Origin of the sequence: Nannocystis bainbridge (genome assembly GCF_028368995.1) — a bacterium.
GTDB classification, from domain to species: Bacteria; Myxococcota_A; Polyangia; order Nannocystales; family Nannocystaceae; genus Nannocystis; species Nannocystis bainbridge.
Window position 1 is genome coordinate 2,878,663 of record NZ_JAQNDL010000003.1, and the last position, 57,671, is coordinate 2,936,333.

Genomic DNA, 57,671 nt, shown 5'->3' on the forward strand with positions numbered 1-57,671 from the left:
TCGAGGAGCTTGCGCGCGTCCCGTCGGTCCCCGGGGTGTGTGTCAGCCGCGATGAAGCGCTCATGGAACGCCAGGAAGTGCCGGAGCAGGGCCGCCTCGGCGCATAGGTGCGAACGATCGTCGCCCGCCTGAAACGCTTCCTGGTACGTGTGATGCGCGTCGAAGACGATCGAGGCCCGGTCTTGCAGCGCGGCCTCGGTGCTCTCCGTGCCGAGCGCGTCGTAGGCCGCACGGCAGCGCGGCGCCGCTTCGACCGCTCGACCCGCATCGCGCAGCTCCACGCAGGCCGCGTGCTCGCTCGCCGCCGACACCGGCGCCGCGGACAGCATCGCCGGCGCGAACCAGGACAAGGCCCAGGCGAACATCGGCGCCATGCTACGCGGCGCTCTGGACGCTGCCAAGCAGCCTCGAGGGCGAAGTGTGCTCACGACTCCGACTCGTCCGCCGGGGTCTCGGGCCAATACTCGTGTACGAGCGCCTCGATCTCCCGCAGCGTGTAATTCTTGTTCCTGGCCTCGACGATGAACTTGGCCCGCTCGACGGCTTCGAAGGGCCAGCGCGAGCGAACGCCGGTCTTCCCGTCCGAGATGATGGTTGGCGCCGGTAGCATGCCGCGCTTGACCCACAGCATCAGCGTCTGTCTCGACACGCCGGTGATCGAGACCAACTCCTCGTTCGTGCTGAAACGCCGCTTGGTGGCGCTCATTCCTCGGTCCCATCCCGCTTCTTTTTCCGCTTGAGCTCGCGTGCGGCCTCGCGGCGCGCAGTGTCTTCGGCCGTGGGCAGTCCCCATCGCTCCTCGACGAGCTTGCGGATCTCGGGGATCGACAGCAACTCAGCCTTCTTCGCCATCACGAACCGCGCTCGCTCGAGCGCGCCGACCGGCCAGCGCGCCTTGATCCCGCGGCTGCCGTCCGAAATGACCTCCGGCGCCGGCAGGAGACCCGCGTCGGCCCAGCCATACATTGCCGAGCGCGACAGGCCGGTGACCTTCATCAGATCGTCCGTGGTGGTGAACGTCGGTAGGTCTTTCGCCCGCGGCATCGGCCTGAAGGTACGCGATCCTTTTCATAGGGAACAGGCACACGAGCTTGTTTGGGTGCTGTTGACCTCAGCCCACTGCTCCACGGACAGAGTCATCCGCTGGGTGCGCGATCTCGGCCGTTGCTGGTTGACTCTTTAAATTATAAGAAGGGTGACATTAAAGGACCTGAGATGGACCCCGCTGCCGCCCACCACCCACTGGAAGAGCCGATCGACCTCGAATGCACCGTCGTCGAGGCCCGCCTGCGCGAACCCGGTTTCTACGAGACCGCGACGCGAGTCTTCTACGTGACTCCGCGCCGCGACGTGTACCTGTTGCAGGCCCCCGGCGCGGCCCTCACGCTCCAGGCGGTCGACGACCTGCCGCATGGCGCGTCCGCCGTCGCCCGAGCGGCCGTGGACGCCCCCCGGCGAGAACTCGCCGCTCTCATCGACCGCCACGGCGCTCGCCCGGATCTGACCGAAAGGACCGCACCATGACGGCTGGGCCGCGGGGCATCCTCTGGTACCTCCGCAAGGTCCCGGCTTTCTCTGTGTTGCCCAAGTCCGCCTTGCAGGCGCTCGGCGACGCCACCGCGTTGCGCGAGCTCTCGCGGCGGACCGTCTTGCACATGCCCGGGGACGACGCCGAGCACGTCTACTGCCTCCACGGCGGCCGGGTCTGCGTTCTGCGCGAGTCGACGACCTGTCGCACGATCAACCTCGGCGACTTCGGGCCCGGTGACATCTTCGGCGAGAGCTGCGTGTGGACGCCCGCCCCGCGGGAGGACACTGCCATCACCACGGCCGCGGCTCTGCTCTCGATGATCCCGCGAGTCGCCCTGCGCCTCGTGCTCGACGAGTACCCCGAGGCTGAGCGGACCCTGGTCGCACAGTCGATGGCCCGCCGCGACGCGACCACACGGCGGCTGTGCGACGCACTCAGCCTCAGCGTCCGAGCGCGGCTCGCCGGCCAAATTCTCCGGCTCGCCGAGGGTGGCCGCAACACCATGCGTGGCCGCGAACTCGTGATCTCGATCCGCCACCATGAGCTCGCGGCCCTCGTCGTCAGCACGCGGGAGACCGTGTCGCTCGAGCTGCAACGGCTCGAGCGCGACCGACTGATCGCGCGGGTCGGTCGCCAGATCGTCGTACCCGACCTCCGCCAGCTTCGGGCCGCCGCCCGCGAAGACCGGCCGCCAGAACAGGACCCGGCTCGCGCGAAGGCACGGTCCACGAAAACGACATCCACCCGAGGGGCACGCGCCCCTTGATCCACGCCGCGCCCGCTGCATGCGGGTGCTCGACGGCGGTCGTCACCGCCGAACCCTTGCGATGACAACCGCGCTCGCACGAGCGCCACAGGTGAGGTGTATCTTGAAACGTCCCACACTCAGCGGGGCCACATGGGCCTTGCTATCCATTATCGCCTGCAACGGCGACTCCGTCTCGGTGAAGCCATTCGATCCCCCGGGCGCGGTGACGGCGTTTTCGGATCCTGAGTCGCCCCCGGACCCGCCTGGGCCCGACGAGGACGACTCCACAGCGCATGTCTGCCGGGTCGACGCGGACTGTGGTGCGGGCCGCTTCTGCGAACTGCGGATCTGCGTGGTCGGCTGCGCCGGCGACGACTGCGGGCCAGATGCATCCTGCGATCCGCATGGACGCTGCGCGTCGGCCAGCGGCGACGAACCGGCACCGCCCCTCGGGGTGCCGGTACTGGTCGAGCGCTTCACGGTCCTGGCGTTTGGCGAGACCGAGGCACGCACGACCCTCCGCAACGAGGGCGCCGACGTCCTTCAATACCGCCTGACGACCGGCAGCTCCGCGCTGACGGTCGACGTGGCGCTCGCCGAGCTCACCCCGGGCGCCGAGGTCGAGCTCATCGCCCATGTGGATCCGGTCCAGCTCGCGCCCGCCGAGCAGAGGCTCCCGGTCCAGGTCATCACCAGCGGCGGGGCGATCCTGTGGTCGATCGAGCTCGAGACGGCGCCCGAGTCCGGCCACTTCCGCGGCGCGGCGAGCTTCAATGCTGAAGGCGTCAGCCTCGCCGGCAGCGAATTGGTCCTCGATCTCGACTTCCGAGACGACGGCACGGTCGCCGGCCGAGTCGACACCGACGCGAGCTTGCTCTGGCCGCAGCCGCTCGCGCTCACGGGCACGTGGACGCCCGCGGGTAAGGTCACGATCGAACTACGCGACCGACTGCCCGCAGATGGCTGGCGCTCCAGCCCGATCGCGCGCGAGCTCGGGCGAACGGTCATTCTCACTGGCACGCGCAGCGCGAGCGGCCTCGAAGGCACGCTCGTCGAGTCGCTCACGGGCCTGCGCGACGCGCCTGTGCAGATCGGCGGCGCGTTCACGCTGCGCCGGCAGGGTCCGCTCACGGGCCTGGTCCACGTCGCCGAGGATCTTCCAAGCGATGCCATCGCGCCGTCCTGGCTCACCCCGCCGGGCCTCGACGCCGACGCCTGCGACGGCCTCGGCAAGTCCTATGGGACGACCGACTCCCTCGCCGAACCAAGTCCCGCGTGCGAGGCATGCGCGGACGGAAATTGTACTCCCGAGGACAGGATCGAATGCGGCGGCGACCTACGGGCCTCCGTTTACAATCTTCCCGCTGTCCTCGCCGAGTTGCACGGCGGCGGCCAGGTCAAGCCCCCGAGCTCCTGGACCTGGGACGACTGCACGGCCGGCGCGCCGCCCTACGACAATGGCCAGACGTGCCTCGACATCGGCGCGTTGCGCTGCGCTCACGCGCTGATCCGCCGCGGCAGCATCGATCTCGGCGGCGCCTGGGGCGAGGCGCTCGGTCACAGCGCCGCCTTGTTCGCCGCCGACGAAGCACAGGCCGCCGCGCTGCTCTCTGTCGAGACGCAGATCGACGCCGCGTTTGCCTACAAGGACGAGCTCGGCGAGCCCGTCTCCGACGTCTTGGCCCGCGAGCTCGAGCTACTCGCCGACGACCGCGAACGTCTCGCCGCCGCGCTGGCGCCCACGCTCGCGCCCGCCTACGCCGACAGCATCGAATGGATCGACGCGAACAACGCCGATCCGCCGACAGCCCAGGCCCACCTCGCGCCGCTCGACCTCGTCACCGGATTCGCCAGGGCCACAAGCCAGTGGGCGCGCCTCGCCCAGCGCGCCCGCAAGAACGTCGCCGACGTGCGCGCCGCGGTGCGCCTCGCCGCGATCGCCACCCACGCCGCGGGGGCCGAGCTGCATGCCCGCCTGCACGACAACCCCGACGCGGCGGCGGGCCTGCGCGTGCTTGACCCGGCCCTCCTGTCGCTCGCGTCCGTCCACGCCGAGCTGACCTCGGATTCGTCCTTCGGCTACCCCACCGCCTACGTGCCGCTGGCGCTCGGTCCCCAGGACATCGCGCAGCATCGGACCAACTTCGAGGCCGTCCACGCCCTCGCGACCGACGACCTCGCCCAGCTCGAGCAGGTCACCACCGACGCATGGCAGGCGGTCCGCGACTACGAGCAGAAGGCCCACGCGCTCGATACGACCGCCTTTCAGATCGAGGCCGAGTACAACGGCAAGCTCCGCGCCCTCTGCGGCAGCCTCCCCGGCGACACCGCGCCCGCGCTCGAGAGCTGCGGCCAACACGGCGGCCAGATCGCCGATCACAAGGCCGCCATCGCGGCGGCGGGGCTGCGGATCCGCCACGCCGCCCAGGCGGTGGAGAACAACCTCCACGCGATCGCGGTCGAGGAGGAGCGCTTCGGCAAGGAAGTCGCCATCGCGCTCGATCTCCAGGCGGAGATCGAGGCCGCGCAGGGCCAGATCTTCAAGGTCCAGGACGCCGCTGGCGAGCAGCGGTCGGCGCTCGCGCAGGCCCAGGCCACCGCGGAGTGCAGCCGCGTCCGCGAGAACGCCCAGGCCCAGCGCGACGTGCTCATCGGCGACTGCACGCAGCAGATCGGATCGAGCCTTTTCTCCGGTCCGAGCGTCTTCGGCAACGCCCTACCGAACCCCGTGGCACTCGCCGGCGCGGTCATGTCGTGCGAGGCCAACTTACGCAGCCTCGGTATCGGCACCGACAACCAGTGCGAGAGCATCCTCGCGCAAGCGGGCCTCGAGAGCGCGCGCGACGAACTCCAGCGCAACGAGGAGCAGGAGATCACGGCGATCAACGCCGAGATCGACGCGACCATCCGCGCCAGCGATCTCGAGGTGCGCAGAGCCGCATCGGTGGCCCTCGTCAAGAACATCCGCGCCGAGGGCTCGCTGCTTCAGATCGAGGTCGAGGAGGCCGAGCTCGCGCGCGACGCGGCGATGACCGCGATGTGGGGCGCCTACCAGGAGGTCGGCGCGCTGATGCAGGAGAAGGCCCTCGCCGTGGGCCTCATGCTCGAGGACAACCCCGACAACGCGCTGACCCGGCCGCACTTCCTTCAGGCCCGCCTCGAGTCCGCACGCCGTGTCCTTCCGGTCCGCGAGCAGACCGCCCGCCGCGTTTATCTCGCCCTGCGCGCCCTCGAGTACGAGGTGAACCAACCCCTGCCGACCCTGCGGGACACCCTCGCCACGGCCCGGTCGCCCGCCGATTTCTCCGCGCTGCTCTCCTGCCTCGACAGCATCTTCGAGGACTACCGGCTCGAGCACGGCTTCGGCCAGCCCTACGTCACCGAGGTCAGCCTGCGCTCGGACATCTTCGCCATCACCCTCGACGTACCTGACGTCGACGGCTCCGCGGTCACGCCCGCCGAGCAATTCGTCGCGCTCCTGCGCGACCCGCTGCACCGCAAGCCGGACGGCGCCGTCGCTCTGCCCTTCGCGCTCTCGGCGTTCGAGCACGCGCTGTTCCCGTCGGCGCTCTGCGACGATCGCGTCGAGGAGATCGAGGTCAAGCTCGTCGGCGACTACCTCGGCGACCGCGAGGCCGAGGTCTGGCTCACTCGCCAGGGCCTTGCCGGAGTACGCCGCTGCGACGGCGCCGACCTGCCGTCCTGGTCGGCATACGTGCCCTACAGCTTCGAGCTCGAGCAAGTCGTAATCCAGGCCGGCGTCGGCGATTGGGGCACGGCTGGCGCGAACGCGGGCTACGCGGCCTGGCCGCTCCATGGCGAACAGTGGACGCTCACGATCCCGCCGCCCGATAAAGCGCCGGCCAACCTCGACGTCAACCTTCGGCACGTCGCCGACGTTGTGCTGCGCCTCCATCACCGCGCCGGTTCAGTCGCGCCGGTCGGCCAGGGCACGTTCACGCCGAGCTGCGGCGGGTGAGGGGCTATGCGCATCCACAGCATCATCCCCGCCAGCGAGCTCCAGCCCGGCCTGGCGACCATCATTGTCCGAATGCCCGGCCACCCCACGGTCCGTAGTCGCGCCGTCATGGTGCAGCACCACGGCCCCGGCGTCGTGCAGGTGGCGTTTGCCTCCGGCGAAATCCTGAGCATGAGCGAACGGACGATGGTCGGACGGATCGTGAACTGCACGGTCCGGCCGACGCGACGCGATGCACCGCAGCGAGGCACGAAGTGATGCCGGACGAGCCGGACGAGCATCCGCTCGCGGGCATCGACCGAAACCTCGCCGGCGTGCTGCGCCTCGTCAACCTGGCCGAGGCGCAGGACCGGGCGCCCTTCGAGCAGGTCTGGTGGTCGCTACGCGGCATGAAGCGCGGCGTGGTCGCGGCGCTGTCCGGCGTCATGAACCACGAGCGCCGAATGCACCCGACCGGCGCCGCTTTGCTCCGCACGCTTCTCGATGAAGAGCGCGCATGCACGTACCAGCACGCGGCACGGATCGGACTCGTGCCGCGCGTCGGGGGCCCGACGACGGCGCGCTCGTTGTCCGGGTCGGCGCTCCGTTTTAACCGTGGCGACGGGGCATCTGCGCCGCCGTCATCCACCGATTCTTTTCCACCTGTTGAGGTCGGAACGGCTCTGACGACGCTGCTGGGTCTCTGAGCGCCGATTCCCTTCACCCCTCTCTCGAAAGATCCCCATGTCTCTCCGAACAGGTCCCATTCTGGTCGCGCTCGTGCTCGCGGCGGGCACCGCCCGCGCCGACACCAGTGCGACCCTGGCCACCGCCATCAACCTCCCGAAGGGCCCGGCCTCGATCGAGGGCTTCGGCCAGGGTTACGACGTCAGCGCCGCGAGCGGGCTGCCGTCCGTGTCATACCCGATCGAGGTCCCGCCGGGTCGCGCGGGCCTTCAGCCTCAGCTCGCGCTGCATTACAGCGCTGGCGAAGGCGCGGGGGTGCTGGGGCTCGGCTGGTCGCTCGGGCTCCCGGCGATCGAGCGCTCGCTCCGGACCGGCATCCCGCGCTACGACGACACCGACGCATGGGTCCTGCGCGGTCTCGGCGGTGGCGAGGAGCTCGTCGAGGTGGCGCCGGGCGCCTACCGTGAGCGGATCGAGCAGGGCCCGCCCGTCGTCGTCCGCTCGCTGCCCGGCGGAGCCATGTCCGCCGTCACCACGGACGGCACCGGCTATCTGTTCGGTCTCACGGACGAGGCGCGTCTCACTGGCGACGCGGGCGACTTCCGCCTCGAGCTCTCGGCGATCACCGACGTCCACGGCAATCGCATCGATTTTTACTACGCGCGCGAGCAGGGCTCCTCCGCACCACTGCTCGCTGCGATCACCTACAACGACGGCCGCGCCGCCGTTCGCTTCGCCTACGAGACGCGCACCGACCTCGTTCGCACCCGGGCGCCGGGCTTCGCGGTCGAGCTGCGCCACCGGCTCCGCGCGATCGTCACGGAGGTCGATGGCGCGCCCGTCCGCACCACGACGCTCACCTACCATCAGACCGTCATGAACCCGGCGAGCGCCCTCGCCCGGATCGACACCTCCGCGAGCGACGGCGCCGCGCTCCCGCCCTGGCACCTCCGTTACGCCGGCGCGCTCGACGAGCCGCGCGAGAACCCGATCGCCGAGGCCCCCGCGCTCGATCCCACCGCGGACGGCCGCGCCTGGGTCGACATCGACGGCGACGCGCTGCCCGACCTGCTGGATACGACCCTGGACGGTTGGCGCTACCGCAAGGGCCGAGGCGCCGCGCTCGCATCCTCCTGGACCCCGATCCCGACGCCTGCCGCCACGCTCACCGCGTCCGCGCGCTTCGCCGACCTCACGGGCGACGGGATCGAGGATCTACTCGCGCAGCCCAGCGAGGGCGAGTTGTGGGCGTTCACCGGGGGCGGCACCCCGTTCGGCAAGGGCACGCCGATCAGCCTCGACGTCGGCTTCGACCTCACCGCGCCGAACGTCGCCCTCATCGATCTCAACCTGGACAGCCGCGTCGACGTGCTGAGACATGACGATGCGGACGGCTGGATCTGGATCCGCCACCATGACGCGGCTGGCTACCTCCCGGCCGAGCCCGTCCCTCCGCCGCCCGCCGGCATGCGTCTTGGCGATCCTGGGGTGCAGCTCGCCGACCTCGACGGCGATCGCCTGCCCGACCTCGTGCGCGTCCTGCCGAGCGAGAGCCGCATCCTCGTCGCCGCGGGCGAGGGTTTCGGTCTGTTCGCCGAGCCGGTCGATCTCGCGGGCGTGCCACCGATGGCGGAGGGCCAGCGCTGGGAGGTCGCCGACCTCAACGGCGACGGCGCGGCGGACCTCGTGCGGATCGGCGCCGCGTCACTGGACCTCTACACCTACCAGCACGACGGCGCAGTCGCTCCGGCCACGAGCGTCGCCTGGCCCGACCTCCAAGCCGATGAGATCGTGATCCTGAGCGACGTGGACGCGAGCGGCACCGTCGACGTGCTGCGCGTCGACACAGACGGTTCACAGCCATGGCGCGCCTGGACGTTCGCGGAGCGCCCCGGTCTGCTCGCCGAGCTGCGCACTGGCCTCGGCTACAGTCGAGACTTCACCTACGCGTCAGCCGCGGTGCTCGCTGATGCCGACGCCGACGCAGGCGCCCCATGGAAGTCGACGCCCCCGACACCGCTGCCGGTGCTGATCCGGTCTCACGAAACCGACGCGCACACGTCCTGGACGCACACCGCGGAGCACCACGTGCGCGACGGCTGGTATGACCCGGCCCGCGGCGAATTCCGCGGCTTCGCCGAGCTGCGCGAGACCGACCTGGGCGACGGCCACAGCGAGACCGCGACCACCACCACGCGCTACGACCTCGGCCAGACCGACGAGGCCCGCAAACTCCAGCTCCTCGACAGCGAAACCGCGAGCCCGCGCGGCATGCTCGTCCGCGAGTCGCACACAATCGGGGTCGAGAGCCCCGCGCCCGGTGTGCTCGCCGCCCGCCGCGTCGCCACCGACACCGACCACCTGGAAGCCGGCCCGGCCGCCGCGGCCGTCCGCGTGCGCACCGAGTGGGATTTCGACGCGTGGGGCAATGTCCTTGAGGAGCGGGCCCTCGGTCGTGTCGACGCAAAATCCGGCGCGGACCTGCCGGGCGACGAGCGCATCACGATGTACACGTACGCCGAGCCCGCGGCCGACGATGCGCCGCGCGACCGCGTCGCCGAGCAGATCGTCAGCGACGCCGACGGCGCGCAGATCACTGCGATCCGGACCTACTACGACGGACCGCCGGAACAAGGCGCGCCGCTTGGCCAGCTCGACGCCCGCGGCGTCGTCGCCCGAGTCGAGACCTGGCTCGCTGGCGAAACCTGGGTCCCGACGCTGCGCCAGACGGTCGACGCGCACGGCAACATCACGCGGATCCGCGACGCCGAAGACGGCACGCTGGAGCGGCATTTCGACGATGACGGTTTGTTCCCGATCGAGGAGCGCCTGCTGCTCGCCAGCGCCGACGATCTGGTGACGACGGCGACCTGGGACGCGCGAACGGGGCATCCCCTCGTCGTCAGCGCGCCCAACGGCGCCACGACCCGCGCCGAGTACGACGGCCTCGGCCGCCTGATCGCGGAGATCGAGCCCGGCGACACGCCCGAGCTGCCGACCACGCGCTACCGCTACTACCTCGACGGCGTGGCCGCGCGTCCCTCCGTCGTCACCGAGCTGTGTCGCATCAGTGGCGATGCCGAGGTCGACCTCACCGTCACACACCTCGACGGTCTCGGCCGCGCGGTCGCCGAGGTGACGCAGGACGACGCCGGCACGGGTGCGATCCTCCGCACCGCGCAACGCTACGGGGCCAACGGCGAAGTCGCCGAGTTGCTGGTTGGCCACGTGCTCCCCGCCGCCGCGTTGCTGCCCGGCGCGAGCATCATGCTCGCGGATGCGTGGCCGCGGAGCCTTACGCATCACGACGCCCTTGGCCGCGTCGTCTGGTCGCGCGACGCGGACGGCTATGAATCCGCGACGACCTACAGCCCGCTCGCGGTGGAGCGCCGCGAGCACGAGGATCTGCATCCCGCGCCGCCGTATTCGGACGCGCCCGAGCGCACCGAGCACGACGGCCTCGGCCGGATCGTGAGCATCACCAGCCGTCTCGCCGGCCGCGGCATCACCCACAGCTACCAGCACGACGCCGCCGATCGGCTCGTCACGCACGTCGATCCCGAGGGCCATCGCACCACCTATCGCCACGACGGCGGCGGCCGCCTGGGACGCATCACGTCGCCGGACGCCGGCGATGTCCTCCAGCATTTCGACGCGACGGGCCGCCTGACCGAGCGGATCGACGCCACGGGCGCGCGCGTGACGTGGTCGTTCGATCCGCTCGGCCGCCTCACACACGAGCGCGCGCTCGATGCCACCGGTGCGCAGGTCAGCGAGGTCCGGCGCAGCTACGATCGCGGCGGCCAGCTCGTCGCGGTCGAAGACGATGCCGGCCGAATCGAATTCACGCACGACGCACGCGGCCGGATCATCCGCGCGACCCGGCGTTTCGACGGCCCGCGCGGCCCTGTCACGCTCTCGACCGCTCAGCTCTACGACGCGCAGGACCGGCCGTTCCGCGACGTGTATCCGGACGGCAGCACGCTCGATCACGCCTACACCGCGCGGGGCCTCGAAGCGCCCGGCCTCTTCGCCACGGCCGCGGAATATGACGCGCTCGCCCGCTGGCGTCGCCTCGAGCTCGCGCCCGGCGTGGCGCTCACGCGCGAGCTCGACATCACCGGCCGCGTGCATGGCCAGCGTGCGGAAGGTGACAGGACGCTCTTCGACCTCGCCCATCGCTACGATGTCGCGGGCCAGCTCGCCGAGACGCGCGACCTGCTCGGCGCGGAGAAATTCTCGCTCGCGCAGACCTACGTCTACGACGACTTGCACCGCCTGGTCGCCAGCGCCGCCCACGGCAAGACCCGCCGCTGGCGCTACAGCGACGACGGCAACCTCCTCGATCAGGGCGGCCGGGCACTCGGCTACGACGCCGCGCGCCCGCACGCGGCGGTCAAGCTCGACGCGCAGCGCCTCGCCTACGACGCCGCCGGCCAGCTCGCCGAGGTCGAGGGCGAAGGCCCGCTCGCCGCCGGCTCGTGGCGTTTCGACCCGCACGGCCGCGTGCAGTCGTTCACCGCTGGCGACGGCCGCCGCGTCGAGAACGTCTACAGCTACACCGGCGAGCGCGCCGTTCGTCGCGATTTCGACGCTCGCGGCGAGCTCGCCCATGAGACGCTCTACGTAACCCCGAACGTCGAGGTCCGCGACGGCCAGCTCGTCCGCTGGGTCCACTTCGCCGGCGAACGGGTCGCGGAGAGCGCCGTGCCGATGCCGAGCGGCGGCTACCCCGAGCTCGACATCGCAGCCGTGGCGGTGGTTCAGGCGGGCCGCAGTCCAACCACGGCACTCGTCCTGGCGCTGCTCGTGGCGTTGGCGCTCGCGTGGCGTCTCCGCCGCTGGCTGCCCTCGACCGGAACGGCTCCGACCTTCGCGCGCGCCGCCACGGCACTCGTCCTGGCCGGCCTCGCCGGCACGCTGAGCTGCCGCCACCACGGTGACGACTCGCGCCCGCTCGTCCCCGACGAGCACACCCGCTACCACGTCGCCGATCGCCTCGGCTCCGCCGCCCTGGTACTCGACCATGAAGGTCACCCGCTCGCCCGGGACGCCGCCGACCCCTACGGCGCAGCTCGGCTCGCGTGGCGCGCCGACGACAGCGCCGCGGGGCCGACCTACCGCTTCACCGGCAAGGAAGACGACTCGCTGAGCGGCGCCATCGCGATCGGCGCCCGGCACTACCTGCCCGAGCTCGGTCGCTGGGCAAGCCCGGACCCCTACCACCTTCTCAATCCCGGCGCCCGGTTGGAGGAGCCCGGCGAGCGCAACCTCTACCGCTACGCCGCGAACAACCCGATCGCCAAGGTGGACCCGACCGGCCACGGCTGGGTCACCTGGATCATCAAGGGCGCGAAGGCGACGTTCAAGGCCGTCTACAAGGGCTACGACAAGGTCGACGAGTTCAGCGGCATCGCCGACGACGTGCTGACGGTCGCCACCGCCGAGGCCGGCATCGGCGCCCGCGTGCTGTCCGCCCTCTCGCTAGCGAGCGAAGTGCTGCCCGTCAGCGCAGGGGACATCAAAAGCACCTACCGCTGGTTCCGCGGTGCCGACAAGGCCACTTCCGCTGCCGACCGCACGGGAGATGTTGCCAAGGCCACCTCTGAGGCAGTTGAACGGGTGCCACTCAGCCGATCGAGCTACCCTGAGTCCGCGCAGCACATCCTCGATGCTCGACAAACTGGGCAACCCAGCGTTCTCACAGTCTCCAGGCCGGGCGCGTCCGGGCGGCGCTCCGGGGCCATGCAAGGGCACTCTCCAGTCAAGGGCAAGGACCGCGACGAGTACCCACCTGCGTTCACCAAGGAAGGCGGGCAGGGTGCCAGCGTCCGCCCGATCAATCCGAGCGACAACCGTGGAGCAGGCGCGTGCATCGGAAATGCTTGCCGAGGATTGCCCGACGGGACCAAAATCCAGATCGAGATCACGGAGTAACTCATGACGAGCCCCAGCATGGAGAACCTGCTCAAACGCGTCGACATCGTGCTCGCCCACGGGCCCGTCTACTTGGGGCCATGGGCGCGCCGACACGCTGGTGCTCGACTCGCTGAGCTGGAGCTCATGTACAGCCTCGTGAACGGATTTCTCGCGTTCGACCGTGCCCTCCGGGTCTTCCCGGCAATTCCGGTCCATGAGGCTGCAAGCCTGAATTCGTGGAACGAGCCCCAGAACTGGCGCGACTACTACGGCGATCTTGCGAAAGATCTGCTGTTCTTCGCAGATGATGTCTTCGGAGGCCAGTTCTGTATCAAGCAGAACAAGGTCTTCGCGTTCGATCCTGAGACGGGCGACCTCGAGTGGCTCGCCGACGACCTTGAGGCGTGGGCTGCAGTCCTGCTGGACGACACCGACAACCGCACGGGCCGGCCGCTCGCAGTCGCTTGGCAGGCGAGGTTCGGTCCCCTCGCTCCCGGTCAGCGTCTGCTCCCGACCCGCTTGTTCACGCTCGGCGGAGAGTTCTCGCTCGACAACCTCACGGTCAAGGACGCCACGGCGGGCATGCGGATCCGAGGCCCGATCGCCCAGAAGATCCACGACTTGCCGGACGGCGCGCAGCTACAGTTCGAGATCACGGACTAATCCCATGCCACACGAGATCTGCGAGAGCTGCGTGAACGCCGTCAGTCGCGCCGGGCTGCCCGGCCCTTGGCTGCGAACACCCGGCGAGCTACGCTGGAGCGCCGTGTCTTCTACGCGACGCCGTGCTGCCCTTTCTCTCGCGGGTCTCCTCGCGTGCAATCAGCCGGACGGCAACATGACCGGCTTCACGGCGCCGCCGGTCACCACGGCGCCCGTCTCGACGACGACCAGCGGCGACACGAACTCGGGCAGCTCCAGCAGCTCGTCGACCGGCACGAGCTCGGGCTCGGGCGGTGACTCGGGGTCGAGTGCGGGGTCCAGCTCGACGACGATGGTCTGGGACATGGGCCCTCCGCCCGACTTCGACACCGGGCCGCCGGTGGGCTGCCAGGGCAAGATCGACTTCCTGTTCGTGATCTCGCGCGACGACTTCATGAAGCCGCACCAGGATAAGCTGATCGCCGCGTTCCCGAGCTTCATCAAGACGATCCAGCTCCAGTTCAGCGACTTCGACGTGCAGATCCTCGTCACGGACTCGGAGCCGGCCTGGGGTTCGCCGGCGTGCGACGACGACTGCCCAGACCCGTGCGTGGAGGCGCCCGACTATCCCTGCGACTACTGGGCAAGCGTCTGCGACGAGACGATGGGCGCGGGCGTCGTCATGAACGTCGGCCAGTACACGGAGAACAAACCGTGCCTGGAAGGCCCGCGCCGCTACATCACCGCGGACACGCCCGACATCCCCGGCACCTTCGAGTGCCTCGCACGCGTGGGGGTGGTTGGCTACAACAAGATGGGCGACGCCCTCGTCGCGGCGATGAGCCCCAAGCTCAACAAGGTCGGCGGGTGCAACGAGGGGTTCTTCCGCGACGACGCGCTCCTGATGGTCACGCTCATCGGCCCGGAGGACAACTCGGATGCGCCGGCGGGCTCGAACGGCACCTGGCAGGAGTGGATGCAGGCGGCCGTGGACCGGAAGAAGGGCGACCTCGACGCCATCGTGATGTTCGGCCTCACGGACGACTGCATCGGGAGCCAAAACCCGAAGCACCGCATCTGCAAGACCGTCCCGGCATTCCCGCACAGTCTCCTGCAACTCCTGACGAGTGAGGACTACGGCCCGATCTTCGAACAGGCTGCCGAGCTGGCGATCGATACCTGCAACGCGTTCGTGCCCGGCTAATAGGGGTGAACCTTCGCCACGCCAGCGGCCAGCGTGTCATCGAGCTCCTGGAAATACCCGCCGGCGAAGATGAATCCGACCTGATCCGCCGCGATTCCGGTGGCCACCTGCAGCTTCGTCGGGCCACCCTGGTAGTGCAGCACAGGCTCGGCAGCGCCGCTGGACCAGCCTTGCACAAGGAATCCGTCCTCGTTCTGGAGACCTTGTGCGGCGACGACCGCGTAGCCTGCCGCGCTCCACGCGATGTCAGTCAAGTGCTTGGCGTTCGCCGTCGGCTGCATCTCGACCTGGGTGGCTCCCAGTGAGAACCAGCGCAACACGCCCTTGGTCGCGTTGCAGGGCGAGACCATGGCGTTGCAGTTGTCGCCCGCGACCACGTACCCGCCCGCGTGGCCCGGTGCGAGTGCCTGGTTCCCGCTATGCCATGCGAGCGCCGCGGGGTTCGCAACATCCGCGAGGACGGTGGCGGTGAAGCTGAACTCGACAGCGAACCCGCGGGTCTGGATGTCGGGGTTTCCTTGCTCGTGCGGCCCCACGGCGTCTCCGACGACGACGATCCGGTCCTCCACGAACGCGCAGTCTTGGGTCCGCTCGCTGAACTTGTGCACCTTGTCGAGGGCATACGGCGCCCGGTAGTCCCATGGCTGCGTCCACGGCTCGGTATCGACTCGCCGCAGGCGGACCCATGCGTCGTCTTCACCTGGCGTCGCGGGTCGAGTCCCGCAGAGCAGCACATCGCCCGCCACATTCACATCGAGCCCTCGACCCATGTGGGTGAGGTTGCCCTCCTCCGGCGTCTGTCCGAGCGGCAGGCCGTCGTCGTCGAGGTGCCAGATCTGCCAGCGCCCGAAGCCGTTTTCGTAGACGTTGACCAGCGCCCAGATTGTCCCGTCCGGAGCGAACTTCACGTCCTCGCCAGCGCAGTCGAATCCGTGTGCGATCCAGCGCGAATCCCCGAGCCACACGACCTCGCCGTCTGTGTCGCGCCGGCGGAGGTGACACCGCTGGCCCTCGGGCGTCGAGTAGGTGAACAGCTCCACGACGCCGCCCTGGTCGTCGACGTCGATCGCGTTGCCATAGCTCGGCACGAGCGAGCTTTTCTTGAGCCACGCCTCCCCCCCGGCGGCCGATGCGGCGACCGTGAACGTCGCTGGCCAGGGCTCACTCACCTCCTCGTCGCGCGTGGCGATCGCCACGACATCGTGCGTGCCGTTCCATGACTCGCCGAACACCGCTATCTCGCCGGTAAACGTACCGGCGTTCATCGGAACGAGCGCGACCGGCTCGCCCAAGTCGACCGACATGGACACTGCGTCCGCCCCCTCGACGTCGACCTCCACCGTGACGATGCCCGCCGACTTCAGCTCGTCCGGCATCAGCCTCATGTCGGTGATCGTCAGTGGCCCGAGCTCGCCTGGACCGGATGAGGTCGTCCCAGTCGTCGTGCTCGGCTCCGAGGTCACCTGCGCTCCGGTCACGGTCTGTATCCCCGTCGTAGGCGCCGTGCCGTCCGAGGTCGATCCGGACTCTGTGTTCTGCCCGGCGCTTGTGGTGTCGAAGCACTCAGGCCCCGCTTCCAGCGTGCAGGGGGGCCACGGTGTCGCTTCAAAGCAGCCGGCGACGAGCACTATCGCAGCGAGCAGCCCGGGACGCACAGGCGCAATCCGCATGGTCGCAAGATGCCTGCCCACGCGGGCGTGGTCAACGAGCATCGTCGCATTTGGTACGCCAGCATACCAACTGGCGACACAAGCCTGGGTCCGATCGCGGTCGCGGCGTTCGACGCGGAAATGCCCCCCGCGGAGCGTGACGCGGCGATGGCGGAACATCTGGCAGCGGCATGTCGGGCGAGGCCGGAGCCCTGTTCTTGGTCATCATGGGCGGCCTTCATGCCACGCGCGCCGCTTCGCCGGACTTCGAGCCGAGGGCCACTCGCCCCGCGGCGTTGATCTACCCGTGACGGGTCGTGTCGCTACGACTCGCGCACGTGGGTGGCGACGCGTGGCTGTGCACGGAGGAGTGCGGGCCGCACGAACTCGACGGACAGCGTCGGGGTCCCCGCTCGATCGAGCTGTTCGATCGGCTCACTGACGGTGAGTTCTACGTCGGGCCGATCCACGCGTCCCCGCCGCCGTCACAGGGCCGGCCCGCTAGTCGTCGTGCGGCGCGTACGCAGTTCCCGCCCCGACGCACGCCCCAAGCCCCGGGGAACAGCCAGAGGCCGAGAGCTCGCATGGGGCGACTTTTGCCTTGACGAACTCGGCGCCCCTGGGGAACCTCTCCCGCCCAGGAACAGCGCGATGGCGAGCTACGGTGAGGTCACGGTCCGCGAAATTCTTGACGACAGGAAGTTGCGCCTCGAGATCGCCGCGATGTTGGACATGACGGAGAGGGCCATCCTCCGAGATCTGTCCGGCGAGGAAGAGCACAGACTCCTTCGGGATTTCTACGATCCCGTGCCAGGAGACCTTGAGACGATGAGCGTCTCTGACGCTCGAGGAGACGTTGAGGTCATCGCCAAGATCGCCCGGCACACGAACCTGACGATCGAATCGGTTGACTGGGATCTCGAGAACACGCACGGTCGGACTCTGCTCCCCAAGGTGTTCGATTTTGTCTGGTTGCCGCGGCCCAGGGCCCAGCAGGTCGTGGAACCTCCACGACAGGTGCAGTTCCATCCAGTTGTGAAGCCGGCCATCCTCCGCTTCTCGTCGGCCACATCGCAACCGGCTATCTTCGGGAGCTACTCGCACAAGGACCGCAAGTTCGTCGACGCTGTTCGGCTCCATCTGAAGCCGTTGGAGAGGGACAACTCGCTCGAGTTCTGGGATGACTCAAAGATCAAGACCGGAGCGAAGTGGCGCGACGAGATCCAAATGGCGATTGAGCGCGCTTCGGCAGCCGTCCTCTTCATCAGCGCAAATTTCCTGGCCTCCGACTTCATTCATACCGACGAGATTCCACCGCTCCTCGCCGAAGCAAAGCGTCGAGGCACGGTGATTCTTCCGCTCATCGTCGGGCACTGCTTGTTCACACAACACCCCGTGCTCTCCACGTTCCAAGCCTTCAACGACCCGAACCGGCCGGTTGGAACCTTGGGAAAGAATGAGCGCGACAAGCTGTACGTGAAGCTGGCAACCCAACTGGCCTCGTTGAAGCGCCGCGACGATTCCTAGCACTCGCCCGCGCACGCAGGCGCAGATCGAAGGCGGCGCGGTGTGCGACCCGCCGGGCGGGGGCCGCGCCCGCAGCTCGATGGCCTCGACGGGCGGCGCGTCCGGGTCGTGTGCCTCGGAAGACATGGCCTTCGGCCATGGGCCCGGCGCTCGCGCCAGCACTGACGCGAGCGGGCTGCTCGGTCGCGCCTACGGGGATCCACGTTCGATGAACGATTCGGAGAAGCACGATGGCGTGTGTGAGGGACTGAGCGCATTGTCCTTGCGCTCGAAGGCGCGCCTGATACACAGTCGGGTGTGTCGTCGCAACGGAGTTCGTCCCCGCCGGTCGAGGTGCTGATCGTGACGGCGCTCCGGATGGAGCGTGATGCGGTCAAGGCGGTGAGCACTGGAGCGCTGGGCGTCTGGAGCGAGGAGCGTGTGCCGGGCACTGGGCTGCGAGTGGAACGGCGGTCGTTCGCTGCGGCAGACGGGGCGAGGCTGACCGTCGCGTTGATCTGCGCGGAGGACATGGGCGGGACGCAGACCGCAGGCGTCGCCGGCCCGGTCGTGATGGCGCTACGGCCGCGGTGTTTGGCGATGTGCGGGGTGCTGGCCGGGAAGCCGGGAGACACCGAGTTCGGCGACGTGGTGTTCGCCGACCAGTTGCTCCTCCACGACTCGGGGAAGCGAACGGCGAAGGGCTTCCAGCACGGGACCCGGCCCCATGTCATGGATATCCGGTGGGTGGAGAAGGCGCGTGACTTCGCCGAGGATCCTGGCGACGCGCTCGCATGGCTGCGCGGGCCGGACTGGACCGTCGATCAGCAGCGGGCGTGGCTGCTCGATCAGTTCGCGCGAGGGCGTGGCTCGCAAAGCCTCGGGCCGTTGCTCGCGGAGTGTTGCCCGGAGTACGAGAGCATCGTCGCGGGGCTGCTCGCGGAGGAGCTGGTCCATCCGGGGGACCAGCCGCTCACCGAGCAAGGCAAGAAGCACGTCGACGCCGAGCGGTTCAAGTCGCAGCGCTGGCCGGGACTCGATCCACCGCGGCGCTCGCTGCGGGTCCATGTCGGGCCGATCGCCTCCGGCAACGCTGTGCAAGGGGACGAGGTGCTCTGGGATGAGCTCGAGACGTTCGCGCGCAAGGTGCTGGGCGTCGAGATGGAGGCCCACGCGGTCGCCAACACGGCGGAACTCCTGCAGCTCGAGCTCGCGGTGGTCATGAAGGGCGTGATGGATCATGCCGACAAGCACAAGGACGACCGCTTCAAATCGTTCGCCGCGCGGGCCTCGGCAGAGTGCCTGCTCGCGTTCCTGCGGCGAAATAGCGCCACACGGGTACGAACGGGGTATGACGACATCCTGTCGCCGGGGACTGCGACGTTGCCGGACGACCCGAGCCCGTCCCGCCTGCTACACCCGTCGTACGAGGTGGTGAAGTTCTTCCGGGCGGGGCGGAAGGACATCCTGGCCGAGCTAGACGAGTGGTGCACGACCGGGAAGGCGGTGCAGGGGCGACTCGTCCACGGTCCGGGGGGATTCGGCAAGACCCGATTGGCGATCGAGTGGACACGTGACCTGCGCGAGCGCGGGTGGGCGGCCGGATTTCTTCACGCGCACGTTGTCGAGGACTGGTTCGACCGCGTGGTCGGACTCGGGATGCCGGTCGCCGTGGTGATCGACTACGCCGAGAGCCGCGCCGAACTACGGCAACTGCTCGCGCCAGTGCTTCAGTACGCGTCGGCCAGGGTGAAGTTGCCGGTGCGGATCCTGCTGCTCGCGCGTGGGGTAGACGACTGGTGGCAGGCGCTGCTCGAGGGCGACGAGTCGCGGCGTGCGTTTCTCACAGCGGTACCGCCAGTACCGCTGCGACCGCTCGCCGACGGGTCGGAGGTGCGGGTGGAGGTGTTTCGTGCCGCCGCGGCCGAGTTCGCGGCGCGGCGCGGCCGGACGGCGCCGACGGTGTCCAGGGCGCTGACAGACCCGATCTTCGATCGTGCCCTGTACATTCACATGGCGGCGCTCGCGGCGGTAGACGAGCTGGACCTACAACCGCCCCGGAAGGCAGAGGAGGAGCCGCTGTTGGCGGCGATCCTCGAGCACGAGGAGCGCTTCTGGGACGAACGGCAGAAGCGACACGACCGGCAGCACCGCCTCCACGTCGAGCGGGCGCGCCGGCTCGTGGCGGCCGCCACCCTGCGCGGCGGCTTACCGACGCGTGAGGTGGCGAACGCCATCGGAACCCGGCTGAGGGCCGCGGACGAGGATCTGCTCATGCTGCTGCACGACGTGTATGGCGCGCCGGGTAGCGGAGGCGGACCCGGGACCTACGTGGGTCCTCTCGAGCCCGACCTACTCGGCGAGGGCATGGTGCGGCGGACGTATCGGCGCATGGACGAGCCGCGGGAGAACTACATTGACGGGGTGTTCGAGGACGCCGACGCGGACCGTCTCCGCCATGGTTTTGAGGCTCTGGGGCGAGCTGCGGTGGGCGAGAAGCCGGTGGTCCGTCCGTGGATCGATCGACTGTTGGCGCGGGAGACGGCAACGCGGGCACTGCTCGCGTTCGCAGCGGCGAAGGCCGTCGGCCGGCGCACGGCCTTGTCTGTACTCGGCGATGCGTTGGCCGATGCGCTCGAGCGAGCCGGGGACGCACGTGTGGCCGCGGCTCTCGAACACGACGGAATTCCAACGCAGACGGTCACGCTTCGCCGCGTCGCGGTGTGGGTAAGCAGAGCGCTGCTGGCAGCGGCCCCGGATGGGGAGGAGGAGAACTTTCTCTCGCAGCGGGCTCATGTCCTGAACAACCTCGGCAACAGGCAGAGCGAGGTCGGACAGCGGGAGGCGGCGCTCGCGTCGACGGCGGAGGCGGTGCGCATCTACGAGGAGCTGGCGAAGCGGAACCCGGACGCGTTCCAGCCGGACCTCGCCATGAGCCTGAACAACCTCGGCAACAGGCAGGGCGAGGTCGGGCAGCGGGAGGCGGCGCTCGTGTCGGTGGCGGAGGCGGTGCGCATCTTCGAGGAGCTGGCAAAGCGGAATCCAGACGCGTTCCAGCCGGACCTCGCCGCAAGCCTGAACAACCTCGGCGCTATGCAGAGTGAGGTCGGGCAGCGGGAGGCGGCGCTCGTGTCGACGGTGGAATCGGTGCGCCTCCGTAGGGAGCTGGCGAAGCGGAACCCGGACGCGTTCCAGCCGGACCTCGCCGCAAGCCTGAACAACCTCGGCAACAGGCAGAGCGAGGTCGGGCAGCGGGAAGCGGCGCTCGCGGAGGCGGCGGAGGCGGTGCGCATCTACGAGGAGCTGGCGAAGCGGAACCCGGACGCGTTCCAGCCGGACCTCGCCGCAAGCCTGAACAACCTCGGCCCCATACAGAGCGGGGTCGGGCGGCGGGAGGAGGCGCTCGCGTCGGCGGCGGAGGCGGTGCGCATCTATGAGGAGCTAGCGAAGCGGAACCCGGACGCGTTCCAGCCGGACCTCGCCCTGAGCCTGAACAACTTCAGCGCCATGCAGAGCGAGGTCGGGCAGCGGGAAGCGGCGCTCGCGTCGGTGGCGGAGTCGGTGCGCATCTACGAGGAGCTGGCGAAGCGGAACCCGGACGCGTTCCAGCCGGACCTCGCCGCGAGCCTGAACAACCTCGGCAACAGGCAGAGCGAGGTCGGGCAGCGGAAAGCGGCGCTCGCGTCGGTGGCGGAGGCGGTGCGCCTCCGTAGGGAGTTGGCGAAGCGGAACCCGGACGCGTTCCAGCCGGACCTCGCCGCGAGCCTGAACAACCTTGGCATCATGCAGAGCGAGGTCGGGCAGCCGGAGGCGGCGCTCACGTCGGCTGCGGAGGGGGTGCGCGTCTACGAGGAGCTGGCGAAGCGGAACCCGGACGCATTCCACCCGGACCTCGCCGCGAGCCTGAGCAACCTCGGCAACAGACAGAGCCAGGTCGGGCAGCCAGAGGCGGCGCTCGCGTCGGTGGCGGAGGCGGTGCGCATCTACGAGGAGCTGGCGAAGCGGAACCCGGACGCGTTCCAACCGCACCTCGCCGCGAGCCTGAACAACCTCGGCAACAGGCAGAGCGAGGCCGGGCGGCGGGAGGCAGCGCTCGCGTCGGTGGCGGAGGCGGTGCGCATCCGTAGGGAACTGGCGAAACGGAACCCGGACGCGTTCCAGCCGGGCCTCGCCATCAGCCTGAACAACCTCGGCATTATGCAGAGCGAGGTCGGCCAGCCGGAAGTGGCGCTCGCGTCGGCTGCGGAGGGGGTGCGCATCTACGAGGAGCTGGCGAAGGGGAACCCGGGTGTGTTCCACCCGGAACTCGCCGCGAGCCTGAACAACCTCGGCTCAAGGCAGAGCGAGGTCGGCCAGCGGGAGGCGGCGCTCGAGTCGGTGGCGGAGGCGGTGCGCATCTACGAGGAGCTGGCAAAGCAGAACCCGGACGCGTTCCAGCCGCACCTCGCCATGAGCCTGAACAACCTCGGCGCCATGCAGAGCGAGGTCGGCCAGCGGGAGGCAGCGCTCGCATCGATGGCGGAGGCGGTGCGCATCCGTAGGGAGCTGGCGAAGCGGAACCCGGACGCGTTCCAGCCGCACCTCGCCATGAGCCTGAACAACCTCGGCGCCATGCAGAGCGAGGTCGGCCAGCGGGAGGCGGCGCTCGCGTCAGCAGCGGAGACGTTTGACCTGTACTGGCCGCACTTCGCTGCACACCCCGAAAACTTCGCGCGAAACATGATGATCTCGCTGCGGAATCTCCTCCGACGACAGCGCGACGCGGGACTAGCTCCGGACGCGGCGCTGCTCGAGCGTGTCGGCGTCCTCCGCGGGTTGGGCCTCGACATGCCGCTCGATTTGGATAGCGGATGAGCCCATACATGGCCGCGGGGACAGATGACGACAAGGCCGAGTTGGTCGGCGCGGCAGCGCCTGTCCTTTCTTTCGACGGTGGACGTTCTGCTCGTCTCGACGGTTCGCAGGCCGGCGGTCCCAAAGCTTGTTTAAGCGGGGAGTGCATGCGATCGGCGACTTCATCGCCGCGCCGGGCGCTCGCCCGCTGCCGACCTACCCGAAGCGCACGCGGCCTCGGCCTGATCGCCAGGACTCACCCTCGGCTGCGTATGCTGAGTCGCCGCGATGACTCGAACTAGCATGACCGAGTAGACATGCCCCAATGGACAGTATGGAGCGCCAGCGCGCGATACTCCTGATGCCCCATGGGGACTCGGTCCCGATGTCCAGGCAGCCGGCAATGGTCCGTAGTCGGCCCCGAGGCTGGCGGCATTCCGGGGGGTCTGCGTTGACGCGTCGAGTTATGCGCGGTCGTGAGATCTCCAGCTCCGGGTCGAAATTGGTTCAACTTTGGTACGAATTCCTGTCGAGCGGGATCAAAGTGACGAATTCGCGGGAATTGAGCCCACCTGCATAGCCTATGGCCGACATCGACAACGACGGCCAGGCCGACATCGTCGTCGTCTCCAACGCCTACGGCAAGAACGACCCGAGCATCAGTTGCGTCGAGGACGGCGTCAGCGGTCAGTCCGGCGTGCGCGTGTTCGGCACCGCCGGCGGCAAGTGGGTGCGCACGCGCCGGGTCTGGAATCAGCACACTTATCATATCACCAATGTCAACGAGGACGGCACGATCCCCGCAGGCGAGGAGCCCAACTGGACCGTCCCGGACTTCAACAACTTCCGCCAGAACAAGCAGCCCGACAGCGAGCGCGGCGCCCCCGACGCGATCGTCGCCATCGCCCCGCTGTGCGAGGAGAGCGACTACTCCTTGACCGCCACCGTCCGCAACATCGGCGAGGCCCCGCTCCCGCCTGGCGTCGTCGTCGGCTTCTACACCGGCGTCCCCGACACCGGCATGAAGATCGGCGAGCTCGTCACCACCAAGGCCCTCTACCCGCTCGAGTCCGAGACCCTCAAGCTCCCGTTCAACGACGCCCCCGCCGACGTCAAGAACGGCATCGTCGACATCTACGCCATCGTCGACGATACCATGGTCCCGCACCCCGAATGGCAGGAGTGCCGCATCGACAACAACACCGGCACCAGCACCGGCAAGTGCCTCATCGCCGGCTGAGGCCCGGCGTCACGGCCGGGCCAGCGCTGCCGCTCGCCCGGCCTCGACGGCTTCGACAAACACCGCCCCGCGTCACGCTGGCCTCGCCGCCCCCGGTGTGCTCAGCGTCAACAACATTTCCGGGTGGTCGGCGCCGGCGATGGCGCCGGGCCCGGCATCCGCCGGAGCCTCTGATCACAGCACCGCGGCGACGGCCCGGCGGTCCGCTCGCGCCGTGGGGGCCAGAAATCCCTCGAGCTCCTGGTCCAGGCAGACCGTTCGAACGGCGCGCAATATGTCCTGTTGCTCCGGGGTGTCCGCCGCGAAGCCGTCCGCAAACAGCCGCTCCCAGCGCTGGACGGCGCCGCAGCGGATGAACCTGAGCATATATTCATCGAAGGTCAGGCATATGCGATGGAGCGACCGCTCGGAGTAGTTCCAGTGATACAGCGGATAGCGGTCCACGGCCGCCAGATCGATGAAGATCGGGTATTCGCCGTGGACGAGCACCCGGTACTGGCCCTCGGGGCGCCCGTTCAGCCGAATATCTCCGAGGTATTCCGCGACGAGAGACTCTTTACGCCAGAACAGGTCCATATAGCCGGAGATGCGTGAGTCCGCGAACAGACCGTCTCTGCGCCACGAGAAGACCGTCCCGTCGAGCTGGCGATAGAAGTTCAGCACACCCGCCGGCACGGGATGTCCGAGGATCAAGTGCGCGGCGATCGTCTCGCTCGACATCGGCGCGCCACCGTCCATCATCGGCCTCCCCTTCCCGGTCCTCCCGGGTCGCATCCACTCGCGGGCGGCCACGGCCTGCGCGAGCTCGGCGTGCCAGTCGACCCCCGGCGAGGTCGCCACCAGGAGCCCGGCGACCTCGCGCTCCAGCGCCGCGAAAGATCCGGGCAGGCCGAGCTCGCGGCGAGCGGCGTCGGCGACGAGTAGCGGCCATAACGGCGCCCCGGCGCAGCGGATCGCCAGCGCGAGGTACTCCTCCAGCCGAAACGGCAGCGTCCAGCGCTTCGTATCCAGCGCGAGCACCAGCTCATAGCTGCCCTCCGTGAGTCGCGCGCACGTGTGCACATGGTGCCCACGATGCGAGGTGCACGCGAGCGGGAGCAGGCCTTCGCGCAGCAGCGGGTCCTGCGTCGGGTGAGCGGCGTGCCGGGCCAGCGCGTCCGCCAGCGCCTTGACCGCCAGGAGCTGGATCTGACCGCCGGGCCAGCGCAGTCGCATGCGATTGACGGCGACGAGGCCGTCGCGGAGGTCGTCGGGCAGCGCGGGCAGCTGGTCGCACAGCGCCTGCAGGTCGGCACGCGCGACCTTCCTCGGCGGGAGGTACTCACAGCCGGTCACCGCCGCGAGCGCGACGCCCGGCGGCGGACCGAGGCCCGAGGGACCACGAAGCGCGGTGAGTAGATCGTTGAGCGACACCGGCGCGAGACTGGCACGTCGCGCCTGCGCCGGGAACAGGATCATCCTCCCCGGGTCGACGAGCATATGCGTGAGTCCAGGCACCCTGCGGACCGGTGAGACCGGCGCGCCGGTCAGAGGCCGAATTGTGCGAGCACGAGGGTCTTCTTGCCGGACGTGCCGACGAGCACACCGTCGAGTTTGACCTTGCCGTTGACTGTGATTGCGACGATCGCCGCGCCGTCTGGCCCGGCGATGGCTGTGGCCACCGAGGACACGTCGTTGGGTATGGTCGGCGAGCAGCGCGGAGCTCCACACGTGCGAGCCGTCCGCCGCGAGCTGCGCGAGCGTGGCGGCTCCATAGATGATTGCCGTCGGCGTCGAGCTGGGCGAGCAACACATCGCCCAGCCGTTGGAGTACAGCACGCCACCGCCGAGGTCGATGCCCGGGCCGTACAGCGTGCCTGCGAGCCACATCCGGCCATCGCCGACGGGGGCGACGAAGAGCGGCAATTCGCTCGCAGTGCCATGATTGAGGCCGACATGGCGGTGGGCCCACCTGGGCTCGATGGTTTGCGATCGAGGTGGCAGGAGTGCCGGATCGACAACAACACCGGCACCAGCACCGGCAGTGCCTCGTCGCCGGCTGAGGCCCGGCCTGGCCAGCGCCACCGCTCGCCCCGCCTCGTCGGCTTCACAGGAGGTCGACGCGGACCCGGCGGCCGCGCCGCTCGCGGGAGCGCGACCGCGTCCTGCTCGTCCGGGCGACCCGGGCGCGGCGCTGCGGAGGAGCGTGTTAGCATGGCCGCATGAGCGTCCATCGCGTCGACAACCAGGACGAACGGCAGGACATCTGGCGTCGCGTCTACGCCCAGGTGTTCGCCTCGGCTTTCATGCAGAGGCTGTCCGACCCGAGCTTCCTGGGCGACAAGCCGCTGGATGAACTCGCCCAGGACGCCGCAGACCTGGCCATCGCCAATATCCCGACGACGCGCCCGGTCACCCCGGGGCCGATGGTCTAGCTGACCGCGGCCTCCGCCATCAATCCCGCGTCCAGCTCGGCGGCACGAGCGAAGGCCGGATGCGCGGCGACACGGTCGATGTAAGCGCGGATCTCCGGCAGCGCGGGCACGATCCCGAAACCCGTGGTCCAGCGCAGCGCGCTGCCCCACAGCACGTCGGCGGCGCTGAAACGGTCGCCGAGCAGGTAATCGCCGCGCCCGAGCTGCTCGACCAGCGTCTTCAGCATCGCATCGTAGCTGCCGTAACCAGCGGTCGAGGCCTCGATGTCCGGGCGCTTCATCGCGTGGTCGACCACCGCGGGTTCGAAGCTCGAGCCATAGAACGCGATCCAGCGCAGATAGGGGCCACGACGTGGATCGTCGAGGGCCGGCGCCAGCCCGGCCGCCGGGAACAGGTCGGCCAGGTAGATGTAAATCGCGACCTGCTCGGTCACCACCGCGTCGCGGTACCGGATGGTCGGCAGTTTGCCCAGCGGATTGAGCGCGAGGAACTCCGGCGTGCGGTTCGCCCCGGCCTTGAGGTCGATGAATCGCACTTCGTACGGTGCTCCGAGCGCTTCGAGCAGCACGCGCACGCCGGCCGAACGCGATTGTGGATTGTGAAAGAGGGTGATGATCGACTCGGTCATGGTGGATCTTTCGGGGGGTGGGGGTTGAAGCGCGAGGAGAGAGTAGCGCCCATTGCGGACAGATTCTGTCCTCGATAGCCTCGGGCATGCTCTCCACCTCGGCCCGCCTGCTGCGCCTCGCCAGTCTGCTGCAATCGCGCCGCCACTGGTCGGGAGCGGCGCTGGCGGAGACTCTGGAGGTGGACACGCGGACCGTGCGGCGCGACGTCGATCGCCTGCGTGAACTCGGTTACCCGGTCGAGGCCTCGGCCGGCATCGGTGGCGGCTACGCCCTCGGCCGCGGCGCCGATCTGCCGCCGCTGGTGCTCGACGACGACGAGGCGGTGGCGCTGGCGATGTCGCTGCGCGTCGCCACCGCGTCCATCGGCGGCATCGAGGACACCGCGCTGCGCCTGCTCGCGAAGCTCGACCAACTGTTGCCGGCGCGACTGCAGCGGCGCGCGTCGGCGTTGCATGCTGTGACGATCGCGCTGCGCATGGGCGAGCCGCTGGCGAATGCCGACATGCTGACCGGCATCGCGACCGCATGTCGCGATTGCCTGACCCTGGAGTTCGCCTATCGCAATCATCGCGGCGACGCGAGTCGTCGGCGGGTCGAACCCCTGCGCATCGCGAGCTACGGCCGGCGCTGGTACCTGATCGCCTGGGATCTTTCACGCAGCGACTGGCGCACGTTCCGGGTCGACCGCATCGTGGCCCGGCCGATCACCGGCCCCGTCTTCGCGGCGCGCACACAACCGGCCGATGTCGCTGCGCACATCGAGCGCGGGATCACCTACGCGCCGTTCGCCTGCCGGGTGACGCTGCGACTGAAAGGGAGCGCGACCACGCTCGCGTCCCGCATTCCCACCTGGTGCGGGATCCTCGAACCGGACGGCGCCCGCCACAGCCTGCTGCGAGTCGGGGCCGACAGCATCGAAGCGCTGCTCGCTCAGCTCGCGATGGTGGGGCAGGACGCGGAGCTGATCGAAGGGCAGGAGCTCGTGCCGCAGATGGAGTCGGTGCTGAGCCGGCTCGGTGCGACCCTCGCATCGGGCGTCGCACGCACGCAGGCGACGACGAAGGCCCGGCGGTCGGAGCCGCCGAGCCGTGCGCAGCGACGCTGACGATGTCCGCGTGCAGCGGCGTTGCGCACCGCCGCCGCTTCGCTACCGCCGGGGGCGACCAGACCGGCAACCACTTGCACGCCGGTGATGTATCCCGAAGCTCCAGCGCGTCGACTCGAAGTTAATCTCACGACCGGTACGCGGCCAGTCCGACCTCGTGGCCGGATCGGCGTCGAGCCGTCGGTGAAGGCCCGCGGCCCGTGTGAGCAAGATGCCATGTACGACACCGGCTACCCTGGCGCGACGGCGGGGATGCTCGCGCGGATTTGGTCCGTGACGTCGAGGCACGGCGACGCGGCGAGCACCTCTCGCCGCGTTCGTCGGCGCCGCCGCGTGGGCGCGTGGACTCGCGGTCATTCGTGCTTCGTCGCGAGACTCACCGCGTTCGTTCGCTGCGAGACCCTCGCCATCAGCGAGGCTCGCAGCTCGTCGGGCGGCGCGGCCGCCTGCACCGGCGGTAGCGTCGCTCGTGACCGGCGGCTATCCTGGGCAACCCATGATGACTAGCAATCTCGAGACTGTTCTTGTGCGTGTGATGGCGAGCCTGGGCCTGATGCTCACGGCCTGTACGAGCAACGGCGGCGATACTGCCGGCGTGACTGACAGCGGGACCGGCGAGTCCAGCGAGTCCAGCGAGACCGGGACCCAGTCGACCACCGATACGACGGTCACGCCCACGAGCACGAGCGGTGAGTCTGTCTCCGGCACCGGCACCTCGACCTCGACCAGCGAGCCGACCACCGAGACGGACAGCGAGACGCAGGGCGTCGACCCGACCGAGACTTCGACCACCACGACCGACGGCACGGCGACCGACGGCACCACCACGACCGACGGCACCACCACCACCGAAGGCACCACCACCTCGAGCACCACCGACACGACCACGGACACCTCGAGCACCACCGACGCGCCGCCCGACTGCGTGCCGACCGAGCTCGTCGAGGTCTCCTGCGACAACATCGACAACGACTGCGACGACAACATCGACAACGTCGACGTCGGCAACGACGGCATCTGCGACTGCCTCAACATCGGCATCCTCGGCGACTCCGGCTTCGCGCCGAGCTCCAACTTCGAGGCCTGGCTCGAGGACCAGGGCTCCGCGGTCACGCGCACCAAGCTGCTCAACAACCCCGGCGTGGTCACCCCGGCGTTCCTCGCCAACTACGACCTCGTGCTGGTCGATCGCATCGAGCGGCCGCTCAGCGCCGACGAGGCCGCCGCGCTCGAGGCGTTCGTCAAGGACGACGGCCGCGGCATGATCACCCTCATCGGCTACAACTTCGACAACCTCAACCCGGCCCCCGAGCGCGACCGGGCCAACACCGCGCTGGCGCCGTTCGGCCTGGCCTACCAGGGCGGCTACTTCGGCAACCAGGTCATCCCGACCTTCGACCAGAGCCACCCGATCTCGATGGGCGTCTCCGATGTCAACTTCGCCGGCGGCATCCAGCCGGTCGACATGGAGAACCAGGGCACGTCGGAGGTGTTCGCCACCGTGATGGCGTCCAACGCCGGCATCGCCCACCAGACCGACATGGAGGGCGGCCGCGTGGTCGTGTGGGGCGACGAGTGGATCACCTTCGACAGCGACTGGCAGGGCTACGCCGACGTCCAGAAGTTCTGGGTCAACATGTTCTCCTGGGCCAAGCCGAAGGACTTCTGCGGCGCCCCGCAGTGAGCCCCCGCGCCGCGCCACTGGCAGCGCCCGGCTTCATGTGAGATCCGGGCCGCTGCAATCATCACAGCCGCGATCCTTGCAATGTTTATTGCCCGCAGCGAATGCGGGCACCGCCGTGCTCAGGCCTTTTGGGCCTCGAGCTCCGCGATGAATTTCGCGACCGCTTCCTCGCACGCCAGCCGCGGCGCCGTCTCGGTCCTGTCCGGTGGCAGCTCGACCGGCTGCCCCAGCTCCCGTAGCGACGCGACGCTCACCTGCATGTCGTCGAACCACGCGTAGCCCCGCCCATCGGCCCATGCTTCGCGCAGGCCCGTGTGCGCCAGCGAGGCCGCGAGCTCGCGCTCGCCGAGCGACCGGTGCGCCGTGCCGAGGATCGCCGCGATCCGGCTGCCATGCCGCGCTGCCGCCTCGTTCGCCGCGGCGATCGCCTCGCGCGCCGCCGCCGGTCGCCCCGTCTCCGCCATGCACACTGCCAGCCACGCATAAGCGCGCGCCGCGTCGCTGCCGGCGCGCCGCGCCAGTTGCACGGCCGTCGCCAGGTGGGCCTCCGCGCGCTCGTACGCGCCGTCGCCGGCGGCAATGCGCCCGACGGTCAGGTTCCACAGCTTCGCCCGCCCCGGCAACCACCGCCGCGTCAACAGGAACGCGGCGTCCTTCAGGTGCGGCTCGGGGTCGTCGTCGGCGGCGAACGCGATCATCGCCCGGGCGCAGCGGACCGTGATCGGCTCGTCGGTGCCCAGCGCCTCAAAATCGGCCTCCGCCTCTTTCCAGCGGCCCAGCGCGGCCGCCAGCTCGCCGCGGGCGCTCAGCACTGGCCGCAGCTCCGCCGACCGGCGGTCGCTCGCTATCAGCAGGCGGTGCGTCTGCGTGTACGTCGCCAGCGCCGCGCGTGGGAAGTTGCCGGCCGCCAGCAGTCGACCCCATTGGAGCAGGCTGTACGCGAGGTTGGGCGGGAACCGCTGCTCGAGATCGAAGCCGACGCCGAGCTCCGTCATCGCCATCGCCTCGTCCCGCCGCCCGAGCTCCGCCAGCGCGTCCGCCAGATGGCCGATCTTGCTGGTGCGAGACCCGATCCCCGCCAGCCGCGGCGGCGCGTGCAAACCGTCGGCGAACAGCGGCACGAGCAGCTCGGCGAGCACCGGCCGCGCGTCGAGCCGGTCGATGAGGGGCGTCATCAAGCGCTGGTCGAACACCCGCGCGGCGCCCTCCAGATCGTTCACACCGAGCTCGGCGCGGTACAGCTCGAGCGAGCGCCGCAGGTCGGGCACGCCGCTCACGTCATCGGGCTCGGCGGGCGTGCCCGCGAAGTGCTCACGCAGCAGCTCCGCCACCGCCCGCCGCTCGAACGAGTCGAGCCGCCCCAGCGCGTGCGCGCGCACGATCGGGTGGATGTCGTGGCGATTGCTCGCGCGATCCCACAAGAGCAACCCACGCGCCTCGAGCAGACACAGATCGGCGTGCACCCCCGCAAAATGCTCGCGCACCCCGGGCAGCCGCGCGTACTTTTTCGCGAGCGCGCGGTGGACCTCCCACGCGGCGCACCGCGCCCGCAGCCGCTCGCAGCGGTCCTGCAGCGCCTTTCTGCGCCAGCGGTCGCTCGCCTTGGCCAGCTCGCGCTCGGCCTCCGCCAATTCGTCGTGCGGCGGCGGCAGCGGCCGGCGCAGCCCCAGCGGCGGCTTCGAGAGCGTGAGCACATCGTCGATGTCCGCCGCGAACTCGAGCGAGGCCAGTCGGCTCAAGAGCTGCTCGGCCCGCTCCGGCAACGCATCGAAGGCCTCCTCGAGGATGCGCTCCTGCACCCCCTCCTCGTCGTCGTCCTCGTCCTCGTCATCCTCGCCGCCGACGATCCGCCCCAGCGCCTCGGGCTCCTCGCGCAGCACCCCCGCCAGCGCGCGCCACAGCAGCACGTGGTGGCCGCTCCTCGCCATCGCCTGCATCGCCGGCGCCACCCACTCGGCTGCTGCATCGACCCCGAGTTCGGCCAGCAGCGCCATGACCTCCGCCTCCTCGAGACCTTCGAGGTCACACACCTCGATCCCCGGCGCCGGCCCCTCGCCATTCTTTTTCTCTTTTAAGAAATCACTCGGCAGCACCCGGCTCGTCGCCAGCAGGCGCGACGGCCCCTGCGTCAGCGCGCGCACGAACGCCCCGTCGCGCGGATCGACGAACGACCGCAGATCGATCTCTTCTGCTTCCGCATCCGGCAGGCGATGGTGGGCGACCAGGGCGCGCTCGAGTCCATCGACCACCAGCAAGAACGGCCGCGTCCGCAGGACCTCCAGCACCGCCGCCTCGAGCTCCGGACGCAGCCCGTAGTACGCCTCTGCCGGCGACACCCCGGCCGCATACACCGCGAGATGGCGGACCAGATCGTCGATCGACGATCCGGGCTGATACAGGCTGTAGCCGAGGCACCCGCTCCACTCTCCCAGCGGCAGCCGCCGCTCGAGCCACGCCCACACCAGCGAGCTCTTGCCCGCGCCCCCGCGCGCCGTCATCACCCGCACTGGCGGCCCGCTCGCCAGCCACGCGTCGAGCCCCGCGAACGCATCGGCGCGCCCGATCAGCGAACGCGGCGCGAACCACCGGTGAAGCAAGTACGGCGTCGGCGCGGCCGGCGTGACGAACAGGCTGCGCACCCGGTCCCACGCTTCCGCGTCGTCCTCGTCCGCGTCCTCCGCGAACAGCCGCAGCTCCGCGTACGCGCTCGGCCCGAGCGCTGCCGGCGGCGCGTCCTCCAGGTGCACGTCGGCCGGGCTCTCCGCGTCGCCGACGCGCACGAGCAGCAGCTCGCCCGCATCATCTGTCCCCGAGGACATGTCCTGCGGGACAAGCCCTGCCCGCCACGCCGCATCGATCACCGCCGCGCGCGCGGGCTCGGGCGCGTGAACGACGACTCGCCGACGGCTTCGCACCCTCGCAGGATCGCAGGACCCCCTCGTCGCCACAAGCGCCCGCCGGAGCGTCATGTCTCAGTTGTCTCAGCCTATCTCACGCCACCAGGCGCTGCTCGATCGCCGCCAGCGTGAAGCCCTGGTCGAGCAGCGCCCGCACCTGCTTCGCCTGCGCCTGCGCCTCCGGGCTCCACAGGGCCGCCTTTCCGCGCCGGCCCTGCGCGGGCGCGGGGATCAGGCCGCGATCGATGTAGCGGTAGAGCGTCGCCCGACCGCAGCCCAGCGCCTGCAGCATCGTCTCGACCGGGACCGCCGCCTGCTCGGCCCCTGGCTGAGACATCTGAGACACCATCAGGTCGACCAGCCGGTGCAGGAACGCCTCGTCGATCGGCGTGTGCTCGAAGAACAGCCACCAGTTGAGCGCCGCCCCCAGCACCTCGAACATCAGCGCCGGCCCGGCGCCCGCGGCGATCTCTCCGCGGGCCCGGGCGGCCGTCAGCACCTCCCGCGGCACCGGCGCGAACGCCTCGCGCAGCGATCGCACGATCGCCAGCAGCTCCGCGTCGTCGCCCTCGGCCACGAAGATGCGGAACAGCCCGCGGTACTCGGGGTGGGCCGCCAGCGCGGCGTTGCGGCGCGCCACCGCCAGCAGGTCGGTGCGCAGCGAGCCCGTGCGCGGCGACGTGAACACCTGCGCGGTGATCGACAGCAGCGCGTCGCGCAGCAGCGCCTGCTTGGTCGGCCAGCGGCGGTACACCGTCGTCTTGTTGACCCCGGCCCGGGCCGCGACCTCGTCGATGCGCAGCCCGTGGTAGCCCGCGCGTCCGACCTCGCCCAGCGCGGCCGCGAGCACCTTGCGCACCACCGCCTCACCGCGCGCCCGCGGCTGCGCCCGTCGCCTCGCCTGGACCTTCGCGCTCATCGGGGCTCGCCTGCGAGCGTAGCTCGAGGCCCGGCAATTTCGCAACGACTCGTTGCGATCGCCAGGACGATGTGCCACCTTCCGGGCAACGGACGGTTGCGATCTGCCGCTGTCCGCAGGCAGCCCCGCGCTGCGAGGAGCCCCGAGCCGATGCATCGTCGCCCATTCAACGCCAGCCCTGCTGCCGCGGTACGCACTCTCACCGGGCCCGGCGCGGGCCACGAGCGGGGTCGACCATGAAGGCGCCCGGCCCCGGTCTGTTTCAGTTCATCCGCGGCGTCAAGCAGCGCGGCTTCCTCGAGTTCGCCGGCAAGCAGTGGCGCGAGCACGGCGACGTGTTCAAGGTCGACATCGGCCGGCGCACGCTGATGTTCGTCATGCACCCCGACGCGGTCGAGCGGGTCAACCTGTCGCACCGGCAGAACTACGACAAGCGCGCCAGCTACGACTCCGTGCGCAAGTACCTGATCGGCGACGGCCTCGTCACCAGCTCCGGCGAGCTGTGGCGGCGGCAACGCAAGCTGATGGCGCCGTTCTTCACGCCGAAGGGCATCCAGACCTACGCCGACCTGATGATCCGCGACACCGCTCGCCTGGTCGAGCGCTGGCAGGGCCTGGCCGCCGCCGGCACCGAGGTCGAGATCGCCGAGGAGATGACCTTCATCACCGCCTCGATCATCCTCAAGGCGATGTTCAGCACCGAGACGATGGAGTCGATCCATCAGATGAAGGACGCCGTCGGGACGATGATCTCGTTCACCGACACCAAGATGACCGGCGTGCACCTGCCCCTGTGGGTGCCGACCAGCAGGAACCGCAAGTACCTCGCCGCGCGCGAGCTGGTCAATCGATCGATCACCAGCCTCATCGCCCAGCGCCGCGCCACCGACGAGGCCAATTGGCCCGACGACCTGCTGTCGCGCCTGATGAAGGCCCGCGACGAAGAGACCGGTCAGCCGATGTCCGAGTCGCTGCTGCGCGACGAGTCGATCACCGCCTTCTTCGCCGGCCACGAGACCACCGCGCGCACCATGACCTTCACCTGGTACGCGCTGGCGGCCAACCCGAAGGTGACCGAGCGGCTTCACGAGGAGATCGATCGCGTGCTCGGCGATCGCCCGCTCGCGGCCGAGGACCTGCGCCAGCTCCCGTACGCGCTGCAGGTCGTCAAAGAGGTGCTGCGGCTGTATCCGGCGGCGCCGTTCTACGTGCGCGACGCGGTCGCCGGCGACAAGATCGGCGGCTTCGACGTGCCCGCGGGCGCGGCGGTGATGCTTTCGCCGTACTACACGCACCGGCACCCGCAGTTCTGGGACGACCCCGAGGCGTTCGACCCCGACCGCTGGACCCGCGAGCGCGAGAAGGCCCGCCACGACCACGCTTACCACCCGTTCGCCGCCGGCCCGCGGGTCTGCATCGGCAACAACTTCTCGCTGCTCGAGAGCCACGTGCTGCTGGTGATGCTGGCCCAGCGCTTCACCCCCAGGCTGCGCCCCGGCTACGTGCCGCAGTGGATCATGGAGGGCACGCTCGGCCTCGGCAACGGCTTGCCGATGACGATCGCCGCCCGCTGAGCCGCGTCAGATCGGGCGCATCCTCGGTTAACTTCCCGGGTGGAGCTGCCATGAGCCAATTCCACCCCGACCTGGCCTTCGTCGCGCGCCTGCTGCCCCGCTTCGCCTTCGGCCCGCGCATTATTAAACTGTCGCGCCTGTTCGCGCGCGAGGCCGGCCCGCCGCGCAGCACCCCGGGCATCGACGCCTCCCTGCGGGCGATCCCCGGCGGCGGCACGGCCCGCGTGTTCACGCCCACCGGCATCACCGCGCCCACACCGGCCATGCTGTGGGTCCACGGCGGCGGCTTCATCGTCGGCTCGCCGGCGCAGGACGACGCGGTGGCGACGATGTTCGCGCGCGAGCTCGGGATCACCGTCGTCGCGCCCTCGTATCGCCTCGCGCCCGAGCACCCGTTCCCGGCCGCGATCGACGATCTGTTCGCCGCGCTCACCTGGCTGCACGCCAGCGCCGACGCGCTGCGCGTGCGGCCGGACCGGATCGTCGTCGCGGGCGCCAGCGCCGGCGGCGGGCTCGCGGCCGGCCTCACCCTGCTGGCGCGCGACCGCCAGGTCCCGGTCGCCTTCCAGCACCTCGTCTATCCGATGCTCGACGATCGCACCGTCGGCAGGACGATCGACGGCGCCAACCATCGCATCTGGACGGCCAGGAGCAACCGCTTCGGCTGGACGTCCTACCTCGGCCGCGAGCCGGACACCGACGACTTGCCGATCTACGCCGCACCCGCGCGCGCCGAATCCCTCGCCGGCCTGCCGCCGACGTGGATCGGCGTCGGCACCTTCGACCTGTTCCACGACGAGGACGTCGCCTACGCCCGCCGCCTCGCCGCCGCCGGCGTGCCCGTCGAGCTCGAGGTCGTGCCCGGGGTGTTCCACGCCTTTGACCGCTTCGCCCGCGCGGGCGTGGCCAAATCGTTCGCCGCCAAGCAGGTCGCCGCGCTCCGCCGCGCCCTCGCGTGAGTTCATGTCCTGACGGACATGTTTATAATGACATGTCCTGATGAACACATCATTCGCGCTCACCACTTCGGCGAAGTCAGCGCGATCGGCAGCACCGCGACGCGCCGCAGGGTCGCCCCGACCTCCCACACGCGCCCCACGATCTTCGCGTTCACGTCCTCGACCGTCACCCAGTGCAGCCGATCCGCGTGCATGAACGCGAGGGCCGGCAGCGGCAGCGAGAACGGCAGCCCGCACTGATGATCGCGCAGCAAGAACGAGTCCGGCCACGCGCGATCGGCCCTGGCCACCAGCGCCTGCCCCGAGCCGTCGGCCAGCTCGCGCACCACCGACAGCTGCGCGCTCTTCACACTGCGCCCGTGCTCCACCGCATGCAGCACGTGCAGCGGCTCGCTCCCGTCGGCGAGCGTCACCCGCACCGCCCGCCACCGCCGCTTGCGCAGCGCCGCGATCTGCTTGTCGAACAAGGAGCGATCGATCGGCGCCGCCGCGTCCGTCACCGGGATCATCGCCCCCGGCTCGTCGAAGTCCTTGTCCGGGTCCTGACACACCGCGTCGACGCGGACCTCGAACTGCATCGCCACGGGCGTCGGCGGGCGATGCCGGCGATGAAACGCGAACACGAAGTCGAGCGGCGGTCCGCCATCCACCATGTACTTCGCGGCCGCCCCGGCGCCGAGTGCCTCGTCGCACCGCAGCGGCGCCTCGGTGACGATCGCCACCGCCTTCACGCACGTCTCCTCGCTCTCGTCGGAGGTCACCGCCTCCGGCGCTGACAGCCCCGCGCCGCAGTATTCGAACGATTTGCCGGCCGCCGCGCGCACCGCCCCGCCGGCGTTCGTCATCACCCACAGCGGCTCGCCCTCGCGCCAGCCTTCGACCTCGGGCCCGACGACGAACGGCCCCTCGTCAGGCTGGTCCTGTCGACAGCGGCCGAACGCGAGCTTCGACAGATCGAACTCGACCAGCTCCGCCGGATCGGCCGGCACCCGCGCAGGCACGACGGCGACCTCCGGCTCGCTCGCAACCGCAGTCGGCGGCGGCGGGGACTCGCGCGGCGCCGGCACCTTCGGCGCCGCTCGCGGCGTGCACGCCAACATCACGCACACGAGCGCATGCCGCGGACCGAACTCGAACACCCTGCCTTCGCGTCGCCGCCTCATCATGCGCCCTGTCCTCGGCGTCAGCGCGAGGCCGTGATCGGGAAGTTCTGATCGACGCAAGGCGCCCCCAGCATGCCGTTGAAGCACGAGCACTGAGCGCCCGTGAACGTCAGTCGATACGTCCCCGACCACGTGTCCTTGTCGACGAACTCGCCCTCGACCGCGTACGTCTCGGTGCACCCGCCCGCGATCGACGCCTCGTTGGCGAAATCGCCGTCGGGGCACATCGTCGGCTCGCCCGCCATGGCGATCGGGTTCGAAGGGCTCGACACGATCGTCGCCCCGTCGCCAGAGAACGTGAACGCCGAGATGTTGACCGACACCAGCCCGGCGCAGCACGTGTAGCTGACCGGCGCGCCCTCGATCGTGTAGAGCCCGTCTGGGTCGCACGCCTCCACCGCGCACGCTCCGTCGCAGCCGTCGCCCGCGTCGAGGTTGCCGTCGTCGCACGCCTCGCCCGCGTCGAGGTTGCCGTCGCCGCACGCGCTGCAGCCCTGAGTGTCGAACTCGCACGCCTCGGTGCACCCGAGCTCGCCGCCGTCGAAGCCCTGCGATTGACACGAAGCGCCGCCGAGTTGGTCGCCGTCGCACGACTCGTCGGCGTCGAGGACCCCGTCCCCACACGCGAGCGGCGGCCGCCCGGTCGTCGTGCTGTCGACGCCCGTCGTCGTCGTCGTGCTCGTCGTGCTCGTCGTCGAGGTCACCGGCTCGCCCGTCGTCGGCTCCGCCGTCGTGCTGGTCGAGGTCGAGGTCGTGCCCGGCTCCGTCGTCGTGCTCGTCGTCGGCGTGCCCGTCGTCGGCGTGCCCGTCGTGCCCGTGCTCGTGCTCGTGCTCGTCTCCGTCGCATTGCCGCTGTCGGTCGTCGCGCCCGGGTCGTCCCCGCCGCAACCGATCACCAGCAACCCCGCCAACCACCCCGCCCGACCCAGACCTCGCGCAAGCTCGTTCATCCCGTGATGAGACGCCGGAACGCCGCTCGTGGCAAGCGCGCGCTGGACCGATCCGTCGCTCGCGGGCGCGCGCGACCGCCTCCGCGCCCGGGACCTCGCTATTTGCGACGGCCCCGGCTCGCCCGCGCCGGCTCGGCCTTCGCGCTCGAATGACCGGCCACGCGCAGCCCCAGGTGCATCGCCAGCAGCACCGCCGACTCGACCGGCACGAGCGCCTCGCGGGCCTCGTTCGCGGTCGGGTCGATGAACACCCCGGTCGCCGCCGAGAAGTCGGCCTTGCGCAGCTTGCACCCGCGGAACACGCTGCCGGCCAGCGAGCTGCCGCGAAAGTCGGCCTCGCCGAGGTCGACCTCGAAGAAGTTGGCCTCGCTGATCGTGCAATCGACGAACTGCGTCCGACACAGGCTCAGGCGCAGGAACGACGCGAACTGCAGCGTGCACTCGTGGAACGCCAGGCTGGCGAACCGCCCGAGCTCCGTCCATTCGACGCCCATCAGCTTGCACTCGCGGAACTGCAGCTTGCCCGCGACCATCCCGGCCGGTCGCGCCTGCGTCAGGTCGCAGCGCTCGAACACGCAGTCCTCGAGCCGACAGCCGCGCCAGCGGGTCTCCTGCGCCTTGCAGCCGACGAAGGTGCAGCCCGCGAACTCCTTGCCCGCGAGCTCGGCCTCTTGCATCTCGAGCCCGGTGAACGTCCGGTCCTCGAACGAGCTCCCGCGGAGCAGGCTCTCGAGGTCGGACCCTTCGTCGTCGTCCGCGCGCGCCATGAGCCGGCACGCTCGCACCGACCTGCCGCCGCGGTCAAACGCGGCCCCTCACTCCGCGCCGTCCCCGTGACGACTTGCGAAACTCCGTCGCCTCGTGACCACGCCGCGATCATGAACATCAAACGTCCTCGAATCATACAAGGCATCGAACACCCCATGAGCCCATCCCCCCGCGTCCCGCCCCACTGGCGCCGCGCGCGGGCCTGCGTTAGCCTCCGATCGTGCCGCACCCACCCGCGCTGTTCGCCTTCGAGGGCGACTTCCAGACCGACCTCCGCTGCATCCCGATGGCCGTGCGGCACCACCTCGACCTGTGCGGGATCAAGCTGTCGCTCAAGGAGTGGGTCAAGCTCGGCCCCGAGCAACGCAGCGCCGTCGTCGCCCTGCTCGACGGCTCCGACCCCGACAGCGCCGAGGCCGTGCGCCGGTTCGACGCCGCCGTCGTCGCCATGGTCGAGGCGCGCATGGGCGAGCCGCCGGCGCGCCTGCCCGTCGACCCCGCGCCGGCGTGGGCCGATGTCGCCCGCGTCCCCGACGAGGTCGCTGCCAAGGCGGCCGCCGAGGGCGTGGCCGTGACGCCGCCGCAGTGGGCGGCGCTGGCCCCGCTGCAGCGCTTCGCGCTCTACAAGCTCAGCCGCTCGAGCCACAAGAACGAGAACTTCGTGCCCGCGTGCCGCGAGTTCGGCATCCCCGCCCCGTGACCACGCCCGACCCGCGCACGCGCCCGGCGGCCGCGGTGCTCTACCGCGGCGACGAGGTCAGCGCGCGCCGCGACCTACTCGCCGTCGAGGACCCGCTGGAGATCCGCGTCGTCACCGCCGACGACCCCGAGCCGCGCCGCCTGGCGATGACGATGCGCACGCCGGGCGACGACGCCGACCTCGCCGCCGGCTTCCTCTTCACCGAGGGCATCGTCCGCGCGCGCGAGCAGATCGCCGACATCACCTGCTCCGAAGACCATGTGCGCGTCGACCTCGCCGCCGGCGTGCGCCTGCCCACGTCTGTCCCAAAGCGCAGCTTCGTCATGACCTCGGCCTGCGGGGTGTGCGGCCGCGAGTCGCTCGACGACCTGCGCGCGCGGCCGCCGGCGCCGCTGACCCCGGGCTCGCCCCAACTGGCCGCGAAGGTCGTGCCCGGCCTGCCGGCGGCGCTGCTGCGGGCCCAGGCGACCTTCGCCGCGACCGGAGGGATCCACGCAGCCGGGCTGTTCGACCTGCGCGGTGAGCTTCGTCTCCTGCGTGAGGATGTCGGCCGTCACAACGCGGTCGACAAGCTCGTCGGCGCCCTCCTGCGCGCCGGCCAATTGCCCGCGGTCGACGCCGTCCTGCTGGTCAGCGCGCGCGCCAGCTTCGAGCTGGTCCAGAAGGCCCTCATGGCTCAGATCGCCATCTTCGCGGCCGTCGGCGCGCCCTCGAGCCTGGCCGTCGACCTCGCCGTCGAGGCCGACATGACCTTGCTGGGCTTCGTGCGCGAAGGTCGCTTCACGGTGTACAGCGGCGGCCTGCGGATCTCGCACTGAACCGCCGCCGCCGATCACTTCCGCGTTTGGGACCGGGCCCGGAACTCGGTAGATTCGCTGGTATGAGCTCCGACGCGATCGACCAGGCGCTGGCCCAGAGCGGGCACCTGCCTGGCGGTTTGTTGCAGGTCCTGCACGGCATCGCCGACCGCCTCGGCCACGTCCCGCCCGAGGCGATCGGCCGCGTCGCCGCCGCGCTCAACCTCTCGCGCGCCGAGGTCCATGGGGTCGTCAGCTTCTATCACGACTTCCGCAGCGAGCCGCCCGGCCGCCACGTGCTCAAGCTGTGCCGCGCCGAGGCGTGCCAGGCGATGGGCAGCGAGGCCCTCGCGGGCGCGCTCGAGCGCCGCCTCGGCTGCAAGTTCGGCGACACCTCGGCGGACGGCGCGGTGACCCTCGAGCCCGTATACTGCCTCGGCAACTGTGCCGCGGCGCCGTCGCTCCTGCTCGACGGGCAGCTGCGCGGCCGCCTCACCGGCGAGCGCCTCGACCGCCTGGTCGATTCGCTCGTCACCCCCGCGGAGGAGCGCGCATGACCCACATCGTCTACGTCCCGATCGACGCCACCGCGCGATCCGTCGGCGCCGATGAAGTCGCGGCGGCGATCGCCCGCGAGGCCGCGGCCCGCGGCGAGCCGGTCAAGATCGTCCGCAACGGCACGCGCGGAATGTGCTGGCTCGAGCCGCTGGTCGAGGTCGTCACCCCCGCCGGCCGCGTCGCCTACGGCCCGGTCGAGGTCACCGACGTCGCCTCGCTGTTCGCCGCCGACTTCCTGCGCGGCGGCGATCACCCGCTGGCCCACGGCCGCACCGACGACATCACCTGGCTCAAGAGCCAGGAGCGACTCACCTTCGCCCGCGTCGGCCTCACCGACCCGCTCGACCTCGCCGACTACCAGGCCCACGGCGGCCTGCGCGGCCTGCGAGCCGCCCTGTCCCTGGGGACAGGTGGCGACATCATCGAGGAGGTCGTGAAGAGCGGCCTGCGCGGTCGCGGCGGCGCCGCCTTCCCGGCCGGCATCAAGTGGCGCACCGTCGCCGGCGCCGTCGCCGATCGCAAGTACATCTGCTGCAACGCCGACGAGGGCGACAGCGGCACCTTCAGCGACCGCATGGTGATGGAGGGCGACCCGTACGTCCTGCTCGAGGGCATGGCGATCGCCGGCCTCGCCGTCGGCGCCGAGTACGGCTACATCTACCTCCGCTCCGAGTACCCCGACGCCGAGCGCGCCTTGCAGGCCGCGATCGCCTGCGCGCGCGCGGCCGGCTGGCTCGGGCGCGACATCCTCGGCAGCGGCCGCAGCTTCGACATCGAGCTGCGCCGCGGCGCCGGCGCGTACATCTGCGGCGAAGAGACCGCCATGCTCGAGAGCCTCGAGGGCAAGCGCGGCATGGTCCGGCCCAAGCCGCCGCTGCCGGCGATCTCCGGCCTGTTCGGCAGGCCCACCGTCATCAACAACGTCATCACCCTCGCCAGCGTCCCGATCATCCTCGACCGCGGCGCGCAGTACTACGCCGACTACGGCATGGGTCGCTCGCGCGGCACCTTGCCGTTTCAGCTCGCCGGCAACATCAAGCGCGGCGGCCTGGTCGAGAAGGCCTTCGGCCTCACCCTGCGCGAGCTCGTGCACGACTACGGCGGCGGCACGGCCAGCGGTCGGCCCGTGCGCGCCGTCCAGGTCGGCGGCCCGCTCGGCCCTTACTTGCCCGAGTCCAAGTTCGACATCCCGCTCGACTACGAGGTCTTCGCCGCTGCCGGCGGCATGATCGGCCACGGCGGCCTCGTCGTCTTCGACGACACCGTCGACATGGCCCTCATGGCTCGTTATGCCATGGAGTTCTGCGCCATCGAGTCGTGCGGCAAGTGCACCCCGTGCCGGATCGGCAGCACCCGCGGCGTCGAGGTCATCGACCGCATCCGCAACAACGAGCGGCGCGGCCCCAACCTCGTCCTCTTGCGCGATCTCTGCGACACCATGACCCACGGCTCCCTGTGTGCCATGGGCGGCCTCACCCCCGCTCCCGTGCTCAGCGCGCTCGAGCACTTCCCCGAGGACTTCCAGCGCTGACGCGCGCAGGAGGAATCAGCCATGTACTCCGTCAAAGAGCCCGATCCCGGCACCCCCGAGCGGAAGAGCAGCGAGCAGGTCACCCTCGAGATCGACGGCCGCGCCGTCACCGTGCCCGCCGGCACCTCGGTGATGCGGGCCGCCTCCGACGCTGGCGTGCGCGTGCCCAAGCTGTGCGCCACCGACTCGCTCGAGGCGTTCGGCTCGTGTCGCCTGTGCCTGGTCCAGATCGAGGGTCGTCGCGGCTACCCGGCCTCGTGCACCACGATCGTCGAGCCCGGCATGAAGGTGCGCACCCAGTCCGACCCGCTGGCCAAGCTGCGGCGCGGCGTCATGGAGATGTACATCTCCGATCACCCGCTCGATTGCCTCACCTGTCCCACCAACGGCAATTGTGAATTGCAGGAGCAGGCCGGCGTCGTCGGTCTGCGCGAGGTCCGGTACGGCTTCGACGGCGCCAACCACTTCAAGCAGGCCGAGAAGGACACCTCCAACCCTTACTTCGACTTCGACCCTGCCAAGTGCATCGCCTGCTCGCGCTGCGTCCGCGCCTGCGAAGAGGTCCAGGGCACCTTCGCGCTGACCCTCCACGGTCGCGGCTTCGAGTCGAAGATCGCCAGCGGCAACACCGACTTCCGCAGCAGCGAGTGCGTCTCCTGCGGCGCCTGCGTCCAGGCCTGCCCGACCGCCACCCTCGTCGAAAAATCGATCGTCGAGCGCGGCCAGCCCGATCACAGCGTCGTCACCACCTGCGCCTATTGTGGCGTCGGTTGCTCCTTCCGCGCCGAGGTCAAGGGCAGCGAGGTCGTGCGCATGGTCCCCGACAAGGACGGCCGCGCCAACCACGGCCACTCTTGCGTCAAGGGTCGATTCGCCTGGGGCTACGCCACCCACAAGGATCGAATCACCAAGCCCATGATCCGCGCCTCGATCCGCGACCCGTGGCGCGAGGTCTCCTGGGACGAGGCGATCGCCCACGCTGCCAGCGAGTTCAAGCGCATTCAGGCCAAATACGGCCGCGGCGCCGTCGGCGGCATCACCTCCTCGCGCTGCACCAACGAGGAGACCTACCTCGTACAAAAGCTCGTGCGCGCCGCCTTCGGCAACAACAACGTCGACACCTGCGCCCGCGTCTGCCACTCGCCCACCGGTTACGGCCTCAAGACCACCCTCGGCGAGTCGGCCGGCACCCAGGACTTCGACTCTGTCGAATACGCCGACGTCATCGTCGTCATCGGCGCCAACCCGACCGACGCTCACCCCGTGTTCGGCTCGCAGATGAAGCGACGTCTGCGCGCCGGCGCCCGGCTCATCGTCATCGACCCGCGCGGCATCGACCTCGTGCGCTCCGCCCACGTCGAGGCCGCGCATCACCTGCAGCTGCGCCCTGGCACCAACGTCGCCGTCGTCAACGCCCTCGCCCACGTCATCGTCACCGAGGGCCTGCACGCCGAATCGTTCGTGAAAGACCGCTGCGAGCAGCCCGCCTTCGACAAGTGGAAGGCCTTCATCAGCGACCCGCGGCACGCCCCCGAGGTCACCGAGGAGGTCACCGGCGTGCCCGCGGCCGAGCTCCGCGCCGCTGCGCGGCTCTACGCCACTGGCGGCAACGCGGCCATCTATTACGGCCTCGGCGTCACCGAGCACAGCCAGGGCTCGACCATGGTCATGGGCATCGCCAACCTCGCCATGCTCACCGGCAACATCGGCCGGCCCGGCGTCGGCGTCAACCCGCTGCGCGGCCAGAACAACGTGCAAGGCAGCTGCGACATGGGCAGCTTCCCCCACGAGCTGCCCGGCTACCGCCACGTCAGCGACCCCGCGGTGCGTGCATTGTTCGCCACCGCCTGGGGCGTCGCCATCGACGCCGAGCCTGGCCTGCGGATCCCCAACATGTTCGACGCCGCCATCGACGGCTCGTTCCGGGGCCTCTACGTCCAGGGCGAGGACATCGCCCAGTCCGACCCCAACACCCAGCACGTCACCGCCGCCCTCGAAGCGCTCGAGTGCCTCGTCGTCCAGGACCTCTTCATCAACGAGACCGCCAAGTTCGCCCACGTGTTCTTGCCCGGCTCCTCGTTCCTCGAGAAGGACGGCACCTTCACCAACGCCGAGCGACGGATCTCCCGCGTCCGCAAGGTCACCCCCCCGCTGGCCGGCAAGGCCGACTGGGAGACCACCCTCGCGCTCGCCGAGGCGCTCGGCTACCCCATGCATTACGACCACCCGTCGCAGATCATGGACGAGATCGCCCGGCTCACGCCCACCTTCACCGGCGTCAGCTACGCCCGGCTCGACCAGCTCGGCAGCATTCAGTGGCCGTGCAACGAAACGGCCCCGACCGGCACCCCCGTCATGCACATCGACGGCTTCGTGCGCGGCAAGGGCAAGTTCGTCATCACCGAGTACGTCGCCACCCAGGAGCGCGTCACCCGGAGGTTCCCGCTGATCCTCACCACCGGGCGGATCCTCAGCCAATACAACGTCGGTGCCCAGACCCGGCGCACTGCCAACAATACCTGGCACCACGAGGACCGCCTCGAGATCCACCCCCACGACGCCGAGCATCGCGGCGTCAAGGATGGCGATTGGTGCAAGATCGTCAGCCGCGCCGGTGAGACCGTCCTGCGCGCCAGCATCAGCGAGCGCATGCAGCCCGGCGTCGTCTACACCACCTTCCACTTCCCCGGCTCCGGCGCCAACGTCATCACCACCGAGAACTCCGACTGGGCCACCAACTGCCCCGAGTACAAGGTCACAGCCGTCCAGGTCAGCCCGACCGGCGAGCCCACCTCGACCTGGCAGCGCCGCTTCGGCGAGTTCAGCGAGCAGCAGGACGCCCTCCTGCCGCAGACCGACCCCCCACCGCGCTGACGGAGGCGATCATGGAAGCCCACAAGCTGGTCAAGATGGCCAACGAGATCGCCACGTTCTTCGAGTCCGACCCGGACCCCGCCGCCGTCCACGAAGGCATCGCCGGCCACATCCGCCGCTTCTGGGACCCCCGCATGCGCCGCGCCCTGCTCTCGCACATCGACGAGCAGCAGGGCGACGGCTGCAAACCCTCGGTGCTCGCCGCGATCGCAGCCAACCGCGACAACCTCACGCCGGCGTAGCGCTGTCTGTCGATACGTTGAAAATGTGAGCGGGGGCTGAGGCAGCCTCCCGTATCTGCGTCAGCCTGCGCGCGGCGGCTCTTCGTGCTCTCCCGAGCGAATCTCGCCGCGCCCCGCGTTCGCCTCCGCGAGGCTCCGAACCCGTGACCTTCCGTGTCGAAGCGTGAGGGCGACAAGCGCGAGCCCGCAGACAGCCGTCGCTCCCAGAGCGACTGGGCTGGCCTGCAGGAGCACCAATAGGGTCAGCGCTGCGGAGACGACCGCCGCCGTCAGCGCCAGGGCCGGGCCAGCATGGACCCGCCGAGCGACGATCGGCCGCACATCAGCCATCGCCTCAGGAGCGCGCAGCCGCACCTGCGCGCGCACGTAACGCTCCACCAGCCCCATCGTCAAATAGGGTACGACCAGGCTCATCGTGATCGGGATCCACGCGCCGAGTCGGAGCCACAGTTGAAGCCCATTGATCAGCAGAAAGAGCGGGACGCTCATCAGCACGAAGGGCATCAGCAGCCGCTGCGTCTCCCAATCGTTCCAGAACCACATCGTCGGCAGGAACCCCAGTCTCTGGGGCCTCGCAAGCAGAGAGCGCCTGGCCGGTACCTCGAGTTCACGCGCCATGCCGAGCTCTCCGCTCCGGGCAGTCACTGTACCGCAAGTCATGCCCCGCGCTACTTGTGCTCCCCGAGCGCCAGCAGCTCGCGCGCTCGCGGCCGCAGCCCCTGCCACACCGCCCACATCCCCGCCGGGAACAGCCCCTCCGCCCCCGCAAACACCTCCTGCGACCACTCCACCCAGAAATAACAGCACTCCCCATCCGGCAGCCGCCCCGCCCGACACACCGCCGCCAGCTCCGCGCAGCGGGCCGCGATATGCTGGCAGGCCAGCTCGGCAGTATCGTCCTCGCCTTCAAACTCGCCAGGCGCCCGCGCAGCGACCGCGTCGAGCTGCGCCAGCAACACCTGCCGCTCCTTCGCCGAGCTCGCCCAGTACGCATAAAACGGCAGCCAGCACGGCGTGTTCCACCGCTCCTCGTCGAACACGGCTTCATACGTCGCCGCGAGCGGCGGCCGCGGCTCCCAGAAGCGATACGCCAGCGCCCCGACCAGCAGCTCCGCGATCGGCCCCGCGACCTCTGGCAAACCCGCCGCGATCCGCCGCTGCAGCCCCGCCGGCTCGTCCGTGATCGGCTGTCCCAGAGGACATGACCCCATGACCATGCTCCGCACCGCCAGCGCCGCCGGCAGCGGCGCCATCGGTCGCAGCGCCGGCAGTTCGATCCGCTCGACCAGCCCGCGCGCCCGGCTGTCGCAGAGCAGCACCTCGTTCAGCACCGTCCACCCGTGCCCGATCGCCCGCAGTTGCGGCGCCCCCTCCGGCCCGAGCCTGCAGGCGATCGTGCGGTGCTTCTCGCGATATACCAGCACCACCGCCCCGTCCCACCAGCGCAGGTGGCCGACGTCGCAGCCGAAGTACGGGTTGTACGTATCGACCTTCCACTCGCGGAGTTGCCTCTCACCGCTCCGCATGTGCAAGAAGTAATCGACGTCGACCCAACCTCCGTCGTCCTCCTCGACCTTCTCGACCCACGCCACCCGCTCGCCCGCGACCGCCCCGCCGACGATCGCGTGCGTGTAGCCGTCCTCCGCCGCCCATTCACGCGACCGCCCGAGCCGCGCGCAGACTGCCGCGATCTCCGCCTCCTGCTCTTCGCTCACCTCGTCCCACTCGGGAAACAGCGCGCGGACGTCCATCGCGCGTCGATGTTACGCGAGCGACGCAGCCTGCGTCTCGCGTGCGCACGCCCCGGAGAGCCGCGCCGAGCCCCACGACGCCGCGCCCCGTCGACACCGCATCCATGGCTGCGCGCCTCACTCGGCGGGGTTCCCCTCATCGTGGCCACCAGGGTGCGTCGGACCGCCGCGGCGCCTCCTGGAGACGGCCCGCCCGCTGAACTCTGTCTCGCCCCGGCCCCGCGAACTTCGCTACCCTTCCGCCCATGCGCCCCGACCCCGACCTCGAGCGCCGGCTCGCGCTCGCCGAGCACATCCAGCAGCAGATGTACCCCTCATGGGCTAGCGCGTGGCTCAAGGCGGTCCCTGCGAGCGCCGTGCTCGAGCCGATCCACCGCGAGGCCCTGCTCGAGGCCGGCGCCGATCTGCAGGCCCGCGTCGCCGCCCGGCACAAGATCGCCCAGACCTTCCTCGAGGATCACTTCAGCCTCTGCACCCCCGAGGACGCCCCGTACTGCACCTTCGTCGACGGCTCCTGGCGCGCCGTCGACCGCGACGAGGCGATCGCCTGCGCCGATGCCCTGCTCGCCACCGCCCGCAAGCGACTCGCCGAGCTCCAGGCCGAGGAGGCCGCCGAGCGCGCCGAAGCCGAGGCGGGCGGCTGGCTCGACGACGTCGGCCCGTCCCGCCTGGCCGACCTGATGATCGACCTCGAAGCCCTCCGCCGGTGGTTCACCGCCGAGCTGTGGGCCGCCGCCGAGCCGACCTGGTTCACCAACACCGGCCCCGGTTTCCGCGGCGAACCAGCCGTCATCGCCCTCGACGACGACATCGTCACGATCCTCTGGCTGCCCTGAATCGCCCTGTCCTTGCGAGCATGTCCTCTCAGACATCTCGCGAGTGACAGCGACACTGCCTCGTCCTGTCCCTGTGAGCATGTCCTCTCGGACATCGCGCGAGTGACAGCGACACTGCATCGTCCTGTCCCTGACAGCATGTCCCCTCGGACATCTCGACGACATCGCCGAGATCCTCTGGCTGCTCCGAAGCTACCTGTCCCTGCGAGCATGTCCTCTCGGACACCTCGCCGACCTTCCCCCCGTACTCACCCCGCCGGCAGCGGCCCCACGTACGCGACCACGTCGGCGCGCCCGCGATCTTCCGCGCGCAACGCCGCCGCGTCCTCCGCCACCACCGACAGCCGCCACACCTTCGCCGAGGGTTGCGCCGCGCGGACCCGCTGATACAGCCCGCCCTCGCCATCGACGTGGAAGCTCCCGACCACCTGCACCACCGGCCGTGAACCGCCTGCCAGCGCCCGCACGATCGACCCTGCCATCGTCGCGTCCCACACGTTCTGCGCCCGGTAGAACCCCTCGAGCGTGGCCGGATCGACCCCCGCGTGCTGGCCCATCAGCGCCGTGAACTGCTGGCGATACGTCCCTTCGGTCAGCTGCTCCGGCACCTCCACCAGCACCTGCTCCTCGGGCGGCAATGTGCGCAGTGGCTCGAGCCCCTCCAGCCGCGCCCGCTTCACCAGCGCCCGCGCCGCGTTGGCCGCGATCACCGGCCGACCCTTCGCCTTCGCGGCCGCGACCATCCGCCGATGCCCCGCCGGGAACTTGCGCTCGCCCTCGAGCTCCGCCGCCGCGCGGAACGCCGCCTCGTCGATCTCCCCGCGCAGGTACGCGTCGAGCTTCGCCTGGCGATCGCGCTCGACGCTCTCGAGGGCCAGCGCCGCGCTCGCCCCGGTCGCCAGCAGCGCCTCGAACAGCGCCGCCGCCAGCTCGAGCCCGAGCGGATGCGCGTGCTGCTCGCCGATGAGCACCACGTCGCTCGCGCCCATCGCCTCCACGATCTCCGCCTCGGTCACCGGCCTGCCGTCGGCCCCCGAGAAGAGCCGCGCCTCCTGCAGCCCCGGCGCGCGCGTCTCCTGCTTGCGGCACGCCGACACACTGACCGCGCCGAGCGCAAACCGCATCCACTGCCGCCGGGACTGCCCTGTCACGCCGCGAGGCTCGCACAGCCCTCCCGGCGCGACAACCAGGGAGATCCGCGCAGGGACCTCACCCGCGCCGACGCCGAAGCTCCCGCATCAGAGATCCGGCGTCAGCCATCGGCCCACCATTCGCCTGCCTCAGTGGATCCGCCCCGCCGAGCCCAGCTTCCAGCGGACCCGCGCCAGCGTCAGCGGCACGATCGCCGCCTTCAGCTTCGCCTCCTTCCGCAGCACCCGGCCGGCCTCCTTCAGCGTCGCCCCCGAACCGACAAAATCATCGAGCAACAGCAGCTCTCCGCGCACCGTGTCGCTGCCGATCTTCATCGTGTTCTCCACGTTCTCGCGCCGCTGATCGTTGTTGCGCAGCTCGCTCTGCCGCGCCCGCGGCTCCTCGCGCCACACCAGCAGCTCCGGCAGCGCCGGCACCCCCAGCGTCTCCGCCGCGATCTGCAGCGCCTCCGCGCGCTGCCCCCAGTCGCGGCTCGGCACCGCCGCCACCGCCGCGAACGCGAACTGCTCGCCGAGCGCCCGCACCCGCGCGCGCAGCAGCTCCACCACCGCCGGCGCCAGCCCCTCCCCCGTCTCGCGCCCCTTGAAGAATCCGCGGAACAGCGGCCCGGCGATCTCGCCGTCGAGCAGCGCCAACCCCTCCGCCATCTCCGGCCGCGCGCTCGCGGCGATCGGCGACGGCCGCGACTCGAGCCAGCGCTGCGCCTCCGCGGCGGCCGCCTCGATGTCCACGCTCGACTGTTGCCCCCGGCACAGCGAGCAGCGCCCGCACGCCGTCGCCTCGCGGTCACCGAGCGCACGCCGCAGCGTCGCCATCAGGCAATCGGCCTCGCCGCGCCCGTACGCCAGCATCGCCCCCAGCTCGCGCGTCCGCACCGCGTGTTGCGTGCGGTAGCGGTCGAGCTCCGGCGTACCTGTCTTTTGAGTCAGACCATACACCTGCTTGCCGCCAGCGCTGAGCTTGCGGACGAAGCCCTGCTCGACCAGCTCCGCGATCACCACCGTCACCCGCGTCGGGTGCAGTCCCGTCCGCACCTTGATCGCCGTCAGCCCCAGCGGATCGTGCTCGACCGCCTCGACGATCGCCGTGAAGTCCTCCGGCTGCGGCTGCGCCGAATCGATGAAGTGCTCCTGGATCCGCCGGTCCTCCGGGTCGTACAGCAAGATCCCCCGCGCCGGCCGGCCGTCGCGTCCGGCGCGGCCCACCTCTTGATAATAGGCCGTCACCGAGCCTGGCACGTCGACGTGGATCACGTAGCGCAGGTCCGACTTGTCGATCCCCATCCCCAACGCATTGGTCGCCGCGATCACCGGGCAATCGCCGTGCAGGAACGTCGCCTGCAGCTCGCGCTTGCGCTCCGGCTCGAGCCCCGCGTGATACGCCTCGGCTCGCAGCCCGCGCGCCTGCAGGAAGCCCGCGACCAGCTCCGTGCGCTCTCGCGTCGCGCAGTACACGATCCCCGGCGACGGCAGCCGCGGCACGATCTGCGCCAGATAGGCCAGCTTCTCCGCCATCCCCGCCAGCCCCACCGTCGCCAGCGACAGGTTGGGCCGGTCCATGCTGTTGCGGTGCACCGTCAGCGGCGCGTCGCCCGGGCGCTGCAGCTGCGCGCGGATGTCCTCCTCCACCCGCTCGTCCGCCGTCGCCGTCAGCCCCAGCACCCGCAGCGACGGGTGACGCGCTTGCAGGGCTCGCAGCAGGTGCACGATCTGCCGGTACGCCGGGCGGAAGTCGTGGCCCCACGTCGAGATGCAGTGCGCCTCGTCGACCACCAGCAGCCGGATCGGCAGCGCCGCCAGGGCCTCGAAGCGGTCGACGTGGTCGAGGTGCTCCGGTGACACGAACAGCAGCCGCGCTCGCCCCTGGGCCGCCGCAGCCTTGGCCGCGTCGTTCTCTTCCTCGCTCTGGTCGCTGTTGATGCTCGCCGCCGCCAGCCCGAAGCGGTCGTTGAGGTGCTGCAATTGGTCGCGCATCAGCGCCAGCAGCGGCGACACCACCAGGGTGATCCCGTCGAGCAGCGCCGCCGGCAATTGATACAACAGGCTCTTGCCGTACCCGGTCGGCTGGATGCACAAGAGCGCCCCGCTGCCGAGCAGCAATTCCTCGACGCTACGCCGCTGCCCCGGGCGGAACTCCGAGAACCCGAACCGTTCGGCGAGCACGCGGTCGAGGTCGGCCTGTTCGATCATCGCGCTTCTCTAGCATCAAACTCGCCCCGCGGCCGCAGCCTCGTGCATTTTCGCACCCATGGCCCCGCGCGCCGGGCAAATCCCCCGCTCGGCGCTGTCCCCCTCGCTCCTCCCCACGCGCCGCCCTATCCTGCGAACGATGCCCGCGCCCCGCCTGATCGTCGATCACGTGGTCGCCACCGACGCCGCGCTCGTCGACCTCCGGATCGAGATGCTCGAGCACGGCGCCTTCTCGGTCCGCGGCGTCACGGCCGTCGAGCTGGTGCAGGAGACCTTCCAGTGCTTCATGCGCTGCCTGGAAGGCGCTGTCCCACCGGACATGTCCGATCGGGCATGCGCCGAGCTGAACGGCGACGGGCCGTTCGACCTGGCCCCCGACCTCCTGGCGGCGACCGGCGCTCCGCTGCCCGCTGGCGTCTACGACCTCGTGCACGCCATCGTCCCCCTTACCGCGATTCATCACACCGGCCTGTGCGTCAACTTCCCGGGTGATTACGGGGTCAGCTACCGCGAGCCGGACGCCTGGGGCGTCGAAGTCCGCGAGGCAGGCTCGGATCGCCGCCTCGGCTACGGCCGCGACAATCCCCAACCCACGCCCACGGTGATGTACCGCGGCACGATCGGCGACCTGGCGATCTTGCTGCTACCGCTCACCACCGCCGCCGACGCCGCGCGCATCGACCACTACGCTCAGCGCCTCACTGCCGGCGCCCGCCCAACCGCGCTCGCCTTCGGCTGCTACGCCAACGAGCGCTGCGCCGTCGCCGTCGTGCTCGACGGCCACCACAAGCTCGCCGCCGCCGCCGCCACCAGCGCGCCCGTCGGCGTGCTGATGTTCCTCTCGCCGCGTCTGTTCCGCAGCTACGCCGACTGCCCGCGGTACCATCCCCGCCCCGAGATCAGCCTCGAGGCCGCCCGCCGCAACATCGTCGGGCCCACGCACGCTCGGCTCGCCTGGGCCGACGAGCTCGAGCTCCAGCGCTCGTTTCGCCCGCCGTGGTCGCGCGAGTAGTCCAGCGTCTTCGCACATGTCCTACCGGACATGTCCCTACATTCACCCCGCCCGCGCCGCCAGCTCGCGCTGACCGATCGCGTTGAGGTCGCGCGTCTCGAGCACGTATTTCGCCGTCCCGTCGCGGGCCACCGCGATCATCGCTCGCCCCATCTGCTCCGTGCTCGTCACCAGCCCCGGCAGCAGTAACTTCCACAGCGGATACAGGGGCGCCAGCACCGCGTAGAACAGGTTGTACATCCGAGTGCGCGAGCGGATCCCGTGCAGCGGCTGGACGAACGCCGGGCGGACCACATAGCTCGCGTGCAGCGGCAGCTCGCGCAACGCGTTCTCCGTCTTCCCTTCACCCGCGCCCACATCACCCGCCCGCGTTCGCTGCTGTCGGCGCCCATGCCCGACACGAACACGAACGTCAGCTGCGGGCTCGACGCTGCCAGCGAGCGCGCCGCGGACAGCGTCAGGTCGTACGTCACCCGCGTGTACTCGGCCTCGGACATCCCCGCCGACGACACCCCGACGCACCAGAAGCACGCGTCGTGCCCCGCCAGCCCCTCCGCGATCGGCGAAAGATCGCCCAGGTCCGCGTGGATCAGCTCGCGCAGCTTCGGGTGGTGCTGACCCGTCGGATTGCGGCCGACCACCGTCACGCGATCGATCTGCGGGTCCAGCAGCGACTCGCGCAGCACCGCCTGACCGATCATCCCTGTCGCCCCGAAGATCAGCACCTTCATCGCGTCACCCCTTCGGACCTGTCCCCGGGGGCAGGTTCATCCCTGTCGCCCCGAAGATCCTTCATCGCGTCAGCCCCTCGGACCTGTCCCCGGGGCCAGGTTCATCCCTGTCGCCCCGAAGATCCTTCATCGCGTCAGCCCCTCGGACCTGTCCCCGGGGGCAGGTTCATCCCTGTCGCCCCGAAGATCCTTCATCGCGTCAGCCCCTCGGACCTGTCCCTGGGGGCAGGTCGAAGCGCACCCCCGTCAGCTCCTCGGAGCGCTGCCACAGCCGCGCCGCGAGCTGCTCGTTGCGGGCTTGCGGCGGCACCCAGGCCCGGATCGGCGCCCCGCGCATCAGCAAGATCCGCGGCCCGTAGTACTCGCCGCCGCGCACGTCCGCGGCCGTCGCCGCGCGCAGCGACGGCAGCGCCCCGTCTTGCGCCGACTGCCCGAGCAGCTTGATGCTGCGCGTGAACGCGTGCTTCTGCAGCCCCGTCGAAGCCCCGCCCGGGTGGGCCGCCATGCTGCGCAGCCCGGTGTCGCCGGCGCGCCGCTGCAGCTCGAGCATGAACATCAGGTTGGCCAGCTTCGACCGCCCGTAGGTGCCCATCGGCGTGTAGCGCCGCTCGCTCTGCAGGTCGTCGATGTCGAGCCGCGCGCCCCAGGCCACGCCGCTGCTGACCGTCACCACTCGCGGTGCCGCGCTGGCCCGCAGCGCCGGCAGCAGCAGCCCCGTCAGCGCGAAGTGCCCGAGGTGATTGGTGCCGAACTGCTTCTCGAACCCGTCGACCGTGGTCTCGCGCCGCGGCAGCGCCATGATGCCGGCGTTGTTGACCAGCAGGTCGAGCCGCGGGTGGGCCCGCCGCACCTGCTCGGCGAACGACCGCACCGACGCCAGCGACGACAGGTCGAGCGGGACGAGCTCGACCTTGCCCCCCGACTGCTGCCGCAGGCCGCTCAGCGCCTCCTCGCCGCGGGCGGCGTCGCGGCAGCCGATGACCACCTCCGCCCCCGCGCGCGCCAGCTCCAGCGCCGTGTAATAGCCGATACCGCTGTTCGCGCCCGTGACCACGGCGGTCGTGCCGTCCAGTCGTGGGATGTCCTTCGTGCCCCAGCCGCTCATCGCGTGTCTCTCCTGTGTGTTCGGTAAACGAACGTTTACTTGGCGACATCTTGGACCGCCCGTGCTAGAAGTCAACAGCCGTTTACAAAAAACACCGATGGCCCAGCGCAAGAGCCCCTCCCGCCCCCGTTCCGCCGCCGCGCCGCGCCCCCGCGACGCCGAGCAGACCCGGGCCGAGATCCTCCACGCCGCCCGCGTGCTGTTCGCCACCCGCGGCTACGCCAACGCGGGCATGCGAGAGATCGCCGCCGCCGCCGGCATCACCCCCGCGCTGGTCGTCCGCTACTTCGGCTCGAAGCGCGACCTGTTCGTCGCCGCCATCGAGTCCGACATCGCCCTCGGCCCGTTCCTCGGCCCCGACCGCGCCACCGTCGGCCGCCACATCGCCCGCCATTTCTTCAGCAAGCCGGTGCGCGAGGTCGACACCCTGTCGATCCTGCTGCACGCCGCCGGCCAGCCGGAGGTCTGCGACCTCGCCACCGAGCTGCTGGCCACGCGGGTGATCCAGCCGCTCGCCCGCTGGCTCGGCCCCCCGCGCGCCGAGGCCCGCGCCTCCCTGGTGCTGGCCATCATCTCGGGCACCTGGCTGTTCCGCCAGGCGCTGCCGATGCGCGCCTTCGCGGGCGGCCCGGACACGTCGCTGGCGTCGTGCCTGGCCGCGCAGATCCAGCACGTGGTCGACGGCCTGCCAGAGCCCTGATCGCGCCTATCGAGGGCGGCGGGGAGCGCGAGCGTCGAGCCGCGCGCGCGAGCAAGAAGCATCGGTCTGCGGTCACTCGTCGGTGCTTCGATGATGGCGATGGATCGTCATGCGAGATTGACGACACCTGCGCATGCGCTCGGACATGATGCTCGCAAAGCCTTCACGACCGCGGGGTCGCGCAGGCGATCGCCACCGTCGCCGATGGATCTCCGACCATGCTGTGCGAGCAGCGCGTCACCCGACCTTCGCCGTCGAACGCGACCTCGAGCCCGTCGACGTCGTGATACGGGAACCGCATCACTCCCGCCTCCCCTGCCGCCAACCACGCCGGCGCCTCGCCGCCGCTCCGCGTCAGCCTCGCCTGCCACGCCGCGCGATCGATGCGGCGCTCGCATTGCCGCTGACACATGCACAGCGCGCGCGCGTGCGCTGAATCGCCATCGCACGGCGGCGTGACGCTCTCCGACTCCGGCATCGCCTCGATCGCGGCGCTCTGGGCCTCGATCACCCCGGATCGCGGCAGCACGATCGCCGCGCTCGCCGGCTCGCTCGCGGCGATCGGCGCCTTCGCGGCACACCCACCCACCAGCAGCATCGCCGCCGACGAAAACCCGCGCAAACAGCCCTGCAGACGCTTGACCGCCGCGATTCGGGCCCCACGCTGATCGCATATGAAGCACATGTCCGGCGCGATCATGACACTGATCTTCCTCGGCGTGCCCTTCTTGATGGTATTTGCGTTGTTGGTCCGCGGCGCCCTGCGTACCGTTCAGGAATGGCGTTTCGCTCGCATGGCCCGGCTCGACGGGCCGGGCTCGTCCCCCAGCCTCGGCGAACCGCAGCCCCCCGAAGTCCGCGTCGACCTGCCCCCCGTGCGTCGCCCCGGCCCCCCGCGCCTCGGCTGAAGCTCTCGCTCCTTCGCGCGGAGCGGATGCGCTACCTCCATGCACACGTGCGGCCATGCGAGCCTCGATCGCAGCCGCACATGAGTGAGCACGCGGAAGCGCCACCATGATCGCGCGGCCGCGCGCGCGTCTGCGGCCAGCTTTACCCCTCGCGACGATTGCGGTACCCACACGAGAGTGCCGATCGCCTTCTCGCGCTCATTGCGGGCTCTGGGGGCCGAGAGCGCGCGCGGCACGGTCGTCGGCGTCGCCCTCGCCGTCGGCTTCCTCGCCGCCTGGGCCGCCTGGTCGATGCTCGCGCGGGTCAGCCTGATCGCCACCAGCGAGCAGGCTCGCCTCGAGGTCGCGCGGGCCGCCGTCCCGCTCGCCCCGGTCCTCGAGGGACGTGTCCTTTCGGCCAGCCTCGCGCTCGGCCGCCGCGTCGCCGCCGGTGAACCATTGCTCGAGCTCGACAGCCGCGGCCTCCAGCTCGCGCGAGCCGAGGTCGACGCCGAACGCCAGGGCCTGCTCACCGAGCTCGGCGCCCTCGCCGGTGAGCACGCCGCCCTCGCCGCCGCGATCGAGGCCTTCGAGGCCGGAGGTCGCACGCGCCAGAGCGAGGCCTCTGCCAGCGCCCAGGAGGCCCAGATCGCCGCCGCCTTCGCCCGCACCATGGCCGAGCGCAGCGAGAGCCTGCGCGGCCTCGGCGTCGAGTCGAGCGAGGCCGCCGAATTGCTGCAAGCGCGCGAGCGAGGCAGCGCCGCGGTGGCGACGATCCGCCGCCTGCAGATCGCGCGCACCCGGGCCGAGCTCGGCGAGCGGCTGGCGACGATGCGCATCGACCTCGCCCGCACCCTGCGCGAGGAGGCCGAGCTGCAGCGAGCGCTGGCCACGAAGATCGCCGCGCTCGCGCGCCTCGACCACCAGATCGACCAACACTCGCTGCGCGCCCCGATCGCCGGCCGGCTCGGCGGCGTGGTCCCGCTGCAACCCGGCGCCGTGCTCGCGCGTGGGGCCGTGGTCGCGCTCGTGATCCCCGACGACCCGCTGCGCATCGTCGGCCGCTTCACCCCCGCCAGCGTCGGCCGGATCCGCCCCGGCCAGCCCGCCCGCATGCGCCTCGACGGCTTCCCCTGGACCGAGTTCGGCAGCCTCCGCGGCCGCGTCGCCGCCGTCGCCAGCGAGGCCGAGGACGGCCTCGTCCGCGTTGAGTGCGACATGTCCACAGGGACAGATAATATGTCCGAAGGGACAGCTAGCAAGATCCCTGCCGAGCACGGCCTCACCGGCGTGCTCGAGATCGAGGTCGAGTCCGTCGCGCCCGCCGCCCTGCTGCTGCGCACCATCGGTCAGGCCCTCGCCCCATGACCGCCGCCCGACCGCCGCGTCGGCGCCGGATCGTCGCCGAGGTCATCCAGAGCTCGGCCATGGACTGCGGCCCCGCCACCCTCAAGTGCCTGCTCGAGAGCCACGGCCTGCCCGTCAGCTACGGCCGCCTGCGCGAGGCCTGTCAGACCGACGTCGATGGCACCTCGATCGACACCATGGAGGAGGTCGCGGTCCAGCTCGGCCTCGACGCCGAGCAGATCATGTGCCCGCCCGACCACGTGTTCACCGCCGAGGCCG

General features: G+C 70.3%; 49 protein-coding genes and 1 pseudogene (2 of these 50 only partly in view). 29 read left to right on the top strand and 21 right to left on the bottom strand.

What is annotated here, in order from left to right; genetic code table 11:
* The 3 genes in view from POL25_RS36675 to POL25_RS36685 are tightly spaced (at most 59 nt apart) and all read right to left on the bottom strand, a layout consistent with a single transcriptional unit that may run on beyond the window.
* Positions 1-365: the 5' end (the start) of a hypothetical protein gene (locus POL25_RS36675; protein WP_272091013.1), read on the bottom strand. The gene continues 535 nt to the left of window position 1, outside the view; only the first 365 of its 900 coding nucleotides appear in the window; it begins with the start codon at positions 363-365; its stop codon lies beyond the left edge, outside the window.
* A 59-nt stretch (positions 366-424) separates the two neighbouring features.
* Positions 425-706 carry a MerR family transcriptional regulator gene (locus tag POL25_RS36680; protein ID WP_272091014.1) on the bottom strand — a complete coding sequence of 94 codons (282 nt, stop codon included), beginning with the start codon at positions 704-706 and terminating at the stop codon, positions 425-427.
* Positions 703-1,044: a hypothetical protein gene (locus tag POL25_RS36685; RefSeq protein WP_272091015.1), complete on the bottom strand. Its 342-nt coding sequence runs from the start codon at positions 1,042-1,044 to the stop codon at positions 703-705. The genes POL25_RS36680 and POL25_RS36685 overlap by 4 nt, the downstream gene beginning before the upstream one ends.
* Positions 1,045-1,215: 171 nt before the next feature.
* Here POL25_RS36685 and POL25_RS36690 point away from each other — a divergent pair, with 171 nt between their 5' ends.
* From POL25_RS36690 to POL25_RS36720, 7 genes are all read left to right on the top strand, one after another.
* The gene (locus tag POL25_RS36690; protein ID WP_272091016.1) at positions 1,216-1,524 is read left to right on the top strand and encodes a hypothetical protein; all 309 of its coding nucleotides are present in this window, start codon (positions 1,216-1,218) and stop codon (positions 1,522-1,524) included.
* Positions 1,525-1,595: 71 nt separating this feature from the next.
* Entirely contained in the window at positions 1,596-2,297 is a 702-nt protein-coding gene (locus POL25_RS36695) for a Crp/Fnr family transcriptional regulator (protein ID WP_272091017.1), read from the top strand.
* Positions 2,298-2,733: 436 nt separating this feature from the next.
* On the top strand, positions 2,734-6,258 hold the full coding sequence (locus tag POL25_RS36700) for a hypothetical protein (RefSeq protein ID WP_272091018.1): 3,525 nt from the start codon (positions 2,734-2,736) through the stop codon (positions 6,256-6,258).
* Between the two features lie 6 nt (positions 6,259-6,264).
* A complete protein-coding gene (locus POL25_RS36705) occupies positions 6,265-6,516 on the top strand; it encodes a hypothetical protein (RefSeq protein ID WP_272091019.1) in 252 nt (83 codons plus the stop codon).
* The gene (locus tag POL25_RS36710) at positions 6,516-6,944 is read left to right on the top strand and encodes a hypothetical protein (RefSeq protein WP_272091020.1); all 429 of its coding nucleotides are present in this window, start codon (positions 6,516-6,518) and stop codon (positions 6,942-6,944) included. The genes POL25_RS36705 and POL25_RS36710 overlap by 1 nt, the downstream gene beginning before the upstream one ends.
* Before the next feature lie 73 nt (positions 6,945-7,017).
* The gene (locus tag POL25_RS36715; RefSeq protein WP_272091021.1) at positions 7,018-12,861 is read left to right on the top strand and encodes a SpvB/TcaC N-terminal domain-containing protein; all 5,844 of its coding nucleotides are present in this window, start codon (positions 7,018-7,020) and stop codon (positions 12,859-12,861) included.
* 3 nt (positions 12,862-12,864) lie between these two features.
* Complete coding sequence (locus POL25_RS36720) at positions 12,865-13,506, top strand: SMI1/KNR4 family protein (protein WP_272091022.1); 642 nt, start codon at positions 12,865-12,867, stop codon at positions 13,504-13,506.
* A 159-nt stretch (positions 13,507-13,665) separates the two neighbouring features.
* Here the strand turns inward: POL25_RS36720 and POL25_RS36725 are convergent, their stop codons facing one another.
* Positions 13,666-13,851 (bottom strand): hypothetical protein, encoded by a 186-nt coding sequence (locus POL25_RS36725; RefSeq protein ID WP_272091023.1) that lies wholly within the window; start codon positions 13,849-13,851, stop codon positions 13,666-13,668.
* Here POL25_RS36725 and POL25_RS36730 point away from each other — a divergent pair.
* Complete coding sequence (locus tag POL25_RS36730; protein WP_272091024.1) at positions 13,850-14,689, top strand: hypothetical protein; 840 nt, start codon at positions 13,850-13,852, stop codon at positions 14,687-14,689. The genes POL25_RS36725 and POL25_RS36730 overlap by 2 nt on opposite strands.
* On the opposite strand, the gene POL25_RS36735 is transcribed toward POL25_RS36730, so the two are convergent.
* Complete coding sequence (locus POL25_RS36735) at positions 14,686-16,401, bottom strand: hypothetical protein (protein WP_272091025.1); 1,716 nt, start codon at positions 16,399-16,401, stop codon at positions 14,686-14,688. The genes POL25_RS36730 and POL25_RS36735 overlap by 4 nt on opposite strands.
* 588 nt (positions 16,402-16,989) lie before the next feature.
* Between POL25_RS36735 and POL25_RS36740 the strand changes: the two genes are divergently transcribed.
* The 3 genes from POL25_RS36740 (at position 16,990) to POL25_RS36750 (ending at position 23,917) form a co-directional block, all read left to right on the top strand.
* Positions 16,990-17,865, top strand: coding sequence for a toll/interleukin-1 receptor domain-containing protein (locus tag POL25_RS36740; protein ID WP_272091026.1), 876 nt, complete (start codon positions 16,990-16,992; stop codon positions 17,863-17,865).
* A gap of 297 nt (positions 17,866-18,162) precedes the next feature.
* Positions 18,163-22,698, top strand: a complete 4,536-nt coding sequence (locus tag POL25_RS36745) for a tetratricopeptide repeat protein (protein ID WP_272091027.1) — start codon at positions 18,163-18,165, stop codon at positions 22,696-22,698.
* Positions 22,699-23,260: 562 nt separating this feature from the next.
* Entirely contained in the window at positions 23,261-23,917 is a 657-nt protein-coding gene (locus POL25_RS36750) for a hypothetical protein (protein ID WP_272091028.1), read from the top strand.
* 174 nt (positions 23,918-24,091) lie between these two features.
* On the opposite strand, the gene POL25_RS36755 is transcribed toward POL25_RS36750, so the two are convergent.
* Together POL25_RS36755 and POL25_RS36760 are read right to left on the bottom strand one after the other, a co-directional pair.
* Positions 24,092-25,396: an SMI1/KNR4 family protein gene (locus POL25_RS36755; protein WP_272091029.1), complete on the bottom strand. Its 1,305-nt coding sequence runs from the start codon at positions 25,394-25,396 to the stop codon at positions 24,092-24,094.
* Positions 25,397-25,443: 47 nt separating this feature from the next.
* Entirely contained in the window at positions 25,444-25,587 is a 144-nt protein-coding gene (locus POL25_RS36760) for a hypothetical protein (protein WP_272091030.1), read from the bottom strand.
* A 531-nt stretch (positions 25,588-26,118) separates the two neighbouring features.
* On the opposite strand from POL25_RS36760, the gene POL25_RS36765 reads away from it, so the two are divergent.
* A complete protein-coding gene (locus POL25_RS36765) occupies positions 26,119-26,331 on the top strand; it encodes a hypothetical protein (RefSeq protein WP_272091031.1) in 213 nt (70 codons plus the stop codon).
* Here the strand turns inward: POL25_RS36765 and POL25_RS36770 are convergent.
* Positions 26,328-26,960, bottom strand: coding sequence for a glutathione S-transferase family protein (locus POL25_RS36770; RefSeq protein WP_272091032.1), 633 nt, complete (start codon positions 26,958-26,960; stop codon positions 26,328-26,330). The two genes, POL25_RS36765 and POL25_RS36770, sit on opposite strands and share 4 nt — an antisense overlap.
* Before the next feature lie 86 nt (positions 26,961-27,046).
* Between POL25_RS36770 and POL25_RS36775 the strand changes: the two genes are divergently transcribed.
* Positions 27,047-28,066, top strand: coding sequence for a helix-turn-helix transcriptional regulator (locus POL25_RS36775; RefSeq protein WP_272091033.1), 1,020 nt, complete (start codon positions 27,047-27,049; stop codon positions 28,064-28,066).
* A 496-nt stretch (positions 28,067-28,562) separates the two neighbouring features.
* Positions 28,563-29,750 (top strand): hypothetical protein, encoded by a 1,188-nt coding sequence (locus tag POL25_RS36780; RefSeq protein WP_272091034.1) that lies wholly within the window; start codon positions 28,563-28,565, stop codon positions 29,748-29,750.
* Between the two features lie 119 nt (positions 29,751-29,869).
* Here POL25_RS36780 and POL25_RS36785 read toward each other — a convergent pair whose 3' ends face one another.
* Entirely contained in the window at positions 29,870-32,569 is a 2,700-nt protein-coding gene (locus tag POL25_RS36785) for a hypothetical protein (protein ID WP_272091035.1), read from the bottom strand.
* A 172-nt stretch (positions 32,570-32,741) separates the two neighbouring features.
* Positions 32,742-33,566, bottom strand: coding sequence for a TetR/AcrR family transcriptional regulator C-terminal ligand-binding domain-containing protein (locus tag POL25_RS36790; protein ID WP_272091036.1), 825 nt, complete (start codon positions 33,564-33,566; stop codon positions 32,742-32,744).
* Positions 33,567-33,802: 236 nt separating this feature from the next.
* Between POL25_RS36790 and POL25_RS36795 the strand changes: the two genes are divergently transcribed.
* Both POL25_RS36795 and POL25_RS36800 read left to right on the top strand, forming a co-directional pair.
* Entirely contained in the window at positions 33,803-35,140 is a 1,338-nt protein-coding gene (locus POL25_RS36795) for a cytochrome P450 (protein ID WP_272091037.1), read from the top strand.
* 50 nt (positions 35,141-35,190) lie between these two features.
* Positions 35,191-36,099 (top strand): alpha/beta hydrolase, encoded by a 909-nt coding sequence (locus POL25_RS36800; protein WP_272091038.1) that lies wholly within the window; start codon positions 35,191-35,193, stop codon positions 36,097-36,099.
* 59 nt (positions 36,100-36,158) lie between these two features.
* Here POL25_RS36800 and POL25_RS36805 read toward each other — a convergent pair whose 3' ends face one another.
* The 3 genes from POL25_RS36805 to POL25_RS36815 form a co-directional block, all read right to left on the bottom strand.
* Complete coding sequence (locus tag POL25_RS36805) at positions 36,159-37,202, bottom strand: hypothetical protein (protein ID WP_272091039.1); 1,044 nt, start codon at positions 37,200-37,202, stop codon at positions 36,159-36,161.
* Positions 37,203-37,282: 80 nt separating this feature from the next.
* Entirely contained in the window at positions 37,283-38,212 is a 930-nt protein-coding gene (locus tag POL25_RS36810) for a hypothetical protein (protein WP_272091040.1), read from the bottom strand.
* A 98-nt stretch (positions 38,213-38,310) separates the two neighbouring features.
* A complete protein-coding gene (locus POL25_RS36815; protein WP_272091041.1) occupies positions 38,311-38,979 on the bottom strand; it encodes a pentapeptide repeat-containing protein in 669 nt (222 codons plus the stop codon).
* 221 nt (positions 38,980-39,200) lie between these two features.
* Here POL25_RS36815 and POL25_RS36820 point away from each other — a divergent pair, with 221 nt between their 5' ends.
* From POL25_RS36820 to POL25_RS36845, 6 genes are all read left to right on the top strand, one after another.
* Complete coding sequence (locus POL25_RS36820) at positions 39,201-39,680, top strand: nitrate reductase associated protein (RefSeq protein ID WP_272091042.1); 480 nt, start codon at positions 39,201-39,203, stop codon at positions 39,678-39,680.
* Positions 39,677-40,498, top strand: a complete 822-nt coding sequence (gene fdhD / locus POL25_RS36825) for a formate dehydrogenase accessory sulfurtransferase FdhD (protein ID WP_272091043.1) — start codon at positions 39,677-39,679, stop codon at positions 40,496-40,498. Before POL25_RS36820 ends, fdhD begins: the two co-directional genes overlap by 4 nt.
* 62 nt (positions 40,499-40,560) lie before the next feature.
* Positions 40,561-41,034 carry a formate dehydrogenase subunit gamma gene (locus POL25_RS36830; RefSeq protein ID WP_272091044.1) on the top strand — a complete coding sequence of 158 codons (474 nt, stop codon included), beginning with the start codon at positions 40,561-40,563 and terminating at the stop codon, positions 41,032-41,034.
* The gene (locus POL25_RS36835) at positions 41,031-42,566 is read left to right on the top strand and encodes a formate dehydrogenase beta subunit (protein WP_272091045.1); all 1,536 of its coding nucleotides are present in this window, start codon (positions 41,031-41,033) and stop codon (positions 42,564-42,566) included. Before POL25_RS36830 ends, POL25_RS36835 begins: the two co-directional genes overlap by 4 nt.
* Positions 42,567-42,587: 21 nt before the next feature.
* On the top strand, positions 42,588-45,440 hold the full coding sequence (gene fdhF / locus POL25_RS36840) for a formate dehydrogenase subunit alpha (protein ID WP_272091046.1): 2,853 nt from the start codon (positions 42,588-42,590) through the stop codon (positions 45,438-45,440).
* A gap of 11 nt (positions 45,441-45,451) precedes the next feature.
* Entirely contained in the window at positions 45,452-45,682 is a 231-nt protein-coding gene (locus POL25_RS36845; RefSeq protein WP_272091047.1) for a formate dehydrogenase subunit delta, read from the top strand.
* A 60-nt stretch (positions 45,683-45,742) separates the two neighbouring features.
* Here POL25_RS36845 and POL25_RS36850 read toward each other — a convergent pair whose 3' ends face one another.
* Entirely contained in the window at positions 45,743-46,225 is a 483-nt protein-coding gene (locus POL25_RS36850) for a hypothetical protein (RefSeq protein WP_272091048.1), read from the bottom strand.
* Positions 46,226-46,350: 125 nt separating this feature from the next.
* A complete protein-coding gene (locus POL25_RS36855; RefSeq protein ID WP_272091049.1) occupies positions 46,351-47,433 on the bottom strand; it encodes a hypothetical protein in 1,083 nt (360 codons plus the stop codon).
* 245 nt (positions 47,434-47,678) lie between these two features.
* Here POL25_RS36855 and POL25_RS36860 point away from each other — a divergent pair, with 245 nt between their 5' ends.
* Complete coding sequence (locus tag POL25_RS36860) at positions 47,679-48,269, top strand: hypothetical protein (protein ID WP_272091050.1); 591 nt, start codon at positions 47,679-47,681, stop codon at positions 48,267-48,269.
* Positions 48,270-48,517: 248 nt separating this feature from the next.
* Here POL25_RS36860 and POL25_RS36865 read toward each other — a convergent pair whose 3' ends face one another.
* Together POL25_RS36865 and POL25_RS36870 are read right to left on the bottom strand one after the other, a co-directional pair.
* Positions 48,518-49,420 carry a ChaN family lipoprotein gene (locus POL25_RS36865; protein WP_272091051.1) on the bottom strand — a complete coding sequence of 301 codons (903 nt, stop codon included), beginning with the start codon at positions 49,418-49,420 and terminating at the stop codon, positions 48,518-48,520.
* Positions 49,421-49,549: 129 nt separating this feature from the next.
* Complete coding sequence (locus tag POL25_RS36870; RefSeq protein WP_272091052.1) at positions 49,550-51,610, bottom strand: RecQ family ATP-dependent DNA helicase; 2,061 nt, start codon at positions 51,608-51,610, stop codon at positions 49,550-49,552.
* 139 nt (positions 51,611-51,749) lie between these two features.
* On the opposite strand from POL25_RS36870, the gene POL25_RS36875 reads away from it, so the two are divergent.
* Positions 51,750-52,622: a hypothetical protein gene (locus tag POL25_RS36875; protein WP_272091053.1), complete on the top strand. Its 873-nt coding sequence runs from the start codon at positions 51,750-51,752 to the stop codon at positions 52,620-52,622.
* 42 nt (positions 52,623-52,664) lie between these two features.
* Here the strand turns inward: POL25_RS36875 and POL25_RS36880 are convergent, their stop codons facing one another.
* The 3 genes and pseudogenes from POL25_RS36880 to POL25_RS36890 all read right to left on the bottom strand — a co-directional run bounded on the left by POL25_RS36880 (position 52,665) and on the right by POL25_RS36890 (position 54,458).
* Positions 52,665-52,946 (bottom strand): hypothetical protein, encoded by a 282-nt coding sequence (locus tag POL25_RS36880; protein WP_272091159.1) that lies wholly within the window; start codon positions 52,944-52,946, stop codon positions 52,665-52,667.
* Positions 52,947-53,038: 92 nt separating this feature from the next.
* Positions 53,039-53,353 (bottom strand): annotated as a pseudogene (locus POL25_RS45095) (NAD(P)H-binding protein); the annotation flags it as partial.
* A gap of 199 nt (positions 53,354-53,552) precedes the next feature.
* Complete coding sequence (locus tag POL25_RS36890; RefSeq protein WP_272091054.1) at positions 53,553-54,458, bottom strand: oxidoreductase; 906 nt, start codon at positions 54,456-54,458, stop codon at positions 53,553-53,555.
* Positions 54,459-54,519: 61 nt separating this feature from the next.
* Between POL25_RS36890 and POL25_RS36895 the strand changes: the two genes are divergently transcribed.
* Positions 54,520-55,158: a TetR/AcrR family transcriptional regulator gene (locus POL25_RS36895; RefSeq protein ID WP_272091055.1), complete on the top strand. Its 639-nt coding sequence runs from the start codon at positions 54,520-54,522 to the stop codon at positions 55,156-55,158.
* Between the two features lie 163 nt (positions 55,159-55,321).
* Here the strand turns inward: POL25_RS36895 and POL25_RS36900 are convergent, their stop codons facing one another.
* Positions 55,322-55,462 carry a hypothetical protein gene (locus tag POL25_RS36900; RefSeq protein ID WP_272091056.1) on the bottom strand — a complete coding sequence of 47 codons (141 nt, stop codon included), beginning with the start codon at positions 55,460-55,462 and terminating at the stop codon, positions 55,322-55,324.
* Between the two features lie 106 nt (positions 55,463-55,568).
* On the opposite strand from POL25_RS36900, the gene POL25_RS36905 reads away from it, so the two are divergent.
* The 4 genes from POL25_RS36905 to POL25_RS36920 form a co-directional block, all read left to right on the top strand.
* On the top strand, positions 55,569-55,826 hold the full coding sequence (locus POL25_RS36905; protein ID WP_272091057.1) for a hypothetical protein: 258 nt from the start codon (positions 55,569-55,571) through the stop codon (positions 55,824-55,826).
* A 15-nt stretch (positions 55,827-55,841) separates the two neighbouring features.
* Positions 55,842-56,066, top strand: a complete 225-nt coding sequence (locus POL25_RS36910) for a hypothetical protein (protein WP_272091058.1) — start codon at positions 55,842-55,844, stop codon at positions 56,064-56,066.
* Between the two features lie 177 nt (positions 56,067-56,243).
* The gene (locus POL25_RS44705; RefSeq protein ID WP_272091059.1) at positions 56,244-57,413 is read left to right on the top strand and encodes an HlyD family secretion protein; all 1,170 of its coding nucleotides are present in this window, start codon (positions 56,244-56,246) and stop codon (positions 57,411-57,413) included.
* Positions 57,410-57,671, top strand: partial view of a cysteine peptidase family C39 domain-containing protein gene (locus POL25_RS36920; RefSeq protein ID WP_272091060.1) — the start only. It continues 2,429 nt past the right edge of the window; the window shows 262 of its 2,691 coding nt (coding positions 1-262); its start codon is at positions 57,410-57,412; its stop codon lies off the right edge, out of view. Before POL25_RS44705 ends, POL25_RS36920 begins: the two co-directional genes overlap by 4 nt.

What these genes read in the sequence shown, in the direction of transcription:
- fdhF (WP_272091046.1), top strand. Translation starts at nt 42,588, where the DNA reads ATGTACTCCGTCAAAGAGCCCGATCCCGGCACCCCCGAGCGGAAGAGC.
- POL25_RS36815 (WP_272091041.1), bottom strand. Translation starts at nt 38,979, where the DNA reads ATGGCGCGCGCGGACGACGACGAAGGGTCCGACCTCGAGAGCCTGCTC.
- POL25_RS36705 (WP_272091019.1), top strand. Translation starts at nt 6,265, where the DNA reads ATGCGCATCCACAGCATCATCCCCGCCAGCGAGCTCCAGCCCGGCCTG.
- POL25_RS36740 (WP_272091026.1), top strand. Translation starts at nt 16,990, where the DNA reads ATGGCGAGCTACGGTGAGGTCACGGTCCGCGAAATTCTTGACGACAGG.
- POL25_RS36870 (WP_272091052.1), bottom strand. Translation starts at nt 51,610, where the DNA reads ATGATCGAACAGGCCGACCTCGACCGCGTGCTCGCCGAACGGTTCGGG.
- POL25_RS36780 (WP_272091034.1), top strand. Translation starts at nt 28,563, where the DNA reads ATGATGACTAGCAATCTCGAGACTGTTCTTGTGCGTGTGATGGCGAGC.
- POL25_RS36755 (WP_272091029.1), bottom strand. Translation starts at nt 25,396, where the DNA reads ATGCTCGTCGACCCGGGGAGGATGATCCTGTTCCCGGCGCAGGCGCGA.
- POL25_RS36720 (WP_272091022.1), top strand. Translation starts at nt 12,865, where the DNA reads ATGACGAGCCCCAGCATGGAGAACCTGCTCAAACGCGTCGACATCGTG.
- POL25_RS36690 (WP_272091016.1), top strand. Translation starts at nt 1,216, where the DNA reads ATGGACCCCGCTGCCGCCCACCACCCACTGGAAGAGCCGATCGACCTC.
- POL25_RS36775 (WP_272091033.1), top strand. Translation starts at nt 27,047, where the DNA reads ATGCTCTCCACCTCGGCCCGCCTGCTGCGCCTCGCCAGTCTGCTGCAA.
- POL25_RS36905 (WP_272091057.1), top strand. Translation starts at nt 55,569, where the DNA reads ATGCACAGCGCGCGCGCGTGCGCTGAATCGCCATCGCACGGCGGCGTG.
- POL25_RS36875 (WP_272091053.1), top strand. Translation starts at nt 51,750, where the DNA reads ATGCCCGCGCCCCGCCTGATCGTCGATCACGTGGTCGCCACCGACGCC.
- POL25_RS36785 (WP_272091035.1), bottom strand. Translation starts at nt 32,569, where the DNA reads ATGTCCTCGGGGACAGATGATGCGGGCGAGCTGCTGCTCGTGCGCGTC.
- POL25_RS36735 (WP_272091025.1), bottom strand. Translation starts at nt 16,401, where the DNA reads ATGCTCGTTGACCACGCCCGCGTGGGCAGGCATCTTGCGACCATGCGG.
- POL25_RS36860 (WP_272091050.1), top strand. Translation starts at nt 47,679, where the DNA reads ATGCGCCCCGACCCCGACCTCGAGCGCCGGCTCGCGCTCGCCGAGCAC.
- POL25_RS36790 (WP_272091036.1), bottom strand. Translation starts at nt 33,566, where the DNA reads ATGAGCGCGAAGGTCCAGGCGAGGCGACGGGCGCAGCCGCGGGCGCGC.
- POL25_RS36685 (WP_272091015.1), bottom strand. Translation starts at nt 1,044, where the DNA reads ATGCCGCGGGCGAAAGACCTACCGACGTTCACCACCACGGACGATCTG.
- POL25_RS36800 (WP_272091038.1), top strand. Translation starts at nt 35,191, where the DNA reads ATGAGCCAATTCCACCCCGACCTGGCCTTCGTCGCGCGCCTGCTGCCC.
- POL25_RS36830 (WP_272091044.1), top strand. Translation starts at nt 40,561, where the DNA reads ATGAGCTCCGACGCGATCGACCAGGCGCTGGCCCAGAGCGGGCACCTG.
- POL25_RS36680 (WP_272091014.1), bottom strand. Translation starts at nt 706, where the DNA reads ATGAGCGCCACCAAGCGGCGTTTCAGCACGAACGAGGAGTTGGTCTCG.
- POL25_RS36835 (WP_272091045.1), top strand. Translation starts at nt 41,031, where the DNA reads ATGACCCACATCGTCTACGTCCCGATCGACGCCACCGCGCGATCCGTC.
- POL25_RS36845 (WP_272091047.1), top strand. Translation starts at nt 45,452, where the DNA reads ATGGAAGCCCACAAGCTGGTCAAGATGGCCAACGAGATCGCCACGTTC.
- POL25_RS36890 (WP_272091054.1), bottom strand. Translation starts at nt 54,458, where the DNA reads ATGAGCGGCTGGGGCACGAAGGACATCCCACGACTGGACGGCACGACC.
- POL25_RS36730 (WP_272091024.1), top strand. Translation starts at nt 13,850, where the DNA reads ATGGGCCCTCCGCCCGACTTCGACACCGGGCCGCCGGTGGGCTGCCAG.
- POL25_RS36725 (WP_272091023.1), bottom strand. Translation starts at nt 13,851, where the DNA reads ATGTCCCAGACCATCGTCGTCGAGCTGGACCCCGCACTCGACCCCGAG.
- POL25_RS36795 (WP_272091037.1), top strand. Translation starts at nt 33,803, where the DNA reads ATGAAGGCGCCCGGCCCCGGTCTGTTTCAGTTCATCCGCGGCGTCAAG.
- POL25_RS36850 (WP_272091048.1), bottom strand. Translation starts at nt 46,225, where the DNA reads ATGTGGTTCTGGAACGATTGGGAGACGCAGCGGCTGCTGATGCCCTTC.
- POL25_RS36810 (WP_272091040.1), bottom strand. Translation starts at nt 38,212, where the DNA reads ATGAACGAGCTTGCGCGAGGTCTGGGTCGGGCGGGGTGGTTGGCGGGG.
- POL25_RS36710 (WP_272091020.1), top strand. Translation starts at nt 6,516, where the DNA reads ATGCCGGACGAGCCGGACGAGCATCCGCTCGCGGGCATCGACCGAAAC.
- POL25_RS36910 (WP_272091058.1), top strand. Translation starts at nt 55,842, where the DNA reads ATGTCCGGCGCGATCATGACACTGATCTTCCTCGGCGTGCCCTTCTTG.
- POL25_RS36765 (WP_272091031.1), top strand. Translation starts at nt 26,119, where the DNA reads ATGAGCGTCCATCGCGTCGACAACCAGGACGAACGGCAGGACATCTGG.
- POL25_RS36855 (WP_272091049.1), bottom strand. Translation starts at nt 47,433, where the DNA reads ATGGACGTCCGCGCGCTGTTTCCCGAGTGGGACGAGGTGAGCGAAGAG.
- POL25_RS36770 (WP_272091032.1), bottom strand. Translation starts at nt 26,960, where the DNA reads ATGACCGAGTCGATCATCACCCTCTTTCACAATCCACAATCGCGTTCG.
- POL25_RS36750 (WP_272091028.1), top strand. Translation starts at nt 23,261, where the DNA reads ATGGCCGACATCGACAACGACGGCCAGGCCGACATCGTCGTCGTCTCC.